The organism is Streptomyces sp. NPDC021080 (assembly GCF_044333225.1).
GTDB lineage: Bacteria > Actinomycetota > Actinomycetes > Streptomycetales > Streptomycetaceae > Streptomyces.
Window position 1 is genome coordinate 75081 of the sequence record NZ_JBIRQM010000016.1, and the last position, 56336, is coordinate 131416.

Annotated in this window: 48 protein-coding genes and 1 riboswitch (1 of these 49 only partly in view); of the genes, 19 read left to right on the forward strand and 29 right to left on the reverse strand. The window is 72.7% G+C overall.

What is annotated here, in order from left to right; translation table 11 throughout:
- Positions 1-141: 141 nt before the first annotated feature.
- Both ACH4S8_RS33560 and ACH4S8_RS33565 read right to left on the reverse strand, forming a co-directional pair.
- Positions 142-1509: a phospholipase gene (locus ACH4S8_RS33560; RefSeq protein WP_398400863.1), complete on the reverse strand. Its 1368-nt coding sequence runs from the start codon at positions 1507-1509 to the stop codon at positions 142-144.
- A gap of 204 nt (positions 1510-1713) precedes the next feature.
- Entirely contained in the window at positions 1714-2535 is an 822-nt protein-coding gene (locus ACH4S8_RS33565) for an alpha/beta fold hydrolase (RefSeq protein ID WP_398400865.1), read from the reverse strand.
- A 221-nt stretch (positions 2536-2756) separates the two neighbouring features.
- A riboswitch (TPP riboswitch) is annotated at positions 2757-2852 on the forward strand.
- Between ACH4S8_RS33565 and ACH4S8_RS33570 the strand changes: the two genes are divergently transcribed.
- The 3 genes from ACH4S8_RS33570 (at position 2844) to gndA (ending at position 6807) form a co-directional block, all read left to right on the forward strand.
- Positions 2844-4244 carry a purine-cytosine permease family protein gene (locus tag ACH4S8_RS33570; RefSeq protein WP_398400867.1) on the forward strand — a complete coding sequence of 467 codons (1401 nt, stop codon included), beginning with the start codon at positions 2844-2846 and terminating at the stop codon, positions 4242-4244. Its footprint overlaps the riboswitch before it by 9 nt.
- Positions 4245-4310: 66 nt before the next feature.
- Positions 4311-5108 carry a bifunctional hydroxymethylpyrimidine kinase/phosphomethylpyrimidine kinase gene (thiD, locus tag ACH4S8_RS33575; RefSeq protein ID WP_398400869.1) on the forward strand — a complete coding sequence of 266 codons (798 nt, stop codon included), beginning with the start codon at positions 4311-4313 and terminating at the stop codon, positions 5106-5108.
- Between the two features lie 256 nt (positions 5109-5364).
- Positions 5365-6807 (forward strand): NADP-dependent phosphogluconate dehydrogenase, encoded by a 1443-nt coding sequence (gene gndA / locus ACH4S8_RS33580; protein ID WP_398400871.1) that lies wholly within the window; start codon positions 5365-5367, stop codon positions 6805-6807.
- A gap of 85 nt (positions 6808-6892) precedes the next feature.
- On the opposite strand, the gene ACH4S8_RS33585 is transcribed toward gndA, so the two are convergent.
- The 5 genes from ACH4S8_RS33585 to ACH4S8_RS33605 all read right to left on the reverse strand — a co-directional run bounded on the left by ACH4S8_RS33585 (position 6893) and on the right by ACH4S8_RS33605 (position 13186).
- Positions 6893-8434 carry a hypothetical protein gene (locus tag ACH4S8_RS33585; RefSeq protein ID WP_398400873.1) on the reverse strand — a complete coding sequence of 514 codons (1542 nt, stop codon included), beginning with the start codon at positions 8432-8434 and terminating at the stop codon, positions 6893-6895.
- Positions 8435-8491: 57 nt separating this feature from the next.
- Positions 8492-9229: a pyruvate formate-lyase-activating protein gene (gene pflA / locus ACH4S8_RS33590; protein WP_398400875.1), complete on the reverse strand. Its 738-nt coding sequence runs from the start codon at positions 9227-9229 to the stop codon at positions 8492-8494.
- Positions 9226-11499 (reverse strand): formate C-acetyltransferase, encoded by a 2274-nt coding sequence (pflB, locus tag ACH4S8_RS33595; protein WP_398400877.1) that lies wholly within the window; start codon positions 11497-11499, stop codon positions 9226-9228. The genes pflA and pflB overlap by 4 nt, the downstream gene beginning before the upstream one ends.
- Before the next feature lie 164 nt (positions 11500-11663).
- Positions 11664-12104, reverse strand: a complete 441-nt coding sequence (locus tag ACH4S8_RS33600; RefSeq protein ID WP_398400879.1) for a pyridoxamine 5'-phosphate oxidase family protein — start codon at positions 12102-12104, stop codon at positions 11664-11666.
- A gap of 158 nt (positions 12105-12262) precedes the next feature.
- Positions 12263-13186 carry a pyridoxamine 5'-phosphate oxidase family protein gene (locus tag ACH4S8_RS33605; RefSeq protein WP_398400881.1) on the reverse strand — a complete coding sequence of 308 codons (924 nt, stop codon included), beginning with the start codon at positions 13184-13186 and terminating at the stop codon, positions 12263-12265.
- A gap of 297 nt (positions 13187-13483) precedes the next feature.
- Here ACH4S8_RS33605 and ACH4S8_RS33610 point away from each other — a divergent pair, with 297 nt between their 5' ends.
- The gene (locus ACH4S8_RS33610; RefSeq protein WP_398400883.1) at positions 13484-14077 is read left to right on the forward strand and encodes a hypothetical protein; all 594 of its coding nucleotides are present in this window, start codon (positions 13484-13486) and stop codon (positions 14075-14077) included.
- A gap of 152 nt (positions 14078-14229) precedes the next feature.
- Here ACH4S8_RS33610 and ACH4S8_RS33615 read toward each other — a convergent pair whose 3' ends face one another.
- Together ACH4S8_RS33615 and ACH4S8_RS33620 are read right to left on the reverse strand one after the other, a co-directional pair.
- Positions 14230-15114, reverse strand: coding sequence for a universal stress protein (locus ACH4S8_RS33615; RefSeq protein ID WP_398400885.1), 885 nt, complete (start codon positions 15112-15114; stop codon positions 14230-14232).
- Between the two features lie 98 nt (positions 15115-15212).
- Positions 15213-15452, reverse strand: coding sequence for a hypothetical protein (locus ACH4S8_RS33620; protein WP_398400887.1), 240 nt, complete (start codon positions 15450-15452; stop codon positions 15213-15215).
- 269 nt (positions 15453-15721) lie between these two features.
- Here ACH4S8_RS33620 and ACH4S8_RS33625 point away from each other — a divergent pair, with 269 nt between their 5' ends.
- The 3 genes from ACH4S8_RS33625 to ACH4S8_RS33635 all read left to right on the forward strand — a co-directional run bounded on the left by ACH4S8_RS33625 (position 15722) and on the right by ACH4S8_RS33635 (position 17793).
- The gene (locus tag ACH4S8_RS33625) at positions 15722-16186 is read left to right on the forward strand and encodes a cyclic nucleotide-binding domain-containing protein (protein WP_398400889.1); all 465 of its coding nucleotides are present in this window, start codon (positions 15722-15724) and stop codon (positions 16184-16186) included.
- A gap of 50 nt (positions 16187-16236) precedes the next feature.
- Positions 16237-16887, forward strand: a complete 651-nt coding sequence (locus ACH4S8_RS33630; RefSeq protein WP_398400891.1) for a CBS domain-containing protein — start codon at positions 16237-16239, stop codon at positions 16885-16887.
- 201 nt (positions 16888-17088) lie between these two features.
- Entirely contained in the window at positions 17089-17793 is a 705-nt protein-coding gene (locus tag ACH4S8_RS33635) for a response regulator (protein WP_398400893.1), read from the forward strand.
- A gap of 114 nt (positions 17794-17907) precedes the next feature.
- Here the strand turns inward: ACH4S8_RS33635 and ACH4S8_RS33640 are convergent, their stop codons facing one another.
- Together ACH4S8_RS33640 and ACH4S8_RS33645 are read right to left on the reverse strand one after the other, a co-directional pair.
- Complete coding sequence (locus tag ACH4S8_RS33640; RefSeq protein ID WP_398400895.1) at positions 17908-20292, reverse strand: glycoside hydrolase family 65 protein; 2385 nt, start codon at positions 20290-20292, stop codon at positions 17908-17910.
- A gap of 134 nt (positions 20293-20426) precedes the next feature.
- Positions 20427-22811 (reverse strand): phosphoketolase, encoded by a 2385-nt coding sequence (locus ACH4S8_RS33645; RefSeq protein ID WP_398401140.1) that lies wholly within the window; start codon positions 22809-22811, stop codon positions 20427-20429.
- An 86-nt stretch (positions 22812-22897) separates the two neighbouring features.
- Between ACH4S8_RS33645 and ppk2 the strand changes: the two genes are divergently transcribed.
- Entirely contained in the window at positions 22898-23701 is an 804-nt protein-coding gene (gene ppk2, locus ACH4S8_RS33650) for a polyphosphate kinase 2 (RefSeq protein WP_398400897.1), read from the forward strand.
- A 5-nt stretch (positions 23702-23706) separates the two neighbouring features.
- On the opposite strand, the gene ACH4S8_RS33655 is transcribed toward ppk2, so the two are convergent.
- The 3 genes from ACH4S8_RS33655 to ACH4S8_RS33665 form a co-directional block, all read right to left on the reverse strand.
- The gene (locus ACH4S8_RS33655; protein WP_398400899.1) at positions 23707-24594 is read right to left on the reverse strand and encodes a universal stress protein; all 888 of its coding nucleotides are present in this window, start codon (positions 24592-24594) and stop codon (positions 23707-23709) included.
- 5 nt (positions 24595-24599) lie between these two features.
- On the reverse strand, positions 24600-25622 hold the full coding sequence (gene adhP, locus ACH4S8_RS33660; protein WP_398400901.1) for an alcohol dehydrogenase AdhP: 1023 nt from the start codon (positions 25620-25622) through the stop codon (positions 24600-24602).
- A 64-nt stretch (positions 25623-25686) separates the two neighbouring features.
- Positions 25687-26592, reverse strand: coding sequence for a universal stress protein (locus tag ACH4S8_RS33665; protein ID WP_398400903.1), 906 nt, complete (start codon positions 26590-26592; stop codon positions 25687-25689).
- A gap of 913 nt (positions 26593-27505) precedes the next feature.
- On the opposite strand from ACH4S8_RS33665, the gene ACH4S8_RS33670 reads away from it, so the two are divergent.
- Positions 27506-28579 carry an acyl-CoA dehydrogenase family protein gene (locus ACH4S8_RS33670; protein WP_398400905.1) on the forward strand — a complete coding sequence of 358 codons (1074 nt, stop codon included), beginning with the start codon at positions 27506-27508 and terminating at the stop codon, positions 28577-28579.
- Here the strand turns inward: ACH4S8_RS33670 and ACH4S8_RS33675 are convergent.
- The 4 genes from ACH4S8_RS33675 to ACH4S8_RS33690 all read right to left on the reverse strand — a co-directional run bounded on the left by ACH4S8_RS33675 (position 28569) and on the right by ACH4S8_RS33690 (position 32691).
- Positions 28569-29711, reverse strand: coding sequence for an LLM class flavin-dependent oxidoreductase (locus ACH4S8_RS33675; RefSeq protein ID WP_398400907.1), 1143 nt, complete (start codon positions 29709-29711; stop codon positions 28569-28571). The genes ACH4S8_RS33670 and ACH4S8_RS33675 overlap by 11 nt on opposite strands.
- 54 nt (positions 29712-29765) lie before the next feature.
- A complete protein-coding gene (locus ACH4S8_RS33680) occupies positions 29766-30950 on the reverse strand; it encodes an SfnB family sulfur acquisition oxidoreductase (RefSeq protein WP_398400910.1) in 1185 nt (394 codons plus the stop codon).
- 5 nt (positions 30951-30955) lie between these two features.
- Positions 30956-31510, reverse strand: a complete 555-nt coding sequence (ssuE, locus tag ACH4S8_RS33685) for an NADPH-dependent FMN reductase (protein ID WP_398400912.1) — start codon at positions 31508-31510, stop codon at positions 30956-30958.
- 698 nt (positions 31511-32208) lie between these two features.
- Positions 32209-32691: a hypothetical protein gene (locus tag ACH4S8_RS33690; protein ID WP_398400914.1), complete on the reverse strand. Its 483-nt coding sequence runs from the start codon at positions 32689-32691 to the stop codon at positions 32209-32211.
- 315 nt (positions 32692-33006) lie between these two features.
- Between ACH4S8_RS33690 and ACH4S8_RS33695 the strand changes: the two genes are divergently transcribed.
- Positions 33007-33174, forward strand: coding sequence for a hypothetical protein (locus ACH4S8_RS33695; protein ID WP_339127605.1), 168 nt, complete (start codon positions 33007-33009; stop codon positions 33172-33174).
- A gap of 39 nt (positions 33175-33213) precedes the next feature.
- Here ACH4S8_RS33695 and ACH4S8_RS33700 read toward each other — a convergent pair whose 3' ends face one another.
- Entirely contained in the window at positions 33214-35355 is a 2142-nt protein-coding gene (locus ACH4S8_RS33700) for an MMPL family transporter (protein ID WP_398400917.1), read from the reverse strand.
- Positions 35356-35608: 253 nt separating this feature from the next.
- Positions 35609-36130 (reverse strand): MarR family winged helix-turn-helix transcriptional regulator, encoded by a 522-nt coding sequence (locus ACH4S8_RS33705; protein ID WP_398400919.1) that lies wholly within the window; start codon positions 36128-36130, stop codon positions 35609-35611.
- Between the two features lie 157 nt (positions 36131-36287).
- Between ACH4S8_RS33705 and ACH4S8_RS33710 the strand changes: the two genes are divergently transcribed.
- The 3 genes from ACH4S8_RS33710 to ACH4S8_RS33720 all read left to right on the forward strand — a co-directional run bounded on the left by ACH4S8_RS33710 (position 36288) and on the right by ACH4S8_RS33720 (position 40441).
- Positions 36288-37814 carry an SDR family oxidoreductase gene (locus ACH4S8_RS33710; protein WP_398400921.1) on the forward strand — a complete coding sequence of 509 codons (1527 nt, stop codon included), beginning with the start codon at positions 36288-36290 and terminating at the stop codon, positions 37812-37814.
- 250 nt (positions 37815-38064) lie between these two features.
- A complete protein-coding gene (locus tag ACH4S8_RS33715) occupies positions 38065-39438 on the forward strand; it encodes a cryptochrome/photolyase family protein (protein WP_398400923.1) in 1374 nt (457 codons plus the stop codon).
- 223 nt (positions 39439-39661) lie between these two features.
- Positions 39662-40441, forward strand: coding sequence for a DUF4142 domain-containing protein (locus ACH4S8_RS33720; protein ID WP_398400925.1), 780 nt, complete (start codon positions 39662-39664; stop codon positions 40439-40441).
- Between the two features lie 124 nt (positions 40442-40565).
- Here ACH4S8_RS33720 and ACH4S8_RS33725 read toward each other — a convergent pair whose 3' ends face one another.
- The gene (locus tag ACH4S8_RS33725) at positions 40566-41564 is read right to left on the reverse strand and encodes a MerR family transcriptional regulator (protein ID WP_398400927.1); all 999 of its coding nucleotides are present in this window, start codon (positions 41562-41564) and stop codon (positions 40566-40568) included.
- A 111-nt stretch (positions 41565-41675) separates the two neighbouring features.
- On the opposite strand from ACH4S8_RS33725, the gene ACH4S8_RS33730 reads away from it, so the two are divergent.
- The 3 genes from ACH4S8_RS33730 (at position 41676) to ACH4S8_RS33740 (ending at position 43720) form a co-directional block, all read left to right on the forward strand.
- Positions 41676-42269, forward strand: coding sequence for a sigma-70 family RNA polymerase sigma factor (locus tag ACH4S8_RS33730; RefSeq protein WP_398400929.1), 594 nt, complete (start codon positions 41676-41678; stop codon positions 42267-42269).
- A gap of 102 nt (positions 42270-42371) precedes the next feature.
- A complete protein-coding gene (locus ACH4S8_RS33735) occupies positions 42372-42956 on the forward strand; it encodes a sigma-70 family RNA polymerase sigma factor (protein WP_398400931.1) in 585 nt (194 codons plus the stop codon).
- On the forward strand, positions 42953-43720 hold the full coding sequence (locus tag ACH4S8_RS33740) for an anti-sigma factor domain-containing protein (protein WP_398400933.1): 768 nt from the start codon (positions 42953-42955) through the stop codon (positions 43718-43720). The genes ACH4S8_RS33735 and ACH4S8_RS33740 overlap by 4 nt, the downstream gene beginning before the upstream one ends.
- 79 nt (positions 43721-43799) lie before the next feature.
- Here the strand turns inward: ACH4S8_RS33740 and ACH4S8_RS33745 are convergent, their stop codons facing one another.
- The 5 genes from ACH4S8_RS33745 to ACH4S8_RS33765 all read right to left on the reverse strand — a co-directional run bounded on the left by ACH4S8_RS33745 (position 43800) and on the right by ACH4S8_RS33765 (position 49646).
- A complete protein-coding gene (locus tag ACH4S8_RS33745; RefSeq protein WP_398400935.1) occupies positions 43800-44606 on the reverse strand; it encodes a DUF1295 domain-containing protein in 807 nt (268 codons plus the stop codon).
- Positions 44603-45871, reverse strand: a complete 1269-nt coding sequence (locus tag ACH4S8_RS33750; RefSeq protein WP_398400937.1) for a class I SAM-dependent methyltransferase — start codon at positions 45869-45871, stop codon at positions 44603-44605. Before ACH4S8_RS33750 ends, ACH4S8_RS33745 begins: the two co-directional genes overlap by 4 nt.
- Positions 45868-46599: a DUF1365 domain-containing protein gene (locus ACH4S8_RS33755; RefSeq protein WP_398400939.1), complete on the reverse strand. Its 732-nt coding sequence runs from the start codon at positions 46597-46599 to the stop codon at positions 45868-45870. Before ACH4S8_RS33755 ends, ACH4S8_RS33750 begins: the two co-directional genes overlap by 4 nt.
- A complete protein-coding gene (locus ACH4S8_RS33760; protein ID WP_398400941.1) occupies positions 46596-47921 on the reverse strand; it encodes an NAD(P)/FAD-dependent oxidoreductase in 1326 nt (441 codons plus the stop codon). Before ACH4S8_RS33760 ends, ACH4S8_RS33755 begins: the two co-directional genes overlap by 4 nt.
- A gap of 189 nt (positions 47922-48110) precedes the next feature.
- Positions 48111-49646, reverse strand: a complete 1536-nt coding sequence (locus tag ACH4S8_RS33765) for an AMP-binding protein (protein ID WP_398400943.1) — start codon at positions 49644-49646, stop codon at positions 48111-48113.
- Positions 49647-49804: 158 nt separating this feature from the next.
- Between ACH4S8_RS33765 and ACH4S8_RS33770 the strand changes: the two genes are divergently transcribed.
- Positions 49805-50377 carry a GNAT family N-acetyltransferase gene (locus tag ACH4S8_RS33770; RefSeq protein ID WP_398400945.1) on the forward strand — a complete coding sequence of 191 codons (573 nt, stop codon included), beginning with the start codon at positions 49805-49807 and terminating at the stop codon, positions 50375-50377.
- A 247-nt stretch (positions 50378-50624) separates the two neighbouring features.
- On the opposite strand, the gene ACH4S8_RS33775 is transcribed toward ACH4S8_RS33770, so the two are convergent.
- Complete coding sequence (locus tag ACH4S8_RS33775) at positions 50625-52079, reverse strand: APC family permease (RefSeq protein WP_398400947.1); 1455 nt, start codon at positions 52077-52079, stop codon at positions 50625-50627.
- Positions 52080-52259: 180 nt separating this feature from the next.
- Between ACH4S8_RS33775 and ACH4S8_RS33780 the strand changes: the two genes are divergently transcribed.
- On the forward strand, positions 52260-53459 hold the full coding sequence (locus tag ACH4S8_RS33780) for an ROK family protein (protein ID WP_398400949.1): 1200 nt from the start codon (positions 52260-52262) through the stop codon (positions 53457-53459).
- A 76-nt stretch (positions 53460-53535) separates the two neighbouring features.
- Here ACH4S8_RS33780 and ACH4S8_RS33785 read toward each other — a convergent pair whose 3' ends face one another.
- Complete coding sequence (locus ACH4S8_RS33785) at positions 53536-54984, reverse strand: hydrolase (protein ID WP_398400951.1); 1449 nt, start codon at positions 54982-54984, stop codon at positions 53536-53538.
- Between the two features lie 216 nt (positions 54985-55200).
- Here ACH4S8_RS33785 and ACH4S8_RS33790 point away from each other — a divergent pair, with 216 nt between their 5' ends.
- Positions 55201-55464 (forward strand): GlsB/YeaQ/YmgE family stress response membrane protein, encoded by a 264-nt coding sequence (locus ACH4S8_RS33790; protein WP_398400953.1) that lies wholly within the window; start codon positions 55201-55203, stop codon positions 55462-55464.
- A gap of 198 nt (positions 55465-55662) precedes the next feature.
- On the opposite strand, the gene ACH4S8_RS33795 is transcribed toward ACH4S8_RS33790, so the two are convergent.
- Positions 55663-56336 carry the 3' portion of a nucleotidyltransferase gene (locus ACH4S8_RS33795; protein ID WP_398400955.1) on the reverse strand. It continues 88 nt past the right edge of the window, so only the last 674 of its 762 coding nucleotides appear in the window; the start codon falls outside the window, past its right edge — the gene reads right to left on this strand; it ends in the stop codon at positions 55663-55665.

Sequence of the window (56336 nt, forward strand, 5' to 3'; positions counted from 1 at the left end):
TTCCCCCCCCCCCCCCCCCCCGCCCCCGGGGGGGGGGCCCCCCCCCCCCCCCCGCCCCCCCCCCCCCGGCGGGGGGGGCCCCCCTCGCCGGGGCCGCTCCCCTCCGGTGCGGCCCCGGCGAGGCTCCCGGTTCACCTCGGGCTACGGATACACGTACGTGTTCAGGGTGTTCACCGCGGACGCGGGATCGCCCAGGTCGTAGCGGTCGACCGCCAGGTAGTTGGGCTTCTTGCGGGCGGCCGGCTCGCAGAAGCGGCGGGCCCGGTCGGCGAGTTTGGTGTTGTCCGTGCCAGCGGTTCCCGAGATCGTGGCGTCGCGGAAGTGGTTCATGACGAAGAGGGGCCGGAAGCCCGGCTCGGTGCGCGTGAGCGGCACGTTCGTGTCCGCGCCGTACCAACGGCTGTAGCAGGACCAGTCGGAGGAGCCGAGGCCCGAGCCCATGGACCAGTAGTTCTCGACGGTCCACTCGCGCTGGTACATGACGCCGAAGCTGTCCCGGGTCAGTCCGGCGGACTCGTCGGAGGCGCGGCTGTGGTCGGTGAAGATGAGCAGGCGCTGCCCGGCGGCGGTCAGGTCGGCGAGCTTCGGCCAGCCGTGCTCGCGCACGCCGGTCCGGTCGGGACGGTAGAGGACGTCGGACAGGCCGTTCACGCGGGCGAGTTCGGCGCGCAGGACGCCGGGATCGACGTAGTCCTCCAGGAAGACGGTGACGAACTGGTCGGGGTGCTGCTTGAGGAAGTCGACCATGCGCTGGAGGTCGACCCAGAGCGCGACCGGCTTGCTGACGAGGGTGCAGCTGTCGTGGCAGAGGATCGCGCCGTCGGGCGTCTGGTGCAGGTCGAGCATGAAGCCCCGTACACCGTCGGCGAGTTGCTGGTTGATGCCGCGGTTCTGATTCGGGAAGAAGTTGACGAAGGGCGGGGCGAATCCGCCGTCCACGCCGTTCGCGTAGGCGTTGTGCGCGGTGAGGAACGTGACCTGGTCCAGGGTGCGCTGGTCCTGGGCCGGCATCGGCAGGGTCGCGGGCGCGACCGGGGTGAGGTACCAGGAGGCGAGGGCGCCCGGTGATCCGATCGCCAGCTGCGCCGGGTAGTTGGAACCCGCGGACTTGTCCGTGAGCGTCAAGTACCGTTCGGTTCCAGGGGCCTTGAGCCTGTACTGGTCGCTTCCGTCCGGTGCCACCTCCCACGCGGCGTCGGTGCTCGTACAGGCGACGGTCCGGGCCTGGTCGCCCGAGCGGCCCAGACAACTGCCCGCGCTGTCGGCGCTTTCGAGCACGAAGGAGGAGCCGTTCGGGCGCAGGGTCCACTGCTGGTGGTCCTCGTTGCCCTTGGGGTTGTGCTGGACGACCGCCCCCGAACTGTCGGCGGCGTTCAGTCCCGTGACGGCGCTCTGGACGTAATAGGCGCCCGCGGCGGGGACTTCGGCGGCTTTGGCGGGCGCGGGGACGGCGAAGACGGATCCCAGTACGGCGGTGGCGGCGAGCAGGGAGCGTCGGCTCGGTCTCATGGCACGTGATCCCTTCCTGTGGGGAGCATGAGCATGCCATGCAGACATACGCCGGTGGGCATCGACGGGCAGTCGGGGTACAGATCGCGTCAACGGGCGCCGGCGGACGGGAGGGGTGCGGGCCGTGCGACGATCGCGGCTACCCGATCACGATCAACACGGCCTGTACGCGGAGCAGTTGAACCTTCCGCGAGGTCGGGCGGCCTATCGCGTACCGGGGTGCTCGATCCGCGTGACGAACGCGGCGATGTCGGCGACCACCCGTTCGGGCTGCTCCCAGTGGACGGAGTGCCCGGTCTCCGGGTAGGCGAGGAATTCGGCGCCGTGGACCGCGTCCAGGACGGTCTGCTGGTCCTCGCGGGGCAGGAACTCGTCCTGTTCGCCCCAGATGACGAGAGTGGGCACCAGGATGCCCCCGAGGGTCGCGCGGAGATCGGCGTCGAGGAGGCCGCGGACCGTGTCCTTCCAGACGTACGCGGGGAGCTTGAGATTCTCCTCCACCATGGTCTCGACGAACCCCCGGGCGATCGGGCGGGCCACCGTGTCGGCCAGGAAGTCCTCGACGAACGCGCGGGGCACGGGATCGGAGAGGGCTTCCACGGCCTTCGCCGTCCCGACGACCGCCGGCTTGTCCGCGAGGGTGCCGGGGACACCGAGCAGCACCAGCCCCGCGATGCGGTCGGGATGGCTCCCGGCGACGATCCGGGCCGGCACGCCGCCGCTGGAGGCCCCGACCAGGACGGCCCGGGGGATGTCGACCGCGTTCAGGAAGGCCACCACGTCGGCGGCGAAGTCGTCGGGGGTGTAGCCCTCCGGGGGCCGGTCGGCGTCGCCGTGTCCGCGCTGCGTGGGCGCGTAGCCGTGCAGGGACGCCGGCAGACGCCTCAGCAGGGGCTCGAAGGACCACCAGGAGTCCGCCAGGCCGTGCACGAAGACGACCGGTGTACCACTGGGGTAACCGGCTTCGGCGTACGGGAGGGCGAGCCCTTCCCGCACCTGTGCGGACTTCAGGGAGATCACGGTCACGGCACCCTGCCTCCTTCCGCCCGGCCACCGGGGTCCGGGAACCCTGGAGCGGAGCACGAGCGGCGATCACTTCCGACAGTACCGAGTGGCGGCACGCGCCGCGCTGTGAACGGGCCCGCCCGCGCCGTTCGAATGAACCGGAGCACGCGCGGGCGCACGCCGGTCCGGGTGAGTGAGGACCCGCTCCCGCTCCGCCTCCGGGAACGGTTAGTGTGTCCGTCGTACCGGACACGGGGTGCCCCGTCCGAGGGGCTGAGATCACACCCGTCGAACCTGAACCAGTTCATACTGGCGGAGGGATGTCTTCCATGCCATTGGCGCATGTTTCCGGCGGGCTGCCCGCCGACAGCCGGCCCGCCGTCTTCGACGGACGGATGCCCGCCGCACCCGGCGATCTGCGGGTGGAGGGGCACGGCATCGAGCCGGTCCCCGAGAGCAACCGGTACGGCGGGGCCGGACGCCTGTTCACCGTGTGGTTCGCCCCGAACCTGACGATGACGGGTGTGTTCACCGGCACCATCGGCATCGCACTGGGCCTGGACTTCACCACCGCCCTCGCGGCGGTGGTCCTCGGGACCGTGCTCGGCGCGCTGCCCACCGCCTACCTCAGCACCTGGGGCGGACTCACCGGAACCGGCCAACTCCCCCTCGCACGGCTCGCGTTCGGCCGGGCTGTGGTGCTGCCCGGGCTGCTCCAGTGGCTGTCCTCGGTCGCCTGGGACGCGTTGATCGGCCTGTTCGGCGGGGACGCGCTGGCGCGGCTGTGCGGCTGGCCGTTCTGGCTCGGCGTGCTGGTGATGATGGCGGCCCAGGGGGCTCTGGGCGTCCTGGGCTACGAGGCGATCCACCGGCTGCAGATCGTCATGACGTTCGTGCTCGCCGTGGCCTTCGCGGTGATCGCCTGGCGGATGCTCGACGGGGTCCACCCCGCGGCGACCGGGTCCGCGACCGGGGCCGACCGGGGCGGCGCGTTCGTGCTCACCAGCACCATCGCGCTGAGCCTGTCGTTGTCCTGGGCGCCGTACGCCGGTGACTTCAGCCGGTATCTGCCGCGCACGACGTCCCGACCGCGGATGTTCTGGTGCACCCTGCTCGGCCTCGTCGCGTCCTTCGTCGCCGTGCAGGTGCTCGGGCTGTGGGGCGCGTCGGTGCTCACCGACCAGACGGCGGCGGGCGTGGACACGCTGCTGGGCGGCGGTGCCGCGGGCGCGTTCGGGCTGCTGGCCGTGGCACTCGCGGCGGTGTGCAGCAACGCCATGAACGACTACAGCGGTTCGCTGGCCCTGCAGACCCTGGGTGTGCGGATACCGCGACCGGTCGCGGCCGCCCTGGCCGCCGGACTCGGCTTCCCGCTGGTGCTGTGGATGCACGCCGCCGACACCACGGCCCGCTTCCAGAACGTGCTGTTGTTCGTGGGCTATTGGATCCCCGGGTTCGTCGCGATCGTCGTCGTCGACTGGCTGGCCCGGGGGCAGGAGCGCGCCGGCGCGCCCCTCGACATCACCGCCGAGACACCCCGTACGCGTTCCGGATGGCCGTCTCTCGTGGCCTTCACCGCGGCGTTCGGCGCGGCCGTGCCGTTCATGGACACCGGCCTGTACGTCGGTCCGGTGGCCGACGCGCTGCACGGCGCCGATCTCTCCTACTACGTGGCGTTCCTCGTCGCCCTCGCCCTCTACGCCCCGCTGCGGCTGCGCCGCCGCGCCTGAGGGCCGCCCGCCGCTCCGCCGGTCCAGGGTCTTCGTGCCCGAAGCCGTACCCGAGAGGAACACCTCATGACCGCACCGCCCCGCGTCCTGACGATCGCCGGATCCGATTCCGGCGGAGGCGCCGGGATCCAGGCCGACCTGAAGACCATGCTCGCGCTGGGCGCCCACGGGATGAGTGTGCTCACCGCGGTGACCGCGCAGAACTCCGTGGGCGTACAGGGAGCTTGGGAGCTCTCCGAGGAAGCCGTGCGGGCCCAGTACCGCAGCGTGGTCGACGACATCGGCGTCCAGGCCGTCAAGACGGGGATGCTCTCGTCGCCCGGACTGGTCACCACGGTCGCCGAGTTGCTGTCCGACGTGGGCGCCCCGGTCGTCGTGGACCCGGTGAGCGTCTCCAAGCACGGGGACCGGTTGCTGGCCGACGACGCGCTGGACGCCGTACGGACCCGGCTGCTGCCGCGCGCGACCGTGGCGACCCCGAATCTCGACGAGGTCGCCCAGCTCACCGGGCTGAAGGTGGACGACGAAGCGGGCATGCGCCGGGCCGCCGGTCTGCTGCTCGCGTTCGGTCCCCGGTGGGTGCTGGTGAAGGGCGGCCATCTGCCGGGGCAGGCGGTCGATCTGCTCACCGACGGAACCGCCGAGCACTGGCTGCGCGCCCCGCGCCACGACAACCGGCACACGCACGGCACGGGGTGCACGCTCGCCTCGGCCGTCGCGGTGGGCCTGGCCGAGGGCCTCGACGTGCCGGAGGCCGTACGGCGGGCCAAGGCGTACGTGACGGCCGCGATCGAGGCCGGTTTCGCGCTCGGCGCCGGCATCGGTCCGGTGGACCACGGGTGGCGACTGCGCCGGGACGGCTGAACCCCTCCCGGGCTGCCCCTCTCCGGTCCGGCGCCCGAGGCTCCCGCACGGCCGGCCCTACCCCGGCCGCGGCCCTTCGTGCCCGCACGGCCCCGTCTCACGGTGCTGCGCGTCCGCTGCCTCGAAGGTCCCGCACAGCTCCTGCCCCGGACGCTGAACACCCCGGCCCCTCCCGGCGTACTGATCGGCACAGCGACAGTCGTCTGCCCGCCCGTCGGGTACGCGGACAGGCAGATCCGGATCCAAGGAGCACATCATGAAGGCGACCGCGCAGATCGGCGTCACAGGGCTCGCCGTGATGGGCCGCAATCTGGCCCGCAACTTCGCCCGGAACGGTTACACCGTCGCCGTCCACAACCGGACGCCCGCGCGCACCAAGGCACTGGTCGAGGAGTTCGGGCACGAGGGCGCCTTCGTCGCGGCCGAGTCGGCCGAGGACTTCGTGGCGGCGCTGGAGCGCCCCCGCCGCCTCATGATCATGGTGCAGGCGGGGGCCGCCACCGACGCCGTCATCGAGGAGTTCGCCCCGCTGCTCGAAACCGGCGACATGATCATCGACGGCGGCAACGCCCACTTCTCCGACACCCGGCGCCGTGAGCAGTCGCTGCGCGAGCGCGGCATCCACTTCGTCGGCGCCGGGGTGTCCGGCGGCGAGGAGGGCGCCCTCAACGGGCCGAGCATCATGCCCGGCGGCTCCCCGGAGTCGTACGCCTCCCTCGGCCCGATGTTCGAGTCGATCAGTGCCAAGGTGGACGGCGAGCCCTGTGCCACGCACATCGGCACCGACGGCGCCGGCCACTTCGTCAAGATGGTGCACAACGGCATCGAGTACGCCGACATGCAGCTCATCGGCGAGGCCTACGACCTGCTCCGCCGCGTCGGGGGGTACACGCCGCCGCAGATCGCGGAGATCTTCCGGCGCTGGAACAAGGGCCGCCTCGACTCGTACCTGATCGAGATCACCGCCGAGGTCCTCGCGCACACGGACGCCGCCACCGGCGAGCCGTTCGTGGACGTGGTGGTCGACGCGGCGGGCCAGAAGGGCACCGGCCGCTGGACCGTGCAGACCGCCCTGGACCTCGGCTCCCCGGTCACCGCCATCGCGCAGGCGACGTTCGCCCGCGCGGCCTCCAGCCAGGACGGGCTGCGCGCCGCCTACCGCGGCCTGCCCGGCGGCACCCACTGGGACCTGTCCGCGACCGAGGCCGAGCGCTTCACCAGCCAGGTCGAACACGCCCTGTACGCCTCGAAGCTGATCGCCTACGACCAGGGCTGGAAGATGATCCTGGACGCCGCCGCCGAGTACGGCTGGGACATCGACCTCGGCGAGGTGGCCAAGATCTGGCGCGGCGGCTGCATCATCCGCGCGGCGTTCCTCGACCGCATCCGCGCCGCGTACGCCGTCGACCCGGGCCTGGTCAGCCTGCTGTCCGACGCGGGGTTCGCCACCGAGATCAAGGACGCCCAGGTCCCGTGGCGCGAGGTCGTCTCCATCGCCACCCGCAGAGGCGTCCCGGTGCCCGCGTTCTCCGCGGCCCTGTCGTACTACGACACCCTGCGCGCCGACCGGCTGCCGGCCGCCCTCACCCAGGGCCAGCGCGACTTCTTCGGCGCCCACACCTACCGGCGCACCGACCGCCAGGGCACCTTCCACACCCTGTGGGGCGAGGCGTCCCGCGACGAGACCGAGATGCTCTAGCCCTTCGGGTGACGCATGGGTGAGGAGCGGGCCGCACGTCCCGGCGAGGGAGGTGCGGCCCGCTCCCGTGTGTCCGCAGGACGTCTCAACCGGCCGTCCGGGCAGGCGTGTCGGACCCGGTCACGAGATCCTCCATCACCGCGGGCGGCAGCGACGGGTTCGCGGCCGCCGCTTCCGCCACCCGCACGTCCGCGTCGGAGAGCAGGTCCACGATCACCCGCGGCGGAAGTGCCGGGTGAACGGCGGCCCAGGGGCGTGCCTCGTGGTCCGCGAGGCAGGAGAGCAGGGCTTCGGCGCTCGCGTTCGGGTGCCGGGCGATCGCCCGGAACGCCTTCTGCGGGGGCGGCGCCTGCCGGGTCAGGAACTCCAGCAGCGCCGGGCTCGCCCCGGGGTTGGCCGCGACCCTGGCGAGGACCCTCGCTCCGTGCCGGTCGACCATGGAACGCAGCAGGTCTTCGGGCAGACCCGGGTGCGGGGCGACGGACTTGACCACCTTCGCGTCGGGGTCGCGTGCCAGCGCGTCGCGTGTCCCGGGCGGCAGATCACGGCGCTGGGCCGCGAGCATGCGTGCCGCCGGGTCCGGCGACCGGGCCAGGTCCTCGATCTCGGCGGAGGTGGCGGTGGCGATCCGGGGGAGCAGGGTGGCGCCGACCTTGGCGGTGCGGGCCAGTTCGGTGAGCACGTCGAGCGGGACACGGGGATGCCGGGCGAGGCCCCGGCGCACCGGTACGTCCGGGTCCCGCGCCAGTACGCGGATGACGTCCTCGCCGGTCGCGGGGTTCTCGGCGAGGTCGGCGCGGACGCCGGGAACGGGGTCCGCGGCGAGCCGGGCGCACACCTGCGGGGGCAGGTCCTCGCGGGCGGCGAGCGTCCAGCGCAGCAGCGTCGAAGGATGGTCCGCGAAGCCGACGACCGCTTCCGTGGGCGTGGCCGGGTTACGGAGTGCCGCGACCCGCATCTCGTGGACGGCCGACTCGTGGGAGCCGTCGCAGGAGGCGCCCGGCGGCAGATCACAGTCCGGCCGGGGGCACTCCGGATCGTGGGTGAACGGAGTCGGCTCGCCGTCGCAGACCAGGCAGTGTCGCGCGGGCGGCAGTCCCTCGCCGGTGATGAGCGCGGCCAGTACGTCAGGAGGTGTGGACTCGTTGGCCGCCACCGCGCGGCGGACCCCGGCGTGCGGATGCTCCGCGAGCCGGGCGGCCGTTTCCGGGGTGGTCCACAGCGCCAGCTCCGCGACGACGCCCGGATCCGGGTCCGCGGCGAGTCCGTCCACCACGTCGGCCGGGAGGCCGGGGCAGGCGGCCAGTTTCTCCCGGCGCTCCACCGCGGGATCCGCCGCGAGGAGGCGCGCCCACTCCGGGCTGCCGGACCCCTCGTCGAGCAGGGCGAGAGCGGTGTCCGGCTGTGCCACGGGATCGACGTCGGCGGCTGTCAGCTTTCCCGCGTAGGCGAGCCGCACGCCGCACTCCGGGTCGCGCGAGAAGAGGGCGACCGCCTGTCCGCGGCTGAGGTCCTCCCGGTCGGCGAGATCTCGGGCGAGGTCGGTGTCCGCGACGGCGATCAGCCGGTCGACCAGTTCGGACGGCAGGGCCGGGTTGGCGGCGAGGCCGCTCAGGACATGGTTCACGGGGAGCATCCTGCCCCGGGCCGTGGTGGATCGGCCCGGGGTTTTCCGGCGCGCGGTTCACTGGGCGGCGAGTCCCCGGGATCTGAACTGGCCCCGGACGCGTTCGGTCAGGGCGGGGCCGGGAACGGGGTTGTCCCGCAGGGGGAAGGGGATGCCCAGGGCTTCGTACTTGGCGGCGCCCATCTTGTGGAAGGGGAGGACGTCCACCCGGTCGACGTTCCCGAGCCCGGAGAGGAACCGGGCGAGTCCGTCGATGGGCTCGGGGGCATCGGTGTGGCCCGGGACGAGGACGTAGCGGACCCACACCGGGATACGGAGACGGTCGAGCCTGGTGGCGAAGTCGAGCGTCGGGCCGAGTTCACCGCCGGTGAGCCCCCGGTAGGCGGCTGCGTCGAAGGACTTGATGTCGAGCAGCACCAGGTCGGTGTCCGCGAGGAGCCGGTCGCCGGCGCGGGCGCCGAGGAAGCCGGAGGTGTCCAGCGCGGTGTGCAGTCCCGCCTCCTTGCAGCGGCGCAGCACCTCACCGGTGAAGGCCGGCTGGAGCAGGGGCTCGCCGCCCGTGATGGTCACCCCTCCCTGGGCGGCGGTGATGAACGGCCGGTACTTCTCGATCTCCGCCATCACCTCGTCGACGGTGGCCTCCTTGCCGTCGCGCATGTGCCAGGTGTCGGGGTTGGCGCAGTAGAGGCAGCGCAGCGGGCAGCCGTTGACGAAGAGGACGAACCGGGTCCCGGGACCGTCCACGCCGGTGGACAGGTCCCAGGAGTGGATCCGACCCGTCGTGGCCGTCCTCACAGTGCTCCGTGGAAGGTCCGGCTGATCACGTCGAGCTGCTGCTCACGGGTCAGGCGGACGAAGTTGACGGCGTAGCCGGAGACCCGGATGGTCAGCTCCGGGTACTTGTCCGGGTTCTCCATCGCGTCCTCCAGGGTCGCCCGGTCCAGGACGTTGACGTTCATGTGGAAGCCGCCGGAGGCCATGTACGCGTCGAGGATGCCGACCAGGTGGCCGGGGCGCTCGGCGGGCACGTGGCCCAGGCCTTCCGGGGTGATCGTCGTGGTCAGGGAGATGCCGTCGCGGGCGTGTTCGTAGGGCAGCTTGGCGACGGAGAGCGCGGAGGCGGCGACCCCGTGCCGGTCGCGGCCGTTCATCGGGTTGGCGCCGGGCGCGAAGGGAGCTCCCGCGCGGCGGCCGTCGGGCGTGTTGCCGGTGTGCTTGCCGTAGACGACGTTCGAGGTGATCGTCAGCACCGACTGGGTGTGTTCGGCGTCCCGGTAGGTGGGGTGTTCGCGCACCTTCGTCATGAAGGAGTCCACGAGGCCGACCGCGATGGCGTCGGCGCGGTCGTCGTTGTTGCCGTACGCCGGGTAGTCGCCCTCGGTCTCGTAGTCGACGGCCAGTCCGGTCGCGTCGCGGATCACCCTGACCCGGGCGTACTTGACGGCGGACAGGCTGTCGGCGGCGACGGAGAGGCCGGCGATGCCGCAGGCCATGAAGCGGTGCACGGGATGGTCGTGGAGCGCCATCTCGATGCGTTCGTAGGCGTACTTGTCGTGCATGTAGTGGATGACGTTGAGCGCGTCGACGTACGTCTGGGCCAGCCAGTCCAGCATGACGTCGTACGCCTTCGACAGTTCGTCGTAGTCCAGGTACTCCCCGGTCGACACCGGTGCCTCGGGGGCGATCTGCTCGCCGCTGATCTCGTCCCGGCCGCCGTTGATGGCGTACAGCAGCGCCTTGGCGAGGTTGACCCGGGCGCCGAAGAACTGCATCTGCCGGCCGACCGCCATGGCGGAGACGCAGCAGGCGATCGCGGTGTCGTCGCCGGTGCGGGGCCGCATCAGTTCGTCGGACTCGTACTGGACGGCGCTGGTGTCGATGGAGACCTTGGCGCAGAACTCCTTGAAACCGGACGGGAGTCGGGGCGACCACAGGACGGTGAGGTTGGGTTCGGGGGCCGGGCCCAGGTTGTAGAGGGTCTGCAGGAAGCGGAACGAGGTGCGGGTGACGAGGGGGCGGCCGTCCGCGCCGATGCCGCCGATGGACTCCGTGACCCAGGTCGGGTCTCCGGAGAACAACGCGTCGTACTCGGGGGTGCGCAGGAACCGTACGATGCGCAGCTTGATGACGAAGTCGTCGATCAGTTCCTGGGCCCGGGTCTCGTCCAGGGCCCCGGCGGCCAGCTCGCGTTGGAGGTACACGTCCAGGAAGGTCGACGTGCGGCCGAGCGACATCGCCGCGCCGTTCTGCTCCTTCACGGCGGCGAGATAGCCGAGGTAGAGCCATTGCACGGCCTCGTGGGCGGTGGCCGCCGGACGGGAGACGTCGCAGCCGTACGTGGCGGCCATCCGGGTCAGTTCGCCCAACGCCTTGATCTGCTCGGCGAGTTCCTCGCGGTCGCGGATGATGTGCTCGGTGGAGGGAGCGGCGTCGAGAACGGCGCGTTCCGCGCGCTTGGCGGCGATGAGCCGGTCGGTGCCGTACAGCGCGACCCGCCGGTAGTCGCCGATGATCCGGCCCCGGCCGTACGCGTCGGGCAGGCCGGTGATGATGCCGGCCTTGCGGGCCGCGCGCATCGCGGGGGTGTACGCGTCGAAGACGCCGTCGTTGTGGGTCTTGCGGTAGGTCCCGAAGACGCGGGTGACGAAGGCGTCGGGCTCGTAGCCGTACGCCTTCAGTCCGTTCTCGACCATGCGCAGACCGCCGTTCGGCATGATGGCGCGCCTCAGCGGCGCGTCGGTCTGCAGGCCGACGATCAACTCCCGTTCGCGGTCGATGTATCCGGGCACGTGCGAGGTGATCGTCGACGGGGTCGCGGTGTCGACGTCGAGGATTCCCTTCCTGCGTTCCTCCGGGAAGAGGGCGCTGACCTCGCCCCAGACGGTCCGGGTGCGCTCCGTCGGGCCGGTCAGGAAGGCGGCGTCTCCTTCGTAGGGCGTGTAGTTGGCCTGGATGAAGTCGCGGACGTCGATGCGCTCGCGCCACGCCGTTCCGGCGAAGCCCTGCCATGCCTCGGCCGTCCGGCCCTCGGCCGTCCGGCCCTCGGCCGTCACCGTTGTGGTCATCGCCGGTCTCCCCTCGCACAGTGTCGAATGTTCCGCGCTTCGGCGCTCTTCGCGCTCTCCGCGCTTTCGATACTTGTCTTCCGGGGCGATCCGGGCGAGGGCCGGACAGTACAGGCCGGGGTGCCGATGGCCCTCGCCCGGGGGCCGTTCGGCCCGGCACGGCGTCAGGAGGGCAGGTCGACGCCGTACAGCGAGATGCCTCCGACGAGTTCGCGTCCGGTGACCAGTTCGGACGCGATCCGGATGAAGACGTCGCGGGGCGAGGCCACCCAGGAACGGGGCCCCGTCCGGGTGAGACGGTCGTGTTCGGCGGGATCGTTCACCACCAGGGCACGGCCCGTCACGACCACGCTCCAGCCGGAGTGCGCCGCCGCGTCCACCGCGTCGGCCTCGAAGGCCACCACCACGCCGTCGATGGAGCGGGCCAGTTCGGAGTCGGCCGACGTCCGCAGCACGACGGCGGACCCGGCGTCCAGGCTGAAGTTGACCGGCAGGACCGCCGGCAGGGCGTTTCTCGTGTGGACGACCCTGCCGATGGCCGCGTCACCGAGCCGGTCCAGGCACTCCTGCCGGCCGAGTTCACGGAAGCCGTCGTTGGGATTCATCACCGGAGCCAACCCTTACGCGTCGGAGCGACACAGCAGTACAGCGACATACGGTTCAGATTCCGGCGAGCGGTGCGGGGGGAACAGGGTCCATTGGTCCCGGGCGGACGGAGAACGGCCGCTTCCCGGCGCCCGGGTCGCCGGGCCCGGTCCGCGCGTCAGCGCACGGCGATCCGCCGGCCGGAGATCCGCTCCTCGTCGACGCGTACCCACAGGTCGCGCTCCGCGCCGCCGGCCCAGGGGCGGCTGTGGGCGAGGGCATCGAGCCGCCGGACGGCGTCGGGGCCGGTCTCCGCCCGGGCACGTCCCTGGACCAGCACGCTCCAGCCCTGGGCGAGGGCCTCGTCGATGTGATCCACCTCGAAGGCGACACGAGCTCCGACCGCCGCCGCGGGTGCCGAACCGGGCGCCGTGCGGAACATGACCGACCCGTCGATCACGCTGTAGTTGACGGGAAGGACCACGAGCCCGTCGGAGGTGTGGAGGGCGATCCTTCCGACGCCGTGCGTCGACAGCCGCGCCCGGCACTCCTCGGGGCCGAGTTCGATCAGCTCGGAGTGCGCGGCGGCCCGGCCCGCGCCCGGCGGCAGATCGGCGTCGCCGCCGTGCAGTGCCGTGACGCTGGTGCTCAGGGCGTCCGCGATCCGGATCAGCGCGCTCGTCCCCGGTGTCGCGGTGGGCTGCCGCTCCAGGTAGCGGAGGTAGCCGGGAGCGATGCCGGCGCGGACGGCCACGGCCTCCCGGGTCAGGCCGAGTTCCTCGCGTCGCGCGGCGATGCGCCGCCCGACGTCGCCCACCCCGGTCGGTGCCGGACCCGAACCCGGGACCGGGCGCAGGTCCGAGGCGGAGGGCGGTTCCGAGGCGGAGGCCGAGACCGGGCCAGGCGCGGGGACGGAGGCGGAGGGCGCCACGATGGGCGCCGAGGTCGCCGTGGTGAGGTGCCGTGGCGTCTCCTCGGTCGTCACTGCGGCTCCGGGGTGCGCGACCGACGGCCCGCGCCGCGGGTCCGCCCCGCCCGGCGCCTCGCCGTGCGTCGCCCACCGAGCCCGGCCGACCATGACGCTTCGTGTCTGCTCTGACATCACCCATCACCTCTTTCCGGCGGGGCGTCCCGGCGACCGGAGCGATCCGACGACCGGATCGTCCCGGCCACCCGGAGCCTTCCGACGACCGGAGCCGTTCCGACGGCCAACGCGGGCAGTGCCTCGAAGACAGCCCGTTCAACGCGCGATACGACCTCGCATATCCACCCTGACCGGGGCAGATGCCGCGCGCCAGGGCCGTTCGGGCCCCACCGCGGGACCGGGCGGCCCCTGCCACCGCTCGCGCGCACGGCGATCCCCTTGCACTGTTGGGGTGTAACGAGGAGGTGCGGTGCCATGCGCGGAGCACGCGGAACAGAGGGTGCGAGGCAGTGGTGCTGGCGCTGGCGGAGAAATCCGCTGCGTCGCCGTGACGACGTCTTCGAGGCGTGGATCGTGCTGATCGTCTGGACGGTGATGGTGCTGGGCGGCACCGTCGCCGGACTGGTGACGGCTCATGCCGCCGACGAGTCCTTCACACGCCTGCGCCACGACCGGCACACCGTCCCGGCGGTCCTGGTCGGCGGTACGGGATCGGCGGTACCGGCCGGGGAGAGCGCGGTCTACGACCATGTCCGGGCGACGGTGCGCTGGACCGCACGGGACGGGTCGCCCCGGGTCGGCACCGCCCTGGTGGAGTCCGGGCACAGGGCCGGATCGCACGTGATGATCTGGCTGGACCCGCAGGGCCGGCCGGCGGCCGCGCCTCCGACGGGGAGCGCGGCGGCCACCGAGTCCAGCCTGCTGGGCATCGGCGCCGCCGTGGCCCTGGCAGGCCTGGTCTTCGGCGCAGGCGGTTTCGCCCGGTGGCGGCTCGACCAGCGGCGCTACGACCGGTGGGAGCGCGAATGGGAACGGCTCGGACCGCAGTGGGGACACAAGACGCCGTGACAGCCGTGGCCCCGCGCGGAAACCGGCAGGTGTCCTCGACGCGAAGGGCCCGGGGGAATTCCCGGGGCCCTTCGTCGTGCAGCCGTGGAAGCGTGGTCCGCCGTGCGGTCTCCGGTCAGTCGTGCGTCTCCGGTCGGTCGTGCGGGATCAGGTCAGTCGTGCGGGATCACCGCCACCGGCGCGGTGGAGTGGTGCAGTACGGCTTGTGTCACCGGGCCCACGTGACCGCCCACCGGGGACCGGCGGTTGCGGCGGCCGACCACGACCAGGGCGGCGTTCCGCGAGGCCTCCACGAGATGGCGGCCCGCACCGCCGATCACGGCCTGTTCGCGCACCTCGACAGCGGGGAACTTCTCCCGCCAGGGGGTAAGGACCTCGGCCAGCTGCCCCCGCACCTCGGTGAGCAGTTCCTCGTCGACTCCCGCGTCGGCGGCTCCGCTGTAGCCGTAGTACGGCGGCAGGCTCCAGCCGTGGACGACGTGCAGGTCCGTCGCCCGGCGAGCCGCCGCGCGGAACGCGAAAGCGATCACGGAGGCGTCCGGGTGCTCCAGGTCGAGCCCGAGGACGACCTCCTCGCGCCCGGCGGACTCCGGGGGCCGGGCCCCGGCCCGTACGAGGACGATCGGCGTCCGGCTCCGGGCGACCACGGCCTGCGCGACGGACCCGGTCAGGAAACCCGCGACTCCGCCGAGGCCCCTGGACCCGAGCACCAGCAGCTCGGCGTCCTCGGCGGCGGCCAGCAGGGCGGTGACAGGCTGCTCGGCCACGCGCTCGGCCGTGACGGACAGTCCGGGGTGGTCCGCGGCGAGCTCGGCCGCGGTCTCGCGCGGGAGGCGCTCGGCCCATGCACGCTGCGGGTCCTCCGCCGTCAGCGGAACCGGGACGCCGACCGGCGGGCCGTAGACGTAGGGATGCCACGACCAGGCGTGCACGAGATGCAGGGGGGCGTCGGTCCGCCGGGCTTCACGGGCTGCCCATGCGGCTGCGGCGAGGCTCTCGGGCGAGCCGTCCAGACCGACGACGATGGTGCGGGACATCTGGGGACCTCCTTGGGGGATGCGTGATCAGTCTCGTGTTCGCACGGGCGCGCCAGGAGGGGCCGCTGGTCCCCTGCCGGGGCCAACCGGCCCCTACGTCAAGGGACTTCATGCCGCCGGGGCGAAACCGTCAGGGCCGTGACGGGCAGCCCGGGACAGCGCCTGCGGACCCGTGACACGGAGGTGGTGAGCACGGGTCCGGCGGCGTCCACGTCGGGCACGGCGTACACGATGTCCAGGGCGGCGCCATGGAGCACCGTCTGCTCGGCGGCCCGGTCCGGCGCCCGTACGGCGACGAGCGGGCCGCCGACACCGACCGTCGCCTGACGCATGGTCATGTCCGCTCCCCTACCGGCCCGTTGGGTGCCGCGCCGCCGTCGCGCGCCCCCGGTCGGCGCGTGGGGCGGGTGGCGTCGGTGGTGTCCCGGCGAGCGTGGTGCCGGGGCGAAGCCCGCGTGCAGGGGCCGGGCGGTCCCCTTCCGCGGGGCCGTTCGGCCCTGTCCCGTGCCGTGCGGCCCGCGGCCGGGGCCGGACGGCCCATGGCGGCGGGCGGACCGCGGGCGCAGATTTGAGGCGGAAGGGTCGCGCGCCAGGAAGAGGCAGGATCATGAGTGCTTCCACCACATCCACCATGCTGCGGGCGCTGCCCGCCCACCAGCAGGAACAGCTGCTGCGGCTGGCCCGGGAGGTGTCGTTCCCCGAGGGCACCCGATTGTTCGAGGAAGGCCGCCACGCGGACCGGTTCTGGATCGTCCGGACCGGCACGGTGGCCCTCGACCTGCGGGTCCCGGGCCGCCGCCCGGCCGTGATCGAGATCCTCGGTCACAACGAACTCGTCGGCTGGTCCTGGCTGTTCGCCCCGCACGTCTGGCATCTGGGCGCCGAGGCGACGAGCCCGGTGCGCGCCTACGAGTTCGACGCCGAGGACGTCCGGTCACTGTGCCGCGACGATCCCGAACTGGGAATGGCCGTGGCCCAGTGGGCGGGCGGGATCGTCGCCCACCGGCTCCAGTCGGCCCGGACCCGGCTGCTCGACCTGTACGCCCCCTACGGCAGCGGCACCGCGCGCTGATCGCGTGCGCGGCGCCGGCGGCCGTCGCCGGAACCGATCAAGGAGTCCTCGTGCACGGCAGTCCGCACATCGTGAGCGACGTGATGACCCACACGGTCGCCGCCATCGGCCGTGGGGCCGGGTTCAAGGAGATCGTGCAGCTGATGGAACAGTGGCAGGTCAGTGCCCTGCCCGTCGTGGAGGGCGAGAGCCGGGTGGTCGGGGTGGTCTCCGAGGCCGATCTGCTGCCCAAGGAGGAGTTCCGTGACCACGACCCCGACCGGCACACCCAGCTGCGGCGGCTGGACGATCTCGCCAAGGCCGGCGGGCTCCGGGCCGAGGAGCTGATGACGTCTCCGGCGGTCACCGTGCGGGCGAGCGCGACCCTGGCGCAGGCCGCCCGCATCATGGCGCACGCGAAGGTCAAGCGGCTGCCCGTCGTCGACGAGACCGGCGGTCTCGAGGGCGTCGTCAGCCGCGGCGACCTCCTCAAGGTGTTCCTGCGCAGCGACGAGGACATCGCCGAGGAGGTCCGCCGGGAGGTCGTGCCCTGTCTGTTCCACGGGTCGCCCGCACCGGTCCGCGTCGAGGTGCGGGGCGGTGTCGTCACCCTGTCCGGACGCGTCCGCGACACCTCGCTGGTCCCGGTGGCCGCCCGGCTGGTGCGGGCCGTCGAAGGGGTCGTGGACGTAGGCTTCGATCTCACAGGCCCCGGGCGCTGACCGGAGCGGTGGGACGGCCACGGCCCGGAGCCGTGGGACAGCCGGCCACCGCCCGCCGTGGTGGGACGGCCACCGCCCGCGGCGGTGGAACGCACGGTGACGTGTATGGGCCGGTCGGCCCTAGTGCGGCCGGGCCTGAAGCGTGATGATCGACCTGAGCGGGCTCACGGTGCGTGGTCCATTACTGAACAAGGGGTCGTGATGACCGAGGCGCGTACGTTCTCCGAGCAGAACCCGATCCGGGTCTTCCTCCTGGACGACCACGAGGTGGTACGCCGTGGTCTGACCGACCTCCTGGACGCCGAACCCGACATCTCGGTGGTCGGCGACGCGGACAGCGTCGAGCACGCCCTGGTGCGCGGCCCCGCGCTGCGGCCCGACGTGGCGGTCCTCGACGTACGCCTTCCGGACGGCGACGGCATCAGCGTCTGCCGGGAGCTGCGCAGCCAGATGCCCGAGCTGTCCTGTCTGATGCTGACGTCGTTCGACGACGAGGAAGCGCTGCTCGACGCGATCATGGCCGGGGCGGCGGGCTACGTCCTGAAGCAGATCAAGGGGTCCGACCTGATCTCGGCGGTCCGCACGGTGGCCTCCGGCCAGTCGATGCTGGACCCGACGACGACCGCGCGGCTGATGCGCAAGCTGCGCACGGACCCGGCCGAGGAGCAGCCCCTCTCGCACGAGCTGGCCGGCCTCTCGCCGCGCGAGCGGGACATCCTCGCGCTGATCGGGGACGGACTCACGAACCGCGAGATCGGCAAGGAGCTCTACCTGTCCGAGAAGACGGTCAAGAACCACATCTCCCGGCTGCTGGCCAAGCTCGGCGTCCAGCGCCGCGTCCAGGCCGCGGTCCTGGCCAACCAGCTCGAACACCCCGAAACGGCCGGCCACCACTCCACCCGCTGAGTCACGGCTCCGGTCCGCAGCCCTGCCCCGGCCGGGCTTCGGCCGCCGGGCACCCCGCCGAGCCGTCCCCGTCCCCGTCCCCGTCCCCGTCCCCGTCCCCGTCCCCGGTCACGGTCACGGTCGCCGTTCCGGCAGCGTGAGGACGCAGGACTCGCCCGGTGCCACCGTGACCGTGCGGTCCGCCAGGGAGATGTCGATCGGCGGCTCGTCCGACGCCGGCACGTTGACGTTCAGCCTGCCGGCGCTCAGGTGCACGTGAACGCCCCGATGGCCCCGGTAGCGGATCGCGAACCCGAACTCGGACAGCTCGGGCAGGGGGACCGGGTCGAAGCGCAGCGCTCCGCCGCGGGTCTCGAGACCGGTCAGCCCGCGCTGGACGAGATCGAGGGTGCCGGCCATCGCGCCCAGGTGGATGCCCTCCCCCGTGGTACCGCCCTGCAGATCGGCGATGTCGCCGCGCAGCGCCTCGTGGATGTACGTCCAGGCCTCGGCGCGCCGCGCCCGGCCCAGCACCCAGCCGTGCACCAGGCTGCTCAGCGTCGAGCCGTGGCTCGTACGGCTCAGGTAGTGGTCGACGGTGCGCCGCCAGAGGGTGTCGTCGATCTCGTGTCCGAGCCTGCGGAAGAGGGCGCCGAGTTCGGCGGGCGAGAAGAGGTAGCCCAGCATCAGTACGTCCGCCTGCTTGGAGGCCTGGTAGCGGTTGACGCTGTCGCCCTCGGCCTCCAGGATCCGGTCGAGCCGCCGGATGTCGCCGTACCGTTCGCGGTAGCCCTCCCAGTCGAGCTCCGCGAGGTCTCCGTACCCCTCGAACTGGCTGATGACGCCGGCGTGGAAGGGCACGTGCAACCGGCTCGACACGTCGTGCCACAGGTCGAGTTCGGCGGGCTCGAGGCCGGTCCGCTCCGCCAGGTCCCGGCGTAGCAGTTCGGGCAGTTCGCCGAGCACGTCGAGGGTGCGGGCGAGCACCCAGGCGGCGGTGACATTGGTGTACGCGTTGTCGTCGAGGCCCGGCCGGTCGGCGTCCGGGTAGGCGTCGTGGTACTCGTCGGGGCCGACGACACCGCGGATCCGGTAGCGGCCGAGGGTGCCGTCGTACGTGGCGAGGCCGGCCCAGAACCGGGCGATCTGCACGAGCATGTCGATGCCCTTGGTGTGCAGGAACTCGGTGTCGCCGCTCGCCTCGCAGTACTGCCACACGTTGTAGGCGATCGCCGATCCGACGTGGTGCTGCAGGCGCGAGTGGTCGGGCAGCCAGCGCCCGGAACGCGGGTTCAGGTGCAGTTCCTGGGTCTCCTCGCGTCCGTCGCTGCCGCTCTGCCACGGGTACATCGCGCCGCTGCGGCCGGCGTCCTGGGCCGCCCGGCGGGCCCGCTCCAGACGGCGGTGGCGGTAGGTGAGCAGGGCGCGGGAGACCTCGGGGAAATGGAGGTTCAGATACGGCAGCACGAACAGTTCGTCCCAGAAGACGTGCCCCCGGTAGGCCTCGCCGTGCAGCCCGCGCGCCGGGACGCCGACGTCGAGTTCGGCGGTGTGCGGGGAGAGGGTCTGGAGCACATGGAACTGGTGCAGGCGCAGGATCGGGCCGACGCTGCCGCGCACGTCCGTCTCCGCGTTGCGCCACAGCTGCTGCCAGGCCGTGTGGTGGGTGTCCAGCAGCGTCTCGAAGTCCCCGGCGCGGCCGACCCGGTCGACGACCGCGTTCAGCGGGTCCTTGATCGCCGTGTCGTGGGTGGTGTGCAGGGCCACGGTCTTGTCCACGGTCACCGTCCGGCCGTCGGCCAGCGCGATCCTGAGCGTCTGGGCGGCGCGCCCCGGGGTGTGCGCGTCCGTGGTCGCGGCGGGTGCGTCCGCGACGGTCCGGGCGGCCAGTCCGATGCCGGTCTCCGAGGCGGAGGTGCGGCAGCGCAGCCACACCGTGTCCGGTTTCCCGGTGCCGGTGGTGACGTCCGTGAGGTGGCGGGAGGCGAGGGAGCGGTAGCGCTCGACTCCGCTGTTGGTGACGGTCCCGTCGAGTGCCGACTCGATCTCGACGGTGCCGGACCAGCCCTCGGCGGTCACCTCCGTGCGCAGCGCGGCGAGGTGGGGATCGGCCATGTGGACCAGGCGCAGCTGCCGTACGGTCAGGCGCCGGCCCTCCTCGTCCTCGTAGCGCGCGGTGCGTTCCAGGGTGCCCGCGAGCAGGTCGAGGCGCAGCCGGTGGTCGAGGAGCCGGTGGGTGTCGGGGGTGAGCCAGGTCCCGGTGGCGGTCCGCACGCGCAGGGGCAGCCAGTTGGGGAGGTTGACCATGTCCTCGTTCTCGACCTGCTGTCCGGCCACCTGTGAGGTGAGGCGGTTGTAGCAGCCCGCCGCGTAGGTGCCCGGGTAGTGGACGGAGTCGGCGGCGCACTCGGGGGCCGCGCCGCGGGTCGCGAAGTACCCGTTGCCGAGGGTGCACAGCGATTCGCGCAGGCGTTCCTGCGCCGGGTGGTAGCCCTCGTATTCCCAGGTGAGGTCGTCCATGCCTCCATCCTCGGGTACGGGCGGCCCGCCGGCCTCGTGGCACGCGCGGGGCGACGGCGGGCCCGGTCCGTGGGCGCCGGCCGTCCGCGTACGGTCACGGCGGCGGCGCTGTGCCGCTTCCGGGGCGGGGGTCCTCAGGCGGGCCAGGTCCAGTCCGCGACCTCGGGAAGGTCGGTGCCGTGCTCGCGGATCCAGATCCCGTGGCGGGAGCGGGCGTCGGCCATCGTCTGGCGCAGGGCGGCGGCGCGGACGCCGAGACCGGGGACGCGGTCGATGACGTCCATGACCAGGCGGTAGCGGTCCATGTCGTTGCGGACGACCATGTCGAAGGGGGTCGTGGTGGTGCCCATCTCCTTGTAGCCGCGCACATGGAGGTTCCGGTGGCCGGTGCGGCGGTAGGCGAGGCGGTGGATGAGCCAGGGATAGCCGTGGTAGGCGAAGATCACCGGCTTGTCCGTGGTGAACAGTCCGTCGTACTCGAAGTCGCTCATCCCGTGCGGGTGTTCCTCGCGCGGGAGGAGCCGGGTCATGTCGACGACGTTGACGACCCGGACGGCGAGTTCGGGCAGATGACGGCGCAACAGGTCGGAGGCGGCCAGGATCTCCTGGGTGGGGACGTCGCCCGCGCAGGCGAGGACGACGTCGGGGTCCCCGTCGCCGTCGGCCGTTCCGGCCCAGTCCCAGATGCCGGCGCCGCGGGCGCAGTGGGCGCGGGCCTGGTCCATGGACAGCCAGTCGAAGCAGGGCTGTTTGCCGGCGACGACGACGTTGACGTAGTCGCGGCTGCGCAGGACGTGATCCGCCACGGACAGCAGGGTGTTGGCGTCCGGCGGGAGGTAGACGCGCACGACCTCGGGGCTCTTGTTGAGGACGTGGTCGACGAAGCCGGGGTCCTGGTGCGAGAAGCCGTTGTGGTCCTGGCGCCAGACGTGCGAGGTGAGCAGGTAGTTGAGGGAGGCGACGGGGGCGCGCCACGTCAACTCCCGGGATGTCTTGAGCCACTTGATGTGCTGGTTGACCATGGAGTCGACGATGTGCACGAACGCCTCGTAGCAGGAGAAGAGTCCGTGCCGGCCGGTGAGGGTGTAGCCCTCCAGCCAGCCCTGGCAGGTGTGTTCGGAGAGGATCTCCATGACGCGGCCGTGCCGGTCGAGGTGTTCGTCCACCGGCAGGGTCCCTGCCTGCCAGGCCTTGCCGCTGGCACCGAAGACGGCCTGGAGGCGGTTGGAGGCGGTCTCGTCGGGGCCGACCAGCCTGAAGTCGCGGCGCTCGGACGTCTTGCTCATGACGTCCTCGAGGAGGTCGCCGAGGACCCGGGTCGGCTCGTGCAGGGTCGCTCCGGGCTTGTCGACGGGGACGGCGAAGCGTTCCAGGGGCGGCAGCGGCAGTTCGCGCAGGAGGAGGCCGCCGTTGGCGTGCGGGGTGGCGCCGAGGCGCCGGGAGCCCTCGGGTACGCAGGCCAGGACGTCGGCCACCGGCCGTCCCTCGGTGTCGAAGAGCTCCTCGGGGCGGTAGGAGCGCAGCCAGGTCTCCAGCTGCCGCAGGTGTTCGGGGTTCTCGCGGACCTGGGCGAGGGGCACCTGGTGGGCGCGCCAGGTGCCTTCGACGGGTTCGCCGTCGACCTCCGCGGGGCCGGTCCAGCCCTTGGGGGTGCGCAGCACGATCATCGGCCAGCGGGCGCGCTCGGTGACGCCCTCCTCGCGGGCCGTGCGCTGGAGGAGCGCGATCCGCTCCAGTGCCTCGTCGAACGCGGCGGCCATGGCGCGGTGCACCCGGGCGGGGTCGTCGCCGGTGACGTGGATCGGCTCGTGGCCGTATCCCCGCAGCAGTTCGTCGAGTTCGGCCTCCGGGAGCCGGGACAGCACGGTCGGGTTGGCGATCTTGTAGCCGTTGAGGTGCAGGACGGGCAGGACGGCGCCGTCGTGGACCGGGTCGAGGAACTTGTTGGAGTGCCAGGACGCGGCGAGGGGTCCGGTCTCCGCCTCGCCGTCGCCGACGACGCAGGCGACCAGCAGGTCCGGGTTGTCGAAGGCGGCGCCGTAGGCGTGGGCGAGGGAGTAGCCGAGCTCGCCTCCCTCGTGGATGGAGCCTGGCGTCTCGGGTGCGACGTGGCTGGGCACTCCGCCGGGGAAGGAGAACTGCCGGAACAGCTTCCCCATGCCCTCACGGTCCCGGGGCACGGAGGGGTAGGTCTGGCTGTAGGTACCCTCCAGCCAGGAGTTCGCCAGCACGGCCGGGCCGCCGTGTCCGGGGCCCCAGACGCACAGCGCGTCCAGTCCGCGGGCCTTCACGACGCGGTTCAGGTGGGTGTGGACCAGGTTGAGGCCGGGAGAGGTGCCCCAGTGGCCGAGCAGCCGGGGCTTGATGTGCGCGGGCCTCAGGGGTTCGGTGAGCAGCGGGTTGGCCATCAGATAGATCTGGCCCACGGCAAGGTAGTTGGCCGCGCGCCAGTGGGCGTCCAGCGTGCGCAGTTCGTCGTCGGTCAGTACCGTGCTGTCCTGGTGTCCGGCCTTGGGCATGGTGACTCCGTAAGTCATCGGGGTAAGTCGACGAGGCGGTTCATCGCAGCGCTTCACAGGAGGCGTGATCGGGCGGAGGAGGCGGCATGGCCGGCGAGAAGACGGCGAAGGTGCCGCTCGCGGCGTACGAGCGGGAGCTGCTGCGTCTGCAGACGGAGCTGGTGAAGCTCCAGGAGTGGGTGCGGACCGAGGGCGCCCGCGTGGTGGTGGTCTTCGAGGGCCGGGACGCGGCGGGCAAGGGCGGCACGATCAAGCGGGTGGCGGAGCATCTGAACCCGCGCATCGCGCGGATCGCGGCGCTGCCGAAGCCGACGGAGCGCGAGCGCACCCAGTGGTACTTCCAGCGGTACGTGGAGCATCTGCCGGCCGCCGGGGAGATCGTGCTGTTCGACCGGAGCTGGTACAACCGCGCCGGGGTCGAGCACGTGATGGGCTTCTGCACGAAGGAGGAGCACCAGCTCTTCCTGAGGCAGTGTCCGATCTTCGAGCGGATGCTGGTCGAGGCGGGGGTGCTGCTGCGCAAGTACTGGTTCTCGGTGAGCGACGCGGAGCAGCAGAAGCGGTTCCGGCGCCGGCTGAAGGACCCGACGCGGCGCTGGAAGCTGTCCGCCATGGACCTGGAGTCGATCACCCGCTGGGAGGCGTACTCCCGGGCGAAGGACGAGATGCTGGTGCACACGGACATCAGCGAGGCCCCGTGGTTCGTGGTCGAGAGCGACGACAAGCGCCGGGCCCGGCTGAACATGATCGCCCATCTGCTCTCCACGGTTCCCTATCACGAGGTGCCGCCGCCGGTTCTGGAGCTGCCCGACCGGCCGCCGTCGACGGGTTACGTCCGCCCGCCGCGTGATCTGCAGACCTACGTCCCCGACCACGCGGCGAGCCTCTGAGGCCCTCACGCCCGCAGGGGCACGACGGCGACGGGGCAGGCCGCGTGGTGCAGTGCCGCGTGGGCGACCCGGCCGAGCTGCATCCCGATGTGCCCGTGGCCGTCGTGCCGCCGGACCCCGAGGACGAGCAGGTCGGCCTCGTCGGAGGCGTCCAGCAGCACTCTGCGGGCGGTTCCCTCGACGGTGCGCCGGCGCACGGCCACCCCGGGGTGGCCGGCGGCGGCGCCGCTCAGCGCCTTGTCGAGCGTCTCCGCCGCCCGCAGTTCGTGCGTCCGCGCGGGCTCGCCCGGCGCCGGCGGATGATCGGTGCTCTCGTGGGCGGGGCACCGCCAGGCGCGTACGGCCTCCAGCGCGACCCCGCGCCCGGCCGCCTCCTCGAAGGCGAAGCGCACGGCGGTCGAACCGTGCGCGGGATCGCCGACCCCGAGCACGACCCGCCGGTGGCGGCCGTCCCTGGCCCGGTTGTCGTGGCTGCCGCGCAGCACGATCACCGGGCAGTGGGCGCGGGCGGCGACGGTGAGGCTCACCGATCCGAGAAGCATCCCCGCGATGCCGCCGCGTCCCCGTGAGCCGAGCACCAGGGCGGTGGCGTCCATGCCCTTCCTGAGCAGCGTGCCCACCGCGTCGTCGGGCACCACCTCGGTGGTGACCGCCACGGCGGCGTCACGGCGGCGGGCGCGCTCGGCGGCGGCCCGCACGACGGTGTCGGCCATGATCTGCTCGGAGGGCCTGCCCGGCCCCTCGGCGGGGGCGGCGCCTTCGTAGCGTTCCCAGAGCGAGGCGTACACCAGGCGCAGCGGCAGGCCGCGCAGGGCGGCCTCGTCCGTGGCCCAGTCCACGGCGCGCAGGGCGAGCTCGGACCCGTCGACGCCCACCACGAGGGGCAGGTCCACCGCGGTCAGCTCCCTTCGCCGAAGTCGAAGACGATCCGGGCCTGGATACGGCCGTGCAGCACCTCGTCGATGGACTCGTTGACCGAACTCAGCGGCCGGGACTCGCGGATGACCCTGGTGCGGCCCGCGGCGTGCAGGTCGAACACCTCGGCCAGGTCCTGCCGGGTGCCGACGATGGAGCCGATCACGGAGGTGCCGTTCAGCACGGTCTCGAAGATCGGTACCTGGATCGTGCCGTGCGCCGGCATGGCGACCATGACGAGCTTCCCGCCGCGCCGCAGCCCCGTGTACACCGCGGAGAAGGCCTCCTCGTTGACCGCGAGCGCGAGCGCGGCGTGCGCTCCGCCGTGGCCGCGCAGGACCTCGCCGGGGTCCTCCTTGCGGGCGTCGATCACGAGGTCGGCGCCGAGTTCCGCGGCGAGTTCGAGTTTCTCGTCGGTTACGTCGATCGCCGCCACGGTCGCCCCGGCGATCTTCGCGTACTGCAGGGCCAGGTGACCGAGTCCGCCGACCCCGGAGATCGCGACGAGCTGGCTGGGCCGGACGTCGGCGACCTTCAGGGCCTTGTACGTGGTGACGCCGGCGCAGGTGAGCGGGGCCGCGTCGAGCGGGTCGATGCCCTCGGGCACCGGCTGGGCGAAGTCGGCCCAGGCGAGCATCTTCTCGGCGTAGCCGCCGTCGCACCCGTAACCGGTGTTGACCTGCTGCTCGCACAGGGTCTCCCAGCCGGAGAGACAGTGCTCGCAGCGTCCGCACGCCTTGCCGAGCCAGGGGACGGCGACCCGTTGTCCCACCGTGAGATGGGTGACGCCGTCGCCCAGTGCCTCGACCAGGCCGACGCCCTCGTGTCCGGGGACGAACGGCGGGCTCGGCTTGACCGGCCAGTCGCCGTGGGCGGCGTGGATGTCGGTGTGGCAGAGCCCGGAGGCCTCCACCCGGATGCGGACCTGTCCGGGGCCGGGCTCGGGGTCCGGGCGGTCCTCGATGACCAGCGGCTCACCGAACGCTCGTACGACTGCTGCTTTCATGGAGTGTCTCTCCTTGCACGATCGGGTCGCGGTCGGCACCGGGTCCGGGGGCGACCGACGGTGCTCACGGGTGTGCGACGACGGCGACGGGGGAGGTGGCGTGGTGGAGCACGGCGTGCGTGACGGGCCCGATGTGGGCACCGAGCGCGGCCTTGCGGATCCGGCGGCCCACGACCAGGAGCGAGGCCTCCCGGGAGGCGTCCACGAGGTGGTTGGCCGGCTTTCCGGACAGGGAGTCCTCGACGATCTCGACGGCCGGGTACTTCTCGCGCCAGGCCCGCAGTGCCGCCGTCATGGAGGCGGCGTCCTCGGCGGCCAGCCGGGCGGTCATCTTCAGGTCCGGGGGCAGCCCGTAGGCGATGTAGGGCGGCTCGTTCCAGGAGTGCACCACCCGCAGTGCCGTGGCACGCAGGAGGGCAGCCTCGAAGGCGAAGCCGATCAGCGCGTCGTCCGGGCGGCTGGTGTCGAGTCCGAGCACGACGGGGCGGAAGGGCGCGGCGGCGGACGGGATGCCCGCCGGATCCGGCAGGTGCTCGTCCGCGGCCTGTTCACCGGCGCGTACGAACACCACGGGCCGCTCGGCGTGCGCCGCGACGGCCAGTCCGGCCGAGCCGACCATGAAACCGCCCGCGCCGCTGAGCCCGCGCGTGCCGAGGACCAGGAGTTCGGCGTCGTCCGCGGCCTTCAGCAGTTCCTCGGCGGGCCGGCCCGTGAGCTGCTCGGTGGTGACGGTGACTCCCGGGTGCCGCAGCCGTACCCCCTCGGCGGCCTCGCGCGGGATCCGCTCGCTCCAGTGCTGGTGGGTCTCGGCTCCGAGCAGCGGCGCCTGGGCCATGGGGTCCGGGGCCGGTTCCCATACGTTGACCAGCCTGACCGGCAGGGCACGCAGCCGCGCCTCGCGGGCGGCCCATTCGGCGGCGGCGAGACTCTCGGGAGAACCGTCGAGGCCCACGGTGACGGTGCGGGGCATGGTGTCCACCTCCTGAATCGGCGGCCCGGTCGGGTCCGATTCCAGCGTCGCGTCGTAACGGTCGGGTCGGGCAGGGGCCGCAGGTCCCCAGGAGGGGCCGTTCGGCCCAAGGCGAGCGGTCCGGCCGCGCGGTGGAACCACGGACGGGCCGGGCCTCCCGTCTTCGGCCGGCGGGGCAGGCGGTCGGCGCGGACGACCGGGAGCCCGGCCCGGAGCCCGCCGCCCCCGGGGTGTCGCCCGCGGAGGCCGGTGCGAGGACGGTCGGGGCGGCGGCTCGGACGAGGTGGCGGTCGACGAACGGGTCACCGGCGGGCCCGGCGATCCGTCCGGCGGGTGCCGGGCGGACGGCCGTACGGCGACCCGCGCCGGTCCTGTCATCACGGTGCCCGCGATCGCGGCGGTCCGCAGCGCGACACCGCCGATCAGGGCGAGCCCGAGCGGGCCGGCCGTGGACACCCCGTCGGTCCGGCCGGCGCCGGTCCAGGAGCGGAACGCCGGCTCCAGCGGTCCGGCGGCGACAGGCGGGACCCCGTACGCCGGCAGGAGACCTCGTGCACAGCCGTGGTGGTGATCCCTTCGAGGATACCGAGGATGCCGGGCCGCTGCCCGGGCACGGAGATCGTTCTCCTCTCGCCCCGCGATCCCCCGTCCGGTGCCGAAGGACCGTCTCCCCGGGGCTGAACGCCCCCTTCGCGCGGACCCGTCGGACCGTCGAGCCGTCGGCTTGGCGCACGCGGGCGCGGGTGTCCCGTCCCGGACCCCGGCCGACCGGCTGGCCGCGTGGTCGTCGAGCGGCTCCGTGGGGAACGCGACGTGGAACGCGACCGGGTTGTGCATGATCTGTTCCAGGGCCTCGGACGGGGCCGGTACGCCAGAGCGGCACACGCCACGACGACAGCGGGAGACCCCTTCGATGACCGTACCGGCGCATCCGCTCGTCACCGCGGCCCGGGACCTGGCGGACCGGGTGCTGGCACCCCGGGCGGAGAGCGTGGACCGGGACGGCATGCCCGCGAGCAGCATCGAGGCCGTGAAGCGGTCGGGGCTGCTCGGGATCGGCGCCCCGGTCGCGGACGGCGGTTCGGCGGCGCCCGCCGCGGTGGTCCGCGAGACCGCCGAGATCCTGGCCGGGGCGTGCTGCTCGACCTGGTTCGTGCAGACCCAGCACCACACGCCGGTGGCGACCCTGGCGAAGAGCGCCCTTCCGGTACGGGACCGGCTGCTCGGTCCGCTCGCGCGCGGGGAGCTGCTGTCCGGTGTCGCGTACGCCCAGTTGCGCGCCCACCCGCGGATCCCGGTACGGGTCACGCGCGAGCGGGGCGGCCGGCGCTTCGACGGGACGGTCCCCTGGTACACCGGCTGGGGACTGAACGACGTCATGCTGCTGGCAGGGGTGACGGACGAGAACGAGGCGCTGTTCGCGTTCACCGAGGCGCGTGAGCAGCCGGGGCTGCGGCCGTCCCCGCCGATGCGGCTCGCGGCGCTCACCGCGTCCCGGACGGTCTCGCTGGAGCTGGACGGGCTGTGGCTGCCCGAGGAGGCGGTGGTGCTGCGCGTCCCGTACGAGTCCTGGGCGGTCACCGACCGGCCGAAGAACACCAACGCCTCACCGGCCGTCTTCGGGGTCACCTCGGCGGCGATCGGCCTGCTGGGGGACGATCCGCCGGCGCGGGAGACGGCCGAGGCGCTGCGGGCGCGTCTCGACGAGGTCAGACGGCAGGCGTACGAACTCGCCGACCACCCGGTGCCGACCGAGCGGATCGAGGAGCGGCTGACGTGCAAGACACGGGCGTACGACGTGATGCGGGCGGCCACCACGGCAGCGGTCGTGGCCGGCGGCGGGCGGGCGATGGATCTGCGCAGCCCGGCCCAACGGCTCGCGCGCGAGGGGCTGTTCCTGCTGGTGCAGGGGCAGACGGCCCAGGTGCGCGCCGCGCACCTGGGGTCGCTGGGTTCGTCCGGCCCGGGCGCTGCGCTCAGCGGGTGAAGGGCACCTGGACGGCGGGCTCGGGCGGCGCCGCGAACGGGTGCCGCCACAGGCCCCGCGCGGCGAGGCGGGGCAGGACGCCCTCGCCGAACCAGTAGGCCTCCTCCAGGTGCGGGTACCCGGAGAGCACGAACTCGTCGATGCCGAGGGCGTGGTACTCCTCGATCCGCTCGGCGACCTCCTCGTGGCTGCCGACCAGGGCGGTGCCCGCTCCGCCGCGCACCAGACCGATGCCGGCCCACAGATTGGGGTGGATCTCCAGTCCGTCCCGGCTGCCGCCGTGCAGCGCGAGCATCCGTCGCTGCCCCTGCGACTCGCTGCGGGCGAGCCCCTCCTGCACGGACCGTACGGTGGCCGGGTCGAAGCCGTCGAGGAGCCGGTGGGCCTCGGCCCAGGCCTGCTCGGAGGTGTCGCGTGCGATGACGTGGAGCCGGATGCCGAACCGCAGGGTCCGGCCCTCCCCGGCCGCGAGCCCGCGGATCCAGGCGATCTTCTCGGCGACCTGCGAAGGCGGTTCGCCCCAGGTGAGGTAGACGTCGGCGTGACGGGCGGCGACCTCGCCGGCGACGGGTGAGGAACCACCGAAGTAGATCTCCGGGACGGGGTCGGGAACCCGGGTGAGCCAGGCGTCCTCGACCCTCAGGTGCTCGCCGGTCAGATCGACGGTCTTCCCGTCCCACAACTCCCGTACGATCTGCAGGAATTCGCCGGTACGGCGGTATCTGGCGTCCTTGTCGAGGAAGTCGCCGTACGCGCGCTGTTCGTGACTCTCCCCGCCGGTCACCACGTTGAGCAGCAGCCGGCCGCCGCTGTGGCGCTGGAAGGTGGCGGCCATCTGCGCGGCGAGCGTGGGCGACACGAAGCCCGGCCGGAAGGCCACGAGGAACTTCAGCCGCTCCGTGTACCGGCTGACCATCGCGGTCGTCAGCCACGCGTCCTCGCACCAGGCACCCGTCGGGGTGAGGGCACCCACGAACCCCAGGTCCTCCGCGGCGCGGGCGATCTGGCTCAGATAGGCGACGGTCGGCGGCCGGTCCCGTCCGGAGGCGGTGGCGGGGGTGCCGTGGCCGCCGCCGACGACGTGACGGCTGTCTCCGTTGGTGGGAAGGAACCAGTGGAAGGTGAGGGACACGGCGGAGTTCTCCGATCGTGGGGACCCGACGGGCGCGCGGCCGTCGGACGGGGGCTAGATGAGGCCGTGCCGCGGGGGCCGGGTGCCGCTCAGGACGTGACGGCCGAGGTGCTGGAGCTTCCAGCGCGCCGGATCGTGCAGGGTGTGGGTGCGGGCGTCACGCCAGTGCCGGTGCAGGTTCAGCGAGTTGAGCGCCGCACGGGTCCCGGCCACCTCGAACAGGGCGTCCGCGACCAGGACGGCGGTGACGGAGGTGTGAGCCTTCGCGGCGGCCACGGCGATGGACGCCTCGGCCGCCGACGCGTCGGTCAGCTCCTCGCGGGCCGCGTCGACCGCGCGGCCCGCGACACCGAGCAGCGCCTCGGACGCCCTTGTCTGGAGCGCGAGTTCACCGAAGCGCTGGATGAGCAACGGGTCCTCGGCCGCCGTGTCCACGCCGCTCTCGAACCAGGGCCGGCTCTTGGTCCGCACGAACTCCGCGGCCTCGGCGAGCGCGCCCGCCGCGATCCCGGCGTCGATGGCGGCGTGCAGCAACTGCGCGACCGCGCCGTGCAGTTGTGGCCCCTGGAAGGTGAGATGGTGCGGGACCACACGGTCGGCCGGAACGACGACGCCGTCGAGCCGGACGGTGCCACTGGCCGTGGTGCGCTGTCCCATGCCGTCCCAGTCGTCGACGACGGTGAGACCGTCGGCGTCCCGCGGGACGTAGGCGACCTGCAGGGTGTCGTTTTCGGCGCGGGCCAGGACCGGGATCCAGTCGGCGAAGAGCGCTCCGGTGCAGTAGTGCTTCACACCGGTGAGCCGGTGCGTGCCGCCCGGGCCCGGTTCGAGCCGGGTGCGGATGTCCTGGACGTGCCGGGTACCGGCCTCCGACTGCGCGTTGCCGAACCGCCGCCCCGCCAGGATCTCCGCGAAGAAGAACTTCTGCTGGGCCGACGAACCCTGACGACGTATCACGTTCACGTACACGAAGTGGTTCTGCGGGATCTGGGCGAGGCTGGCGTCGGCCGAGGCCAGCAGCCGGAAGATCTCCGCCAGGGTCTGTGCGCTCACGTCCGCTCCGCCGTGCCCGGCCGGCACCGTGACGGCGAGCAGGCCGGAGGCGGAGAGACGCTTCAGCTCCTCGTGCGGGAGACGCCGTTCGGCGTCCCGCGCCGGGGCTCCGGCGCGGAACTCGTCGGCGAGGGCGGCGGCGACGGCCAGCGCCTCGGCGTCGTCCGCGATCACTTCGGCGGTCATCGGCGTCAGCCCGTGGCGGCGAGCAGGTGTCCGCTGCCGAGGGCCGCCGAGAACTGGTCCACCACCTGGGCCAGGGCCTCGGCGGTGCCCGGCGCCACGGTGACGCTCCCGTCCGGCCCGGTGATGATGTCCTTGTCGAGGGTGAACCAGCCTTGGACTATGTGGGCCGCTCCCATGGAGTTGAGCACCGGCCGCAGCGCGTAGTCCAGGGCGAGCACATGGGCGGTGCTGCCTCCGGTGGCCAGCGGCAGCACGGTCTTCCCGGTCAGGGCGTACTGCGGGAGCAGGTCGAGCAGGGCCTTGAGGACGCCGGAGTAGGCGGCCTTGTACACGGGGGTGCCGATGACCACCCCGTCGGCGCGGGCGAACAGCTCGGCCGCCTCGACGATGGCGGGGTGCTGGAAGTCCGCGCCGAGCAGCGCCTCCGCGGGGACGGTGCGGACGTCGAGGGGAATCACCTCGTGGCCCTGCGCGGCGAGCCGTGCGTCGAGGTGGCGCAGGAGCTTGGCGGTGCGGGAGGAGACCGAGGGGCTGCCGGAGACGGACAGGACGGTGGCCATGAGTCCTCTTTCGTGAAACGGGTTCCGGTGGACGAGTTCCGGGTGAATGCCGTGAGCGGACTCACGGGTGGATTCCGTGACCCGGGTTCCGGGTGAGTGGGCGTGACCGGCGTTCCGGTGGCGGCGGACTGCCGGGCGGGGGCAGGAGTACGGGGACGACGGGCCAGGCTCGCACTCCACGCGCGCGGCCTGCTGGAAAGGGGCCTGAGTCCTGACGGACTCCCGTCCCCTGTGCGGCAGTTCGACGCACCGAACGGACCGAGGCGCGGCACACGGGCCGACGGCTGTTCGGAACGCGTCGGGGTTCGGGAACTCAGCCGCGATCAGGCGGAGTTCGGGCGCCGAAGCGAGGGCGGGAGACCAGGGCACGTACGGATCACGGAGAAAACAAGCCACCGTGGGCGGACGGACCGCGCGAAGGAGACCCGGGGGTCGGGGTCGTCAGACTTCGCGGCGACAGAACGCGCTGCAGACACGCGCGAGGTCGACGTGGCGTCGCCGCGTGAGGTCCAGTCGCATCGTCATGCAGAGATCGTCGCAGCCCAGAGCAGGGACAGTCAAGGAACGGCGGTCCGGTCTCGCATCCCGGACCGTGACGTGCACCGGTGTTCCGCGGACATACGCCTGGCCGTCACCGCCCTGCGCCGCCCCGGACGTGAACCGCTCCTGCCGGGTGCGCTCGCCGCCGTTCCTGGTGCTCAGCCGCGTACCGGCATGATCCCGTGCCTCCGGCGCGGTTTGGGGGCGTCCAGCATGGTGACGCCGTTGTAGCGGCGGCCCCGGAAGAAGAGCACCGGCGCGGCGACGAACGTGACGAAGACCGAGACGATGCTGACGGGGAACACGGCCGGAAGCGACTGGCCCTCGGGCAGCGTGCGGCCGCCCTCGTGGACGGCGTAGCCGAACGCCGCAGCGAAGACGATGACACTCAGGGCGGCCAGGACCAGCAGGACAGCGCTGGTCCGGCGGGTACGGGCCTCGGTGCGGACCTCGGCCAGCAGGGAGGCGTCGCACACCGGGCAGATCAGTTCCACGCTCTGTTTGCCGGACGCCGGCCGACGCACCCGGTACAGGCCGTCCTTCCAGGTGATCCTGCGGGTCCTGGTGAGGAACCCGGTCGTCTCGTCACTGAGGATGTGGCGCACCGCGACTTCCACCGTGCCAGGTATGGGTCCGTTCATGTCCCGTCAGCCCCCCGTTCGCGCACGTCCCGATATGGACGTGCGGCCAACACAGTGTCGGATTCGCGAGGGCGGAGATCAACCGCCCACGACAGGCTTTGCCCCGGCTATGCCTTCCGGATGGACGAGCCGTCTGCGCGCGGGAGTTGCCGCGGATCCGGCCCGGTTGTTCAGCCGAGGACGCTCACCCGACGTCAGGTCGGAGACCGCAGGGCTCGCTTCCCCCGCCCGCTTGAATCGGCGGTTGCCGGGCAAGCGCACTCCACGGGACTCGTCGCTCCGGGTCCGCCGTCCGAACTGGAGGTGTCTGCCGCCATGGGCACAAAGGTGCTGGAACGATTTCCCGCCGGGGCTCCGCGTGGATCCTGGACCGCGGAGGAGTACGCGGCCCGGCGCCGGACCGAGGGGCTGAAGGCGACGGTCGTGATGGACCTGAACTCGGACGCCTTCCTCGTGGTGGTCCCGGCCGGCGACGAGGACTGAGCCGGCGCCGGCCTCACGGACATCGACAGTCCCTGTCTCTCAGACCTCGACGCGCTCGTCCCCCCGGGCCCCGGGCTCGGGCGCCGGCTCGGATCCGGGTCCGGGCTCGCGGCTGAGCACCCCCGGCCACCAGGCCCGGCGGCCGATGTCGCGGACCAGGGCGGGCACCAGCAGGGAGCGGACGACGAGGGTGTCGAGCAGGACGCCGAAGGCGACGATGAAGGCGATCTGCACCAGGAAGGCCAGCGGGATCACCCCGAGGGCGGCGAAGGTCGCGGCCAGCACCACGCCCGCCGAGGTGATCACCCCGCCGGTGGCGACGAGTCCGCGCAGCACGCCCTGGCGTACCCCGTGACGCAGCGACTCCTCACGGACCCGGGACATCAGGAAGATGTTGTAGTCGACGCCGAGGGCCACCAAAAACACGAAGCCGTACAGCGGCACGGACGCGTCGGTGCCCGTGAAGCCGAACCCGTGCCGGAACACGAGCGAGGAGATGCCCAGCGTGGCGAGGAAGTTGAGCGCCACCGTGGCCACCAGGAGCACCGGCATGAGCAGCGAGCGGAGCAGGACGGTCAGTATGACCAGGATGATGGCGAGGACCACCGGCACGATGAGCGTCCGGTCGCGTTCGGCGGTCTGCCGGGTGTCGTACTGCTGGGCCGCGTAGCCACCGACGAGCGCGTCGGCGCCCGGTACGGCGTGCACCGCCGTGCGCAGCCGCGCGACCGTCTCCTTGGCCGCGTCGCTGTCCGCGGCGGACCGCAGCGTGACGTCGACACGGACCCGGCCGTCGACGATCCGGGGCGCTCCCCCGCCGGGCCGCCCGGACGCCGTCACTGCGGCGGCCGACGCGACGCCGTCCGTGGCCCGCGCCGCGGACGTGACCTGCGCGGCCCGGTCCGCGTTCGCGATGATCACGGCGGGGTTGCCCGAGCCGCCGGGGAAGTGCCGTCCGAGGGTCGCCTGCGCGGCGACCGACGGCGCGTCGTTGACGAAGGTCTCGGAGAGCGGGATGCCCTTCGCGGTCAGGGTGGGCGCGAAGGCCGCGCAGGCGAGGAGCCCGGCCAGGGCCGTCGCCCAGACCTTGCGCGGCGCGCGGTCGACCAGTGCCGCGACCCGGTTCCAGATGCCGCTGCCGGCGCTCGTCCCGTCCGCCGGGCGGGGCTTGGCCGGCCAGTAGGCGGCACGGCCGAGGAGCACCAGGACGGCGGGCAGGAAGGTGAGCGAGCTCAGTGCGGCGCAGGCCACGCCGATGGCGCCCACGGGGCCGAGCGACCGGTTGTTCGTCAGATCGCTGAGCAGCAGTGCCAGCAGTCCGAGGGCGACGGTTCCCGCGCTCGCGACGATCGCGCCCCAGGACTGGCCGAGGGCCGCCCGGACCGCCGTGAACCGGTCGCCGCTCAGGGCGAGTTCCTCACGGAATCGGGCACTGAGCAGGAGGGCGTAGTCGGTCGCGGCGCCGATCACGAGGATCGAGAGGATGCCCTGCACCTGGCCGTCGACGCGGACGACGCCGTGGTCGGCGAGGACGTAGACGACGGCGCAGGCCAGGCCGAGCGCGAACACCGACCCGAGGATGATGAGGAAGGGCAGCAGCACACTGCGGTAGACGAGCAGCAGGATGACCAGGACGGTCGCCAGGGCCACCCCGAGGAGCAGTCCGTCGATTCCGGCGAAGGCGTCGCCGAGGTCGGCCTGGCTGGCCGCGGGGCCGGCGATGCCCACGGTCGTGCCGGAGACGGCTTCGGCGGCGGTACGGATGCGGTCCACGGCGTCGGGCAGTTGCCTGCCGAGGTCGGGCCTGAGCTGGACGACGCCCTCCAGTGCCCTGCCGTCCCGCGACGGCAGGGCGGGTGAGGGCCGGCCGGCCACACCGGGGGTGCCGGCGAGAGAGGCGAGCGCGCGGGTCGCCGCGGACTGGCGGGTCCCGGCCGTGGAGCCGTCGCCGTCCATGGTCCACACGACGATCGCGGGCAGTGTCCCGGCCTGCTGGAAGGCGCGCTGCTGGGCCACCACCTTCGTGGACTCGGCGCTGCGCGGCAGGAAGGCGGCCTGGTCGTTGGTGGAGACCTCGCCGAGCCGGCCGGCGTAGGGGCCGAGGGTGCCTCCGATGCCGAGCCAGGCGACGAGCAGGACGACGGGGATCAGCCACAGGGCTCGGCGCGGGGTGAGGGACATCGCTCTCCAGATCTCACGTACAGGTGTCTCAATGAATGACAATCTCAATCATTGAGATATCTCGCGGCCAGATCGTAGACCATGCCCGGGCTTCCGGCCCCGGCGGCCGTCCGGACGCACGGGCGGGGGTGTCCGGACGTGTGGGCGGGGGTGTCCGAATGTGTGGATGCCGGGTGCCCGCGCACCCGGCACCCGGCAGGCCCGCCCGCGGCGGGTTCGGGGCGCGGACGCGGAACCGCGCGCCGACGGCGGGTCAGCGCCCGGGAGACCGTACGGCGGAGAGCTGTTCGTTCATCGCCGACAGGAAACGGAGGACCACGGACAGCTCGTCCTCGGTGAAACCGGACCGCACGCTCGCCGTGACGTCGGCCAGCGGCCGGAAGTGGGCGCGCGCGGCCGCCCTCGCGTCGGGAACGTAGTGGAGGTGGACCACCCTGCGGTCGGGGCTCTCCCGGACGCGCCGGACGTGGCCCGCGCGTTCGAGCCGGTCCAGACACGCGGTGACCGCGCCCGAGGTGAGTCCGAGGTGTTCGCGCAGCCGACCGGGTGTGAGCGGCTCGGGCGCGTCGAGGATCGCCGCCAGCGCCAGCACGTCCGTCGCGTGCAGACCGTGCTCCCCGGCGAAGCCGTGGACCAGCCGGTTGATCTCGCCGTTCATCCGGCGCAGCTGGACCGCGAACGCGTGAAGATCCGTCGTCACGGGCTGTTCCCGCTCCCGGCCCCCGTCGGGGTCCGGACCGTCCGTCCGGTCGTCACGGTCGTCTCGTCTGGCCACGTGATCAGCCTATAGAAGTCCCGGCACCTCCCCCGTTCGGGCGTCCGGCACCCGGCGGCTGCCCCGTCCGGCGCATCCGCGGGCGGTCCCCGGGTGGAAGGGATCAGGGAGGGAGGCGGATCCACGGCAGGACATGGCGGCGACCGACGGAGGACCCATGAGCGACGAGGAGACCCGCACCGGCCCGAGGTGTCTGGTCACCGGTGCCACCGGCTACATCGGCGGACGGCTGGTCCCCGAACTCCTGGCCGAGGGGTACCGGGTGCGCTGTCTGGCCCGCTCGCCGGCCAAGCTGCGCGACTACCCCTGGGCGGGCGGGGCGGAGGTGGTGCGCGGCGACGTCACGGACGCCGGATCGGTCGCCGACGCGCTGCGCGGGTGCGAGGTCGCGTACTACCTCGTGCACGCCCTCGGCACGGGCCACGACTTCGAGGCGACGGACCGCAGGGCGGCACGGATCTTCGGCGAGCAGGCCCGGGCGGCGGGTGTGCGCCGCATCGTCTACCTGGGCGGCCTCACCCCCGCGGACGTACCCGTCGGAGAACTCTCGCCGCACCTGAGGTCCCGGGCCGAGGTGGGGGACATCCTGCTGGCGTCGGGCGTACCGACCACCGTGCTGCGCGCCGCGGTGATCATCGGCTCCGGCTCCGCCTCCTTCGAGATGCTGCGCTACCTCACCGAGCGGCTGCCGGTGATGGTGACACCTAGCTGGGTACACACACGGATCCAGCCGATGGGCGTACGCGATGTGCTGCGCACCCTGGTCGGCAGCGCCGGGATGCCCCCGGAGGTCAACCGCGCCTTCGACATCGGCGGCCCCGACGTCCTCACCTACCTGGAGATGATGCGGCGGTACGCGGCCGTCGCCGGGCTGCCGCGCAGGCTCATCTTCCCGGTGCCCGTGCTCACCCCGCGGCTGTCCAGCCACTGGGTCGGACTGGTCACCCCGGTGCCCGCGTCGATCGCGCGACCGCTCACCGAGTCGCTGCGCCATGAGGTGGTGTGCCACGAGCACGACATCGTCCGCTACGTTCCCGATCCTCCGGGACGCCCGATCGGCTTCGACGCCGCCGTCACCCTGGCGCTCCAGCGGGTGCGCGACGCCCAGGTGACCACGCGCTGGTCGTCGGCCTCGTATCCCGGGACGGCCAGCGACCCGCTGCCCACCGACCCCGACTGGGCCGGCGGCAGTCTCTACACGGACGACCGCGAACTGGCCGTGGACGCCTCGCCGAAGAACCTGTGGCGGGTGATCGAGGGCATCGGCGGCGACAACGGCTGGTACTCCTTCCCGCTCGCCTGGGCGGTGCGCGGCTGGATGGACCGGCTGGCGGGCGGGGTGGGGCTGCGGCGCGGACGCCGGGACGCCGACCGGCTGCGGGTGGGCGACTCGCTCGACTTCTGGCGGGTGGAGGAGATCGAGCCGGGGCATCTGCTGCGGCTGCGGGCCGAGATGAGACTGCCGGGGCTCGCGTGGCTGGAGATGTACACGGACGTGACGGACGACGGTCGTACGCGCTACCGGCAGCGGGCCCTGTTCCATCCGCACGGGCTGCTCGGGCACCTGTACTGGTGGAGCGTCTCCCCCTTTCACGCCGTGGTGTTCGGGGGCATGGCCCGGAACATCGCGCTGGCCGCGAAGAACGCGCCCACCGCCGCCGCGGCACCCGCGCTCACCCGCTGACCCCTCGCCCGTGCCCGCCGCCGGCCCCGCGTCCGCGGTCTCTCTCCGCCCGACCCCGGGTCGGCGCCGGACCGCCGCACCGAGCGCACCTCCGCGCTCCCCTGCGCCCCTGTTCCCCCGTCCCCCGCTCCCGACGAGCCCCTCGCTCCCTCGCGTCGGTGATCTCCCGCCGGCGCCGCATCCGCACGACGCGCCCGAGCCGAAGCAGACCGACGCCGCAGCCCTCACAGCACCGCCCCGGAGCCACCCCATGACCGTCTCGATCGTCCTGTTCACCTCCGACCTGCGTCTGCACGACCATCCGCCACTGCGGGCCGCCCTCGACGGTTCGGACGCGGTGGTGCCGCTCTTCGTCCGCGACGAGGCCGTCGCGGACGCCGGTTTCACCGCCCCGAACCGGATGGCGTTCCTCGCCGACTGCCTGGCGGACCTGGACTCCGGGCTCCGTGAACGCGGCGGCCGTCTGGTGGTGCGCTCCGGCGACGTGGTCACCGAGGTGACCGGGGTGGCCGCCGAGGCCGGCGCCGACGACGTGCACATCGCGGCGGGAGTCAGCGCCTACGCCCAACGCCGGGAGGAGCGGCTGCGCTCCGCGCTGGCGGCGCGGGGCCGTCGCCTGCACGTCCACGACGCGGTGGTCACCGCGCTCGCCCCCGGCGCCGTGACCCCGGCGGCCTCCGACCACTTCGCCGTGTTCACGCCGTACTACCGCCGGTGGGCGCGGCAGCCGTTGCGGGACCCGGCCGCGGCCCCCCAGGCCGTCCGGGTGCCGGACGGCATCGGCTCGGAACCGGTCCCCTCCCGCCCGGAGGTGACGGCGGTGTCCGAGGGACTGGCCCGGGGCGGCGAGAAGGAGGCCAGGAGACGGCTGGCGGCCTGGCTGCGCGGCGGGATCGGAGCGTACGAGGACCGCCACGACGACCTGCCCGGCGACGCGACCTCCCGGCTCTCCCCCCATCTGCACTTCGGCACGCTGTCGCCGGTCGAGCTGGTCCACCGGGCGCGCGGGGCGGGCGGTCCGGGTGCCGAGGCGTTCGTGCGGCAGGTGGCGTGGCGGGACTTCCATCACCAGGTGCTGGCGGTCCGGCCGGACGCGTCCACCGCCGACTACCGCTCCCGGCACGACCGTTGGCGTTCGCAGGCCGAGGCGAAGGACGACATCGAGGCGTGGCGGGAGGGGCGGACCGGCTATCCGGTGGTCGACGCCGCGATGCGGCAGCTGCGCCACGAGGGCTGGATGCACAACCGGGGACGGCTGCTCACCGCGAGCTTCCTCGTCAAGACGCTGTACGTGGACTGGCGGATCGGGGCCCGGCATTTCCTGGACCTGCTGGTGGACGGCGATGTCGCCAACAACCAGCTCAACTGGCAGTGGATGGCGGGGACGGGCACGGACAGCCGGCCCAACCGGGTCCTGAACCCGGTGGCCCAGGCCCGACGTTACGACCCGGACGGAGCATATGTCCGGCGCTGGGTGCCCGAGTTGGCCGCAATCGCGGGGAATGCCGTACATGAACCGTGGAAGCTGCGGGGGCCGGCCCGGGTGGCCCCCGACTATCCGGAGCCGATCGTCGAACTGTCCGAAGGGCTGGCCCGGTTCAAGAAGGCCCGCGGCCTGGACTGACGACAACGCCCCGAGCGGCACCCCGGCCGCGTGCGTGAGCAAACCGAACCGCGTATAAACTGCCGAGGATTTTACCTGTTGTAGAGATTTCTCAGCGGTGCGCCGCCGTATACGTGGTCGTCCGAACCACTCGTACCGGATCCCCGCGCGCCGGATCCACCGCGCGGCCACCCCGGAGCCAACCGCTCCGGGACCGCCGTACCCGCCCCCAGGAGGCTGCTCAATGCGCATTACACGGAACGCGGGAACACTCTTCGTGACCGGTGCGTTGACGCTGACCCTGGCCGCACTCGCCTATCCGGCCATGCTGGGGATCCAGACCACGTCCGCCACCTCGGTGGCCGTCATCGCCAACCCGTCCTCGGGGCCGCTGACCGAGGCCGACCGCGACTTCGTCGTCAAGGTGCGCGCGGCGGGGCTGTGGGAGTACCCGGTCGGGCAGCTGGCTCTGCAGAAGGGCACCACTCCGGCGGTGCGAACGGCGGGGCAGCACCTGATATCGGGTCATGCCGGACTCGACACCACGAGCCGCAAGGTGGCCAAGGAACTCGGCATCACGCTGCCCAACAAGCCGTCCCCGCTGCAGCAGGGCTTCGTGGCGACGCTGACCGCGGACTCCGGTTCGAAGTTCGACAGCGACTTCGCCAACATCCTGCGCATCACCCACGGACAGATCTTCTCGACCGTGGCGAAGATCCGCGCCACGACCGAGAACACCCTCGTACGGCAGCTCGCCGACCAGGCCAACGACACCGTGCTGGACCACATCACCGTGATGGAGAAGACCGGGCTGGTCGACTTCAACTACGTGATCGTCCAGGAGACCAGCATCCCGAAGGTGCCCGCGGTCAACCTGACGCCTCCGCCGCCGCAGCCCGGTGAGCCGGAGGTCGTCCTGACGCCGCCGGCGGGCGGGGCGGCTCTTCCCTCGGCCGGGGCCTCGCTCCCCGCGGCCGGAGCCTCGCTGCCCGTGCAGCCCTCTCCGACGCCGACGGTGGGCTGACCCGCCGCAGGTCACGGAGACGGAACAGCGGCCGCCCGGGCGATGGTTCGCGAGGGCGGCCGTGGTGCGCGCGGGGACGGGGCGGCCGACGGGAGCCAGGCGTCCGCCTGCCGGGGCGGCCGGTTCAGCCGTCGGCCAGGCCCGTCAGCGCGGTGAGCGCCTCCCGCAGTCCCGGTGGCCGGAGCATCCCCGGTTCCGGGCGTCCGGCCCAGCCGGGGCCGCCGAGAACGACGACGGGATGGCTGCGGGCACCCCTGACCCCCCACGTGGTGGACGCGATGTGCCGGGCCAGGGGGCGGTCCGCGGTGGAACGGGTCTGCGACCACAGCACGACGGCGGCAGGCCCGAGCCGCCGCACCGCCGCGGTCAGCGCCTCCGGCGGCACCGCGGGGCCGAACATCCGGGTGGGCAGGCCCTGTTCGGCGAGCCCCGCGTGCAGTGCCTCCAGCGGAAGGCAGTGCTGTTCGCCCGGCACGCAGGCCAGCACGATCGGTCCCGCGCCGGCGGCCGGCACCTTGGGCTCCGCCGGTCGCGGAGCGCGGTGCAGCACGCGGGAGATGTGCCACGACAGCAGGTGCTCCACCTCCACGTAGCGGTCGCCCGCGGACTCCCACTTGCGGCCCACCGCGTGCAGGGCCGGCACCATCACCTCCTCCCAGCCGACGACCACGCCGTGCCGCTCGACGAGCGAGGTCAACTGGTCCTCCATGGACGGCGCGTCGAGGCGTACGGCGGCGCGCGCGAGCCCCTTGCACTCCTGCCGGGGATCCCCCAGGGGCTCCGATCCGGCCGCCGGGGCCAGGGGTTCCGGCCGGTCGCCCGCGGTCCCGGGCCCGGGCGCCAGGGGGTCCGGCCGGCCCTTGGCCGCCCTGGCCGCCTCGGCGGGCGGCACTCCGGCCGAGGTCAGCCGGCACATCTCCTCGAGCATCGCCACGTCCTGGGGTGTCCAGCGGCGGTGCCGCCCGCCGGAGCGGACCGCGGGCCCCATGCCGTATCTGCGGTCCCAGGAGCGCAGGGTGGTGGGTGACACGCCGAGGCGGCGGGCCAGCGCGCCGGTGGTGACACCCGCTTCGGCGGATCCCGTGCCCGGCTCCCGCCCCCGATCCGACCGGCTCTCACCCATACGGCGACTATACGACGCAGAAACGATGCGAGTTGTCGCCTCTGTCCCCTGGTTCACACAATCGGTTTCACGGGCCCCACACAGGGATTCCCGGAGCAAGGAGCCGTGGCCATGAGCGCAGATCCGACCGCCGAGCACCCGGCCGCCGAGGCCGGGGAAGCGATCACGGACGCCGACCTGGCCCGGGGCATCGTCGACGGGGACGAGGACTCACTGGCCACCGCGTACCGGCGCTGGGCGCCGCTCGTGCACGCCCTCGCCCGGCGTTCGCTGGGCGACGCGCGCGAGGCGGAGGACGTCACCCAGCAGGTGTTCCTCGCCGTGTGGCGGGGGGCGCGGGGTTATCGGCCCGAGCGCGGCACGGTCGCCGGCTGGCTCGTCGGCATCACCCGGCGCAAGATCGCCGACGCCCTGTCCGCGCGGACCCGGCGCACCGAACTGGTGGGCGCGGCCGGTGCCCTCCTGGTCCTCACCGACGACACCCGGTCCCGCCCGGAGACCACGCTCGACCGTGTCCTCGTCCGGCACGAGCTGGCCAAGCTCCCGACACCGCAGCGCCGGGTCCTGCACCTGGCGTTCTACGAGGACCTCACCCAGACGCAGATCGCCCAGCGCACCGGCTGGCCGCTGGGCACGGTCAAGAGCCACTCCCGGCGCGGCATGCACCAGCTGCGCGACGGTCTGCGCCCGCTCGCCGAGGTCTGAGCACGGGCGGCCGCCGTCACTTTTCCCGTCTCCGGGCCAATCCGTCATCCCAGCGGCTTCGGATCACCTCCGAACCGCCGAAGCGTCCTGGAGGACCACATCGTGAAGGAAGCCGTGGAGATCGGGCGGAACCCGTCCGCGGAGCCGGACCTGCCGGATCTCATGGCCCGGGTCGCCCGCGGCGACCAGGAGGCGTTCGCCTCGCTGTACGACGTGGTGGCGGGCCCCGTCCTCGGCATCGTGCGCGGGGTGCTGCGCGACCGGGCGCAGTCGGAGGAGGTCGCGCAGGAAGTGCTGGTCGAGGTGTGGCGGACCGCCGCCCGCTACCGGCCCGAGCGCGGGTCGGTGATCAACTGGGTCCTCACCCTCACCCATCAGCGGGCCGTGGACCGGGTGCGCTCGGTCGAGGCCGCGGCGGCCCGGGAGCACAGGGCCGCCCTCCTCGACCGGACGCCCGAGTTCGACGAGGTGGCCGAGCAGGTCGAGGCACGGCTGGAACGTGAGCAGGTACGGCGCTGTCTGCGCACGCTGACGGAGCTCCAGCGCCAGTCGGTGGCCCTGGCCTACTACCGCGGGCTGACCTACCGGGAGGTGGCGGAGCTGCTGGCGGCTCCCCTCGGGACGGTCAAGACACGGCTGCGGGACGGTCTGATCCGGCTGCGGGACTGCCTGGGGGTGACGGTGTGACCACGGCCGACCTGCACACGCTGACCGGCGCCTACGCGCTGCACGCGCTGGACGCCGACGAACGCGAGCGTTTCGAGCGGCACGCCGCGGACTGCGCCGACTGCGCGCGGGAGGTCCGGGAACTGAGTGCCGCGGCCGCGCGTCTCGGCCTGGCCGCCACCGTTTCGCCGGATCCGGCGCTCAAGGACCGGGTGATGCGGCGGATCGGCGCGGTCCGGCAGGAGCCGCCGCGCACGATCGCCGTGACGGCGGCCCGGCCCTTCGGCGTCCGTCGGCCGGCGCGATGGGCACTCGCCGCGGCCCTGGCCGCGGCGGCCTCGCTGGGCGGTACGGCGGTGTGGCAGTACGAGCGCGCCCAGGACGCCCGGCAACAGGCCCGGGGCGCCCAGGAACAGGCCCGGCAGGCCGAACGGCGTGCGGGCCAGGTGGCGGCGGTCCTCACCGCTCCGGACGCCACGTCGCGTACGGCGGAGCTGGCGGGCGGGGCGAGCGGCACGGTCGTGGTGTCCCGGAGCCGGGACCGGGCCGTGTTCATCGCCTCGCGGATGCCGAAGCCGCCGCGCGGCAAGATCTACCAGCTGTGGTACGACGACGCCGGCACCATGCGGTCCGCCGGGCTGATGAACCCGGGCCGCACCACCGAGACCGTCCCGCTGGAGGGTTCCGTCGACGGCGCGTCCGGCATGGGGATCACCGTGGAACCGGCCGGTGGTTCCCCGGCACCGACGTCCGCGCCGCTGGCCCTGCTGGGGCTGCCCGCCTGAGCGTCCGTCCCCTCGGTTCGGGGGGAGGGGACGGACGCCCGGGACGTCACGCGTCGGGGGCGGTCCGGGGCACGGGCGGTCAGCGGCGCGGGCGCGGCGGCAGCGGGAAGAAGCCGCTGGTGCGCGCCACGTACTCGGCGAAGCCCGGGCGCTGTGCCATGTGGCGCTCCAGCATGGGCTTTCCGCTGCCGTTGATCAGCAGGTAGCTCATCACCAGCGGCGACACCACGGCCACGGCGGCCGACTGCGGGCTGTCGCAGGCGATCAGGAACAGGCCCCACCAGACGCAGAAGTCGCCGAAGTAGTTGGGGTGGCGGGTCCAGCTCCACAGACCGCGGTCCATGACGCGGCCGCGGTTCGCCGGATCGGCCTTGAAGCGGGCGAGCTGGGCGTCGCCGACCGCCTCGAAGAACAGACCGACGGCCCACAGCGCGGTACCCGCCCGGGCGAAGCCCGTGAGCGGCCCGGGAACGTACTGCGCGGCCTGGACGGGCAGCGACACCAGCCACACGAGTGCCCCCTGCAGGAGGTACACCATGCGCAGGGCGTAGCGGTCACGGCTGCCGGGCGCCTTGGCCAGCAGGGCCTCGTAGCGCGGGTCCTCGCCGTGTCCCCGGCCGCGCCGCGCGATGTGCGCGGCCAGCCGCAGTCCCCACACCGAGGTGAGGACGGTGACGAGGACGCGGCGGGCCTCGTCGCCCTCGCCGGCGGACGCCAGGAAGGTGACGAGGGCCACCGCGGTGAAGCCGATCCCCCAGGCGACGTCCACGATCCGGTGCAGGCCCCCGCGGACGGCGACGGCGAAGGTGACGAGCATGACGGCGAACGCGGCGCCGGCCGCGAGGGCGAGGTTCTGGGCGAACGCCCCCCAGGGGAAACCGCTCATGGGGTGGGGGCCTCCTTGGTGAACAGGTACTGCTGGACGTCCAGATAGCCGGAGCGGAATCCGGCTTCGGAGTAGGCGAGGTAGAAGGTCCACATCCGGCGGAAGGTCTCGTCGAAGCCGAGCGCGGCGACCTCGCCGGCCCGTTCGGTGAACCGCTCGCGCCACAGCCGCAGGGTCTCCGCGTAGTGCGCCCCGAAGGCGTCCCTGCGGGTGACGCGCAGCCCGGTGTGGGCGCGGGTCACCTCCTCCACCGCCTCCACGGAGGGCAGCAGACCGCCCGGGAAGACGTACTTCTGGATCCAGGTGAAGGTGTCACGGGAGGCGAGCAGGCGGTCGTGCGGCATGGTGATCGCCTGGAGCGCGGCGCGGCCGCCGGGGGCGAGCCGCGCGTCGAGGGTGGTGAAGTAGACGGGCCAGAACTCCTCTCCGACGGCCTCGATCATCTCGACGCTGACCACGGCGTCGTACGTCCCGGTGGCCTCGCGGTAGTCGCACAGCTCGATGCTCACCCTCTCGTCGAGGCCCGCCTCGCGCACCCGCTCGCGGGCCAGGGCCTGTTGTTCCCGGGAGAGGGTGAGGGTGGTGACCCGGGCACCGCGCGCGGCGGCACGGATCGCCAGCTCGCCCCAGCCGGTGCCGATTTCGAGGAGCCGGGTGCCGGGCCCCACCTCGGCGAGATCCAACAGCCGGTCGATCTTGCGGTGTTGGGCGTCGGCCAGCAGGGACCAGGAGGCGGGGAAGCCGCGGAAAAGGGCCGCCGAATAGCTGAGGGTGTCGTCGAGGAAGAGCGCGAAAAGGTCGTTGGACAGGTCGTAGTGGCGGCTGATGTTGTCGCGGGCACCGGCCGGGGTGTTGCGCTGGACGTCGGGACGGCGCATCGCCCAGAGCCCCCGCAGCCGCTGCAGCGGGGCCGGGATCAGGCGGGCCGCGTCGCCGGCGAGCACGGTGAGCGCGGCCGCCAGGTCCGGCGCGTCCCACTCCCCGGCCATGTAGGACTCGCCGAAGCCGACGAGACCCTGGACACCGATGCGGCGGTGGAAGGCCTCCGGGTCGTGGATCTCGATGACCGGCCCGCCGAGGCCGGCGCGGGTTCCGTCGGCGAACCGCGCCTGGAGCGGCAGCCGTTCGAGTGCCCGGCGCACGACGGCTCGGGTGACGGCGGTGCGGGCCCGTGAGGACGGCGGCGGGGGCACCACGTCCGGCCGGCGGGCCGGGTCGGTGCCCTGCCGGGGGGCCTCGACACGGCAGGACTCGGCTGTCGTCATTTCACTGTCTCCTGGGCTCGTCGGTGCGGGCGGGGCTGGACGGGCAGTCCGCGCAGGTAGAGGCGGATGCCGTGCAGCCGGATGGCGGCGGACACGGCGACGGTGGACCACGGGTGGCGCACCGCCTGACGCAGCAGCGCGCCGGTGGTCGCCGCCTCGCGTGTTCCGCGTACGGTGGCGGTGAAGGGCCGGGTGCCCGCGCGTTCCAGATGCACCGTCAGATCGAGGCGGCTGCCGGGCTCGGGCAGCCGCATGCGGTAGGCGCCGTCGACGGGGAAGAACGGCGACACGTAGAACTCCTTGCGACTCCGCGCGGTCCCGCGGTCGTCGGGGCACAGCAGATAGGAGTGCCGTTCGCCGTAGGTGTTGTGCACCTCGGCGACGACGCAGCGCGCGGTGCCGTCGGCGTCATGGCACCAGTACAGGGTCAGCGGGTTGAAGACATGGCCGAGGACCCGTGCGTGGGCGAGCATCAGCACCGGTCCGCCGCGCAGGTCGACGCCGTGCGAGGCGAGGAAGCGGTCCAGGCCCGCCCGGATGCTCGGTTCGTCGCCGTCGAAGTGGTCCCGGGGGTCGAAGCGGGCCAACGGACGGAGCAAATACGGAAGTTCGGGCGGATGGTCGGGGTCGGTCAACCACATGTACGTCCGGTGGCGGAGCGCGTACCGGGTGGGCGCGGTCCGTATGTGCGCGACCGTGCAGGGATAGAGGGCGGGAGGGCCGGTCACCAGGTCACCCCCAGTGCCTCGGCCGCCTCGACGCCGGACCGGCAGCCGTCCTCGTGGAAGCCCCAGCCGTGGTAGGCGCCGGCGTACGCGGTCACCGGGCTGTTCAGGGCGGGCAGTCGGCGTTGGGCGGCGACCGACTCGGGCGTGTAGACGGGGTGTTCGTACTCCATGCGGGCCAGGACCTGTGCGGGGTCGACGCGGTCCTCGCCGCCGAGCGTGACGACGTAGGTCTCGGGCGCGTCCAGTCGCTGGAGCCGGTTCATGTCGTAGCTGACCCGGACGTGGTCGGCGCCGGTCGCGCAGTCGGGCATCAGGTAGTTCCAGGAGGCCCGTGCCCCGCGGGCGCTCGGCAGCAGTGTCGTGTCGGTGTGCAGGAGGGTGGTGTTGCGCGAGTAGCGGAACGTTCCGAGCACCTCGCGCTCCAGGTCCGTGGGGTCCGCGAGCAGGCGCAGCGCCTGGCCGGGGTGGACGGCGATGACCACGGAGCCGTACGAGGCGGTGGTGCCGTCCTCGGTGGTGATGTCCACCCCGTCGGCGTGGCGGCGCAGGGCCCGGACCGGGGTGGAGGTGTGCACCGCGTCGAGTTCCTTGGCCAGTCGGTCGACGTAGGAGCGGGAGCCGCCGGTCACCGTGCGCCAGACGGGCGAGCCGCTCACCGAGAGCATGCCGTGGTGGTCCATGAAGCGGAACAGGTAGGCGGCCGGGTAGCGGCGGGCCGTGGCCGCGTCGCAGGACCACACCGCCGAGACGAGCGGGGTCATGAAGTGCCGGGTGAAATAGGCCGAGTAGCGCTGCCGGGCGATGAACTCGCCCAGGGTGAGGCCGTCTTCGCCGCCCCGGTCCAGGAGCCGGCGGGCGGCGCGGTGGAACGCCGGCACTTCGGCGAGCATGCGCAGATAGGGTGCGCGCAGCACGCTGCCCGGTCGGGCGAACAGGCCGCCCGGGCCCCGGGCGCCCGCGTACTGGAGTCCGCAGCCCTCGCACCGCACCGACATGCTCATCTCGGACTCCTGGGTGGCGACGCCGAGTTCGGCGAACAGCCGCAACAGGTTGGGGTAGGTGCGGTGGTTGTGCACGATGAAGCCCGAGTCGACGCGGTGCACACGTCCGTCGGACGAGGTCAGGTCGTGGGTGTGGGCGTGTCCGCCGAGCCGGTCGTCCGCCTCGTAGAGGACCACGGGCCGTTCACGGCTGAGCACGTACGCGGCCGTGAGCCCGGACACTCCCCCGCCGATCACGGCCGTACGCCGGAGCGCTCTTCGCCGCTCCTCTCCGGTGCGCCGTACGCCGCCGTCCGGAGCGTTCGCTGACCCCTGCCTCATCGGTTTCCTTCCGCCCGGCTCCCGGTCGGAGCCCTCGGAGGTATTCCGAAGCTGGAGGCCGTTCGGATTGGCCCGGGCACGATCTTCCGTGGACCGGACGGGAGACACGGGATCCGGACGCGGCCGGACACGGAACGCGATCGGGCCGCCGCGCCGGGTGAGGGGCGCGGCGGCCGGCCGGAGGAACGGTCAGTTCACGTCCCGGTCGTGTCCTTCCCAGTACGGCCGGCGCAGCTTGTACTTCTGGAGCTTGCCGGTGGCCGTCCGGGCCAGTTCGCTGCGGAACTCGACCGAGGTCGGCGCCTTGTACCCGGCGAGGCGCTCCTTGCAGTACCCGATCAGCTCGCTCTCCGTCGCCTCCGCGCCCGGAGCGAGGACCACCAGTGCCTTGACGGTCTCGCCCCACTTCTCGTGCGGCACGCCGATGACCGCGACCTCGGCGACCGCCGGATGGCCGAAGAGCGTGTCCTCCACCTCGATCGAGGACACGTTCTCACCCCCCGTGATGATCACGTCCTTCTTGCGGTCACTGATCGTCAGATAGCCGTCCTCGCCGATGGATCCGCCGTCTCCGGTGTGGAACCAGCCGTCGGCCAGGGCCCGTTCGGTCTCGGCGGGCTGCTCCCAGTACCCCTCCAGAACGACGTTGGAGCGCGCGAGGATCTCCCCGTCGGCGGCGGTGCGCAGGGTCACGCCCAGCGCGGGGGCACCGGCGCGCACCAGTTTCTCGGCCCGCGCCTGCGGGTCGAGGCCGTCCCATTCGGCGCGGGTGCGGTTGACGGTGAGCAGCGGCGAGGTCTCGGTGAGGCCGTAGATCTGGATGAACTCCCAGCCCAGCAGGGACTCGACGCGGGCGACGGTCTTCGTGGGCGGCGGCGCGCCGGCGACGATGATGCGGACCCGGTCGCGTCCGGGGATCTCGCCCTCCCAGGACTCGGCGGCGGCCAGCACCGCGTTGACGACGGCCGGGGCCGCGCACATCACCGTCACCCCGTGCTCGGCGACCCGGCGCAGGATCTCCGCCCCGTCGACCTTGCGCAGCGCGATCTGCCGGACGCCGAGGCCCGCCATCGCGAAGGGCATCCCCCAGCCGTTCGCGTGGAACATGGGCAGGGTGTGCAGATAGACATCGCGATCGGTGACGCCGGCGTGCAGGGCGAAGGTCGTGGCGTTGACCCAGATGTTGCGGTGGGTGATCTGCACGCCCTTGGGCCGGGCCGTCGTGCCGCTGGTGTAGTTGATCGTCGCGGTGGCGTTCTCGTCCGCCGCCCAGGGGCGGGGTTCGGCGCCGAACCGGTACAGCTCGGCGTCCGCGGCGGCGCCGAGGGTGAAACGGTGCTTGCAGGCGACCTGGTCGAAGCGGTCGCTCAGTTCGGGGTCGACGAGCAGGACGCTCGCGCCCGAGTGCTCGACGATGTAGTTCACCTCGTCGGCCGTCAGCCGGAAGTTGACCGGCACGAGGACCCGGCCATGACCGCTGACGCCGAAGAACGAGGTGAGCAGCCTGGCGCTGTTGGGCGAGACGACGGCCACGCGCGCGCCGAGCGGGACGCCGAGCGCGTCGAGTCCGGCGGCCTGGGCTCTGGCCAGCTCGCCGACGCGCCGGTAGGTCAGCCCCTCCCAGGGCTCGGCCGGCTGGTCGGGTTCGTCGACGACGCCGAGGCGGTCGCCGTACACGGTGACGGCACGGTCCAGGAAATCAAGGGCTCCGAAGGGGACGAGCATCACGGCCTCCCGGCGATCGGACGATGTCCCCTTTCTATCGTGGTCCCGCCCCCGCGCATCCGGACAACACCCGATCGGTCACCGGCCGTGATGTCCGGATCCATGTGCGTGTCCTCGCCTCCTTGGCCTTCGCCCGCCCGGCACGTCACGATCGTCCGATGGACAGCCGACCGACGTTCGACTTTCCCCGGCCGCTGTGGATCGGCGGGCTGGGGCTGCATCTGCGCGAGTGGTCCGACGACGACGTCGCCGATCTCGTCGCGCTCTACGACGATCCCGAGATCGACCGGTGGACGCCGGTCGTCTCGCCCTTCGACACCGAGGCGGCGCTCGCCTATCTCGCGGCGGCCGAGCAGAAGGGCGCCGAGATGCGGGGCGTGCAGCTGGCCATCACCACGGACGGCGCGCGGCCCCGCGGCGAGATCCTGCTGTTCCCGGGCACGACCGACGACCGGGACGTCGAGCTGGCCTACGGCGTGGGGGCCGCCTACCGGGGCCGGGGGCTCGCGACCCGTGCGGTCCGGCTCGCCGTGGACTTCGCCCACCGTCGCGTCGGCGGCCGGCGCGTCGTGCTGTGCATCGAGGACGGGAACACCGCGAGCGAGGCGGTCGCCAGGGCGACGGGGTTCGTCCTCACCGACGACGAGCCCGTGGTCCGTACGGCGAAGGGCCGGGACGTCGTCCTGCGGACCTGGAACCACGGCCGGGCCGGCGCCCCGCGCCTCGGATGAGGGACCGGGCCGGGCCGGGACACCTGGCCGCCGCACAGGACCGGACCGCCGCACGGGAACCGACCCGTGACACCGGACCGGACCGGTCGCGGGGTGCCCCCGTCGCGGGGTCAGCCCCGCCGCGGGGTCAGCCCCGCCGCGGGGTCAGCCCCGCCGCGGGGTCAGCCCCGCCGCGGGGTCAGGTCGCGGGGCGGCCCGCTCGTGGACCGGCCCGCTCGCTGAGCAGCCCGGTCGCCGGGCCGATCCGTCACGCGCCGGCGGGCTCCGCCTCCGGGGCCGGCGCCGTCAGGTACTCCTCACTGATCTCCTTCGGACCGAAGGGCCACACCTTCTCCAGACGCGCCCAGACGACGAAGGCGACCAGGCCGAGGGCGAGCCAGGCCAGCGACCACTCGATGGGGTGACGGCCCGGGGAGTTCTTGTCCGCGTACCCGTAGATGGTGAGCCAGCCGGCCAGGGCGAGGAAGCTCGGCAGCGGGTAGAGCCACATCCGGTACGGGCGGCGCAGCTCCGACTGCCGTCTGCGCAGCACCGACAGGGCGACGACCTGGGCCAGCGCCTGGACGATCACCATCACGGTGGTCAGCAGCTGGATGAGGGTGGCGAGGTCGGTGTGGCGACCGATCAGGAACCCGATCGCCGTGATGACGCCCATGGTGGCCAGACCGAGGGTCGGGAAGCGGTGCCTGGGGTGCAGTCGGGCGTAGGGGCGGAAGAACACGCGCTCGCGCGCCGCGTCGTAGGGCACTCGCGAGCCGCCGAGCAGCCCGGTGAAGACCGAGGCGAACGCGGTGATCAGGATGAGGACGGTGACCGTGTCGGCGGCGCCCTTGCCCCAGGTCTCCTCCATGACCGCCGAGGCGACCGAGGTGGAGGCGATGTCGCCGGGGTCGGTCATCCGCTTCCAGTCGATGACGCCGAGCGTGCCGATCTGGAGCAACAGGTAGATCGCCATGATGCCGAGGATCGAGTAGACGATGGAGCGCGGCAGGGTGCGGCCCGGGTCCTTGATCTCGGCGCCCATGTACGCGGTGGTGTTGTAGCCGAGGTAGTCGTAGATGCCGATGGTCAGGCCCGCGGCGAAGCCGACCCAGAAGTGGCCGGTGGACAGCGCGAACGCGTGCGCCGGGTAGGTGAAGGCGCGTGCGGCGCTGAAGTCGGTGGCGGCGGCGACGATCACGAGGGCGACCGAGGTGATCATCACGGCCCACATGACGGCGGTGATGCGCGCGATGTGCTCGATCCCCCGCCACAGCAGCAGGACCACGAGGGCGACCATGCCGAGTCCGACGAGATCGCCGGTGGTTCTGCCCATGCCGGGGGCCAGATAGCCGAGGTACTGCACGAAGCCGACCACCCCGGTGGACATGATCAGCGGGATGAAGAGCATGGCCGTCCACACGAACAGGAACGGCATCAGGCGTCCGGTGCGGTACTGGAAGGCCTGGCGCAGATAGACGTAGCTGCCGCCGGAACCGGGCATGGCGGCGCCGAGTTCGGCCCAGACGAGCCCGTCGGTGAGCGCCAGCAGAGCGCCCGCGACGAAACCGATGACGGCCTGCGGGCCGCCGAACGCGGCGACCATGAGCGGAATCGTCACGAACGGCCCGATGCCGCACATCTGGCTCATGTTGATGGCGGTGGCCTGGAACGGGCCGACACGGCGGACGAAGCCGTCGGCGGGTGGCGGAGTACTGGACACGGATCCTCCTCGGGACGAAACGCGCGCAGAAGTACGAGGTGCCGGCCGCCCCGGAAGCGGGCGCCGGATCGAGGGCGGCGGGCGGCCGACCCGCGCCGGACTTTCCTCGGCCCGCCCGGCGAGGCCGACTGGCCGATAAAGTTAAGGAGCCTTACTAACCACGTCAAGGGGGCGTCGTGAATGAGTGAGAAGAGTGCGCCGCCCGTCGGCGGCACTGCGGAACAGCCCGAACAGCCCTGGAACCGCCGCCGGTTGCGCAGCACCAACGAACGGCTGCTCCTCGACCGGCTGCGGGCCCGGGGTGCCGCCTCGCGCGCCCAGCTCGCCCGCGACACGGGGCTGTCCAAGCCGACGGTCTCCAGCGCGCTCGCCGCGCTGGAGGCGGCGGGACTCGTCCGCGAGGCCGGCACTCTGGCGCCCGAACGCGGCCGGGTCGCCGTCCTGTACGCCCCCGACCCCGCCGCCGGGTACGCGCTCGGCATCGACATCGGCCGCGGCTGGCTGCGCGTGGCGGTGGCCGACCTCGACGGCGCGGTGGTCGCGCGCGCCGACGTGCGCAACCGGGCCCGCGCCTCCGGGGCCATGGCCGACCTGGTGGTCGCCACCGCCCGTCAGGTCGTCGCCGACTCCGGCGTCGGGGAGCACGAGGTGGCGCACGCGGTGGTGGGCACACCGGGTGTGTACGACGAGCGGCAGCGCCGGGTGCGGTACGCGATGCACCTGCCCGGATGGGGCCGGGCGGGGCTGTTCGACCGGATGCGCGAGGAGCTGGGCATCCCGCTGGAGGTGCACAACGACGCGAACCTCGCGGCCCTCGGCGAGTACACGTACGGGGTCGGCGCCGGCAGCAGGCTGTTCGCGTACATCATGATCGGCACCGGTCTCGGCATGGGCGTGGTCAGCGAGGGACGGCTGTTCACGGGGGCGCACGGTGGCGCCGGCGAGATCGGCTTCCTCCCCTGGCCGGGCCGGGGGAGGCCCGGGACCCTGGAGGAGGCGGTGTCCGGCGAGGCGGTCGTCCAGGCCGCCCGGCACTTCGGCATGACCGGACAGCTGACCGCGAAGGCCGTCTTCGACGCGGCGCGGGAGGGGCAGGGCCCGGCGGTCGAGGCGGTCCGGCTGGAGGGCGAGCGGATCGCGCACACGGTGGCGGCCGCGACGGCGGTGCTCGATCCCGATCTGGTCGTCCTGGGCGGCGGGGTCGGACACAGCGTCGACCTGCTGCTGGGGCCCGTGCGCGAGACCCTGCACACCCTCACCCCCCTGCGTCCGAGGATCGTGCCCGGCCGTCTGGGCGAGGACGCGGTCCTGCTCGGCGCGGTGGCCACGGCCCTGGGGACGGCGCGCGACGTGGTGTTCGAGCGCAGGTCGGCCTTCTGAGGCGGGGCCGGTCCGGGCGGTCGGACGGCACGAGGGGCGGACCCGGTGGCGGGCCCGCCCCTCGTCCGGCTCCGGCTCAGCTCACGTTGAGCGCGGTGTCGTCGAGGACGAACGACGTCTGGAGCGTGGAGCCCTCGACGCCGGTGAACTTGATCGTGACCGTCTGCCCGGCGTAGGTGGAGCCCAGGCTGAACGTGCGCTGCGTGTACCCGGACGCGGCGTTCAGGTTCGAGTACGTGGCCAGGGTCGACAGCACGGTGCCGCTGCTGTTGAGCACCTGGGCCTTGAGGGTGTCGTACGCCGTGGTCGTGGTCGTCTCGGCCGTGTCCACGTGCAGATAGAAGCTGAGGGTGGCCGAGCAGCCCGAGGGGATGGTCACGGCCTGGGAGAGCGTGTCGGTGTTGGCCGAGCCGTAGCCGTTGAGCCAGGCCTTGTACGAACCGGTGCGGGCCGCCTCGCTGGAGCTGGTGGTGATGACACCGCTGGTGGCGGTCCAGGACGTGGCGCCGGACTCGAAGCCCGGGTTGGCGAGCAGCTGCGCGGCCGTGCAGGTGCCGGTGCCACCGCCGCCACCGCTGCTGCTCGTGCCGGCCAGCCAGTCGGTGGCGTTCAGGGCGAGCGCGGCGTTGGTGGCGCCGGTGTCGTTCCAGCCGTCGTACAGCGTGTTGCCGGACTGACCGGTGCCATCGTCGATCGGTGAACTGTCGCCCCAGAAGGCGACCTTGCCGCTGCCGAAGGTGCTGGTCACGAAGAAGGCGCCGGTGTTCCCGGAGTAACCGGTCCGGTAGACCAGGCCCTTGACGGCCGAGTTGTCGGCCGGCTTGAGCGTGGCCGTGGTCCCGTCGGCGATCAGGCTCTTGGTGACGGTGCCGAACGAGCCGTGCAGGACCGTGTTGGTGCTGTCGCTGATGGCGGTCGGGTAGTCGGAGCCGACGTCCAGCGTGTCGATGGAGAAGCCGAACGGGTCGGTGCTGTCGACGCTGTTGTTGGTCATCAGGTCGTTGAGGACCTCGACCGCGTCATAGCCGTCGCTGTTGCGGTCGGCTCCGGTGTGATCGGAGATCATGAAGAGGCCGCCGCCGTTCTTGACGAACGTCATGATGGCGGTCTTCTCGGCCGTGGTGAACAGCGTGTTGGGCTCGGGCAGCACCAACTCGTCGAAGTTCGCCAGGTCGGTCGCGGCGCTGCCGCCGTAGGTGAGGCTGGAGCCCGAAGGCAGTGTCTTCAGGCTGTAGTCGCCGGTCTTCTGCAGGGCCACGCCCCAGGAAGACAGGGCGCCCGTCCAGGAAGTCTCCGAGGACGGGCTGGAGTTCTGGCCGAGCGGGTCGGGCTGGCTGGTGGAGATGATCCAGTCGGCGTTGCCCGCGGTCTCGGCGTGGCCGTTGTCGAACAGCACCCGGTGGGTGGTGGCCGCGTGGGCGGGCGTGGCGTCCGTGGTGACCTGCAGGGCCGCTGCCGTGATCAGCAGTCCGAGACCGGCGAGGCCGGTGGTGAGTCTGTGGCGGGACCTTCTTGAACCGAGCATCCGTCAAACCTCCGTGACGAGTGGGGATATAGGGGGTTCGAGCGCCAACTCTGCGCGCGTAGACCGAACGTGGGGGGATCTACACGCGTTGAACGATTGAAAGGTACATGGCATTCAGGCTGGGAACCATCAAGCGCGGGCAATAACCGGAAGGGACTGCACCAGGCTCCAGCGGGCAGATGCAGTACAGCGGGAGTCCGACAATGAGGGGCTGACATGGAGATCTCAGGCGTCTTCAGTGCCATCGTCATCGGCATCATCATCGGTGTGCTCGGCCGGCTCGCCGTCCCGGGACGCCAGCGCATCGGCATCCTGTGGACGATCGCGGTCGGCATCGTGGCCGCGTTCATCGGGGCGGGGGTCGCCTCCGCGTTCGGCGTCGCCGACACCAAGGGCGTCGACTGGATCGAGTGGCTCATCCAGATAGGCCTGGCCGCGATGGGCGTGGCGGCACTGGACCGGGCGCGGGGGCGCCACTGAGCGGCGGGCGCGGGGCCGGACGCGGCTGAACGGCTCGGGGCCGGACCCGGCCGGCACGCTCGGGGCCGGACCCGAAGGCCCCGCGGTCGAGGCTGCGCCGTACGGCCGGATCCGCTCCCGGAGCGGTCCCGCCGGTCCGTCGGCGGGAGCGGCGACCGACCAGGACCTACGCGAGAGCGGTGAACGCGGCAGGCCCCCTCACCGGGACACGCCTCCGTTCAGGACGACCTGCCTGATCCCGGACCTGAGGAAGGTGAGCGCCAGTTCGGCCCGGCGGGTGATCCACTGCTCTGTCACGGGGGCGGGCACACCGTAGCGACGCTGTCTGATGTCCTCCACGACGTCGGCAGGAGCGCCCATTTCGGTGAGCACCCCGAGAGCGTCGGCCTTGGTGATCAGCCTGCCGTCCCGCAGCGTCGTCGCCGCCCGGGCCAAAGTCAGCAGGCCGAGGTCGATCCAGATGTCGCGCGTCCACCACTCCGGATGGTCCAAGGCCGGCAGCCAGAAGTTCTCCAGGTCCTGGACGACGAAATCGGCGAGCTGCCCGTCGGTCACCGGTGGCAGGACGCCCGCAGGCGGCGGGCCGTACAGGACCCGGCCGAAGTCGTGCAGTTCACGTCTGGTCACCGGAGTGACCGGTCGGCGCATCAGCTCCTCGTGGGCCCACGTGAGGTGGCGGTGCCCGGGGTCATCCACCTCCGTGACCGCCGGATAGCCGCAATGCAGCTTCGACGCGCACGCGACGCCCCCGACCAGGGCCTGGTGCAACTCTCCGAGTCGCCGTTCCTCCGCCTCCGTGCACGGTCGGCCCACGACCGCGATCAGGTCGAGGTCGCTGCGGCCCGGCTGGTAGTCACCTCCGGCGAGCGACC

Bases quoted from the DNA above. Each gene is read 5' to 3' on its own strand.
- ACH4S8_RS33560 (WP_398400863.1), bottom strand. From the start codon at position 1,509: ATGAGACCGAGCCGACGCTCCCTGCTCGCCGCCACCGCCGTACTGGGA.
- ACH4S8_RS33570 (WP_398400867.1), top strand. From the start codon at position 2,844: ATGCCATTGGCGCATGTTTCCGGCGGGCTGCCCGCCGACAGCCGGCCC.
- thiD (WP_398400869.1), top strand. From the start codon at position 4,311: ATGACCGCACCGCCCCGCGTCCTGACGATCGCCGGATCCGATTCCGGC.
- gndA (WP_398400871.1), top strand. From the start codon at position 5,365: ATGAAGGCGACCGCGCAGATCGGCGTCACAGGGCTCGCCGTGATGGGC.
- pflB (WP_398400877.1), bottom strand. From the start codon at position 11,499: ATGACCACAACGGTGACGGCCGAGGGCCGGACGGCCGAGGGCCGGACG.
- ACH4S8_RS33600 (WP_398400879.1), bottom strand. From the start codon at position 12,104: ATGAATCCCAACGACGGCTTCCGTGAACTCGGCCGGCAGGAGTGCCTG.
- ACH4S8_RS33605 (WP_398400881.1), bottom strand. From the start codon at position 13,186: ATGTCAGAGCAGACACGAAGCGTCATGGTCGGCCGGGCTCGGTGGGCG.
- ACH4S8_RS33610 (WP_398400883.1), top strand. From the start codon at position 13,484: ATGCGCGGAGCACGCGGAACAGAGGGTGCGAGGCAGTGGTGCTGGCGC.
- ACH4S8_RS33615 (WP_398400885.1), bottom strand. From the start codon at position 15,114: ATGTCCCGCACCATCGTCGTCGGTCTGGACGGCTCGCCCGAGAGCCTC.
- ACH4S8_RS33620 (WP_398400887.1), bottom strand. From the start codon at position 15,452: ATGACCATGCGTCAGGCGACGGTCGGTGTCGGCGGCCCGCTCGTCGCC.
- ACH4S8_RS33625 (WP_398400889.1), top strand. From the start codon at position 15,722: ATGAGTGCTTCCACCACATCCACCATGCTGCGGGCGCTGCCCGCCCAC.
- ACH4S8_RS33635 (WP_398400893.1), top strand. From the start codon at position 17,089: ATGACCGAGGCGCGTACGTTCTCCGAGCAGAACCCGATCCGGGTCTTC.
- ACH4S8_RS33640 (WP_398400895.1), bottom strand. From the start codon at position 20,292: ATGGACGACCTCACCTGGGAATACGAGGGCTACCACCCGGCGCAGGAA.
- ACH4S8_RS33645 (WP_398401140.1), bottom strand. From the start codon at position 22,811: ATGCCCAAGGCCGGACACCAGGACAGCACGGTACTGACCGACGACGAA.
- ppk2 (WP_398400897.1), top strand. From the start codon at position 22,898: ATGGCCGGCGAGAAGACGGCGAAGGTGCCGCTCGCGGCGTACGAGCGG.
- adhP (WP_398400901.1), bottom strand. From the start codon at position 25,622: ATGAAAGCAGCAGTCGTACGAGCGTTCGGTGAGCCGCTGGTCATCGAG.
- ACH4S8_RS33665 (WP_398400903.1), bottom strand. From the start codon at position 26,592: ATGCCCCGCACCGTCACCGTGGGCCTCGACGGTTCTCCCGAGAGTCTC.
- ACH4S8_RS33670 (WP_398400905.1), top strand. From the start codon at position 27,506: ATGACCGTACCGGCGCATCCGCTCGTCACCGCGGCCCGGGACCTGGCG.
- ACH4S8_RS33680 (WP_398400910.1), bottom strand. From the start codon at position 30,950: ATGACCGCCGAAGTGATCGCGGACGACGCCGAGGCGCTGGCCGTCGCC.
- ssuE (WP_398400912.1), bottom strand. From the start codon at position 31,510: ATGGCCACCGTCCTGTCCGTCTCCGGCAGCCCCTCGGTCTCCTCCCGC.
- ACH4S8_RS33690 (WP_398400914.1), bottom strand. From the start codon at position 32,691: ATGAACGGACCCATACCTGGCACGGTGGAAGTCGCGGTGCGCCACATC.
- ACH4S8_RS33695 (WP_339127605.1), top strand. From the start codon at position 33,007: ATGGGCACAAAGGTGCTGGAACGATTTCCCGCCGGGGCTCCGCGTGGA.
- ACH4S8_RS33700 (WP_398400917.1), bottom strand. From the start codon at position 35,355: ATGTCCCTCACCCCGCGCCGAGCCCTGTGGCTGATCCCCGTCGTCCTG.
- ACH4S8_RS33710 (WP_398400921.1), top strand. From the start codon at position 36,288: ATGAGCGACGAGGAGACCCGCACCGGCCCGAGGTGTCTGGTCACCGGT.
- ACH4S8_RS33715 (WP_398400923.1), top strand. From the start codon at position 38,065: ATGACCGTCTCGATCGTCCTGTTCACCTCCGACCTGCGTCTGCACGAC.
- ACH4S8_RS33720 (WP_398400925.1), top strand. From the start codon at position 39,662: ATGCGCATTACACGGAACGCGGGAACACTCTTCGTGACCGGTGCGTTG.
- ACH4S8_RS33725 (WP_398400927.1), bottom strand. From the start codon at position 41,564: ATGGGTGAGAGCCGGTCGGATCGGGGGCGGGAGCCGGGCACGGGATCC.
- ACH4S8_RS33730 (WP_398400929.1), top strand. From the start codon at position 41,676: ATGAGCGCAGATCCGACCGCCGAGCACCCGGCCGCCGAGGCCGGGGAA.
- ACH4S8_RS33745 (WP_398400935.1), bottom strand. From the start codon at position 44,606: ATGAGCGGTTTCCCCTGGGGGGCGTTCGCCCAGAACCTCGCCCTCGCG.
- ACH4S8_RS33750 (WP_398400937.1), bottom strand. From the start codon at position 45,871: ATGACGACAGCCGAGTCCTGCCGTGTCGAGGCCCCCCGGCAGGGCACC.
- ACH4S8_RS33760 (WP_398400941.1), bottom strand. From the start codon at position 47,921: ATGAGGCAGGGGTCAGCGAACGCTCCGGACGGCGGCGTACGGCGCACC.
- ACH4S8_RS33765 (WP_398400943.1), bottom strand. From the start codon at position 49,646: ATGCTCGTCCCCTTCGGAGCCCTTGATTTCCTGGACCGTGCCGTCACC.
- ACH4S8_RS33770 (WP_398400945.1), top strand. From the start codon at position 49,805: ATGGACAGCCGACCGACGTTCGACTTTCCCCGGCCGCTGTGGATCGGC.
- ACH4S8_RS33780 (WP_398400949.1), top strand. From the start codon at position 52,260: ATGAGTGAGAAGAGTGCGCCGCCCGTCGGCGGCACTGCGGAACAGCCC.
- ACH4S8_RS33785 (WP_398400951.1), bottom strand. From the start codon at position 54,984: ATGCTCGGTTCAAGAAGGTCCCGCCACAGACTCACCACCGGCCTCGCC.
- ACH4S8_RS33790 (WP_398400953.1), top strand. From the start codon at position 55,201: ATGGAGATCTCAGGCGTCTTCAGTGCCATCGTCATCGGCATCATCATC.